Source organism: Neoroseomonas marina, from assembly GCF_012927745.1.
Lineage (GTDB): Bacteria > Pseudomonadota > Alphaproteobacteria > Acetobacterales > Acetobacteraceae > Neoroseomonas > Neoroseomonas marina.
Map to the genome: position 1 here is coordinate 1 of NZ_JABBKX010000016.1, position 43523 is coordinate 43523.

At 70.7% G+C, this 43523-nt stretch carries 43 protein-coding genes; 22 read left to right on the forward strand and 21 right to left on the reverse strand.

Annotation, left to right across the window (positions count from 1 at the left end; all coding sequences use genetic code 11):
• The first annotated feature begins 123 nt into the window (after nt 1-123).
• The 7 genes from GWK16_RS24300 to GWK16_RS24330 all read left to right on the forward strand — a co-directional run bounded on the left by GWK16_RS24300 (nt 124) and on the right by GWK16_RS24330 (nt 5594).
• Nucleotides 124-735 carry a methylthioribulose 1-phosphate dehydratase gene (locus tag GWK16_RS24300; protein ID WP_170056606.1) on the forward strand — a complete coding sequence of 204 codons (612 nt, stop codon included), beginning with the start codon at nt 124-126 and terminating at the stop codon, nt 733-735.
• Nucleotides 732-1271 carry a 1,2-dihydroxy-3-keto-5-methylthiopentene dioxygenase gene (locus tag GWK16_RS24305; RefSeq protein ID WP_170056570.1) on the forward strand — a complete coding sequence of 180 codons (540 nt, stop codon included), beginning with the start codon at nt 732-734 and terminating at the stop codon, nt 1269-1271. Before GWK16_RS24300 ends, GWK16_RS24305 begins: the two co-directional genes overlap by 4 nt.
• Nucleotides 1272-1277: 6 nt before the next feature.
• On the forward strand, nt 1278-1976 hold the full coding sequence (mtnC, locus tag GWK16_RS24310; protein WP_170056571.1) for an acireductone synthase: 699 nt from the start codon (nt 1278-1280) through the stop codon (nt 1974-1976).
• Nucleotides 1977-1978: 2 nt separating this feature from the next.
• Entirely contained in the window at nt 1979-2548 is a 570-nt protein-coding gene (locus GWK16_RS24315) for a 2'-5' RNA ligase family protein (RefSeq protein ID WP_170056572.1), read from the forward strand.
• A gap of 35 nt (nt 2549-2583) precedes the next feature.
• Nucleotides 2584-3627 (forward strand): magnesium/cobalt transporter CorA, encoded by a 1044-nt coding sequence (gene corA / locus GWK16_RS24320; RefSeq protein WP_170056573.1) that lies wholly within the window; start codon nt 2584-2586, stop codon nt 3625-3627.
• A 19-nt stretch (nt 3628-3646) separates the two neighbouring features.
• On the forward strand, nt 3647-4618 hold the full coding sequence (locus GWK16_RS24325) for an acetamidase/formamidase family protein (protein WP_170056574.1): 972 nt from the start codon (nt 3647-3649) through the stop codon (nt 4616-4618).
• A 109-nt stretch (nt 4619-4727) separates the two neighbouring features.
• Nucleotides 4728-5594 (forward strand): methyltransferase domain-containing protein, encoded by an 867-nt coding sequence (locus GWK16_RS24330; protein ID WP_170056575.1) that lies wholly within the window; start codon nt 4728-4730, stop codon nt 5592-5594.
• A 74-nt stretch (nt 5595-5668) separates the two neighbouring features.
• On the opposite strand, the gene GWK16_RS24335 is transcribed toward GWK16_RS24330, so the two are convergent.
• On the reverse strand, nt 5669-6841 hold the full coding sequence (locus GWK16_RS24335) for an acetyl-CoA C-acetyltransferase (RefSeq protein ID WP_170056576.1): 1173 nt from the start codon (nt 6839-6841) through the stop codon (nt 5669-5671).
• Nucleotides 6842-6934: 93 nt separating this feature from the next.
• Nucleotides 6935-8179, reverse strand: coding sequence for an alpha/beta fold hydrolase (locus tag GWK16_RS24340; protein ID WP_170056577.1), 1245 nt, complete (start codon nt 8177-8179; stop codon nt 6935-6937).
• Nucleotides 8180-8492: 313 nt separating this feature from the next.
• Between GWK16_RS24340 and phaR the strand changes: the two genes are divergently transcribed.
• From phaR to GWK16_RS24355, 3 genes are all read left to right on the forward strand, one after another.
• On the forward strand, nt 8493-9107 hold the full coding sequence (gene phaR / locus GWK16_RS24345; protein WP_170056578.1) for a polyhydroxyalkanoate synthesis repressor PhaR: 615 nt from the start codon (nt 8493-8495) through the stop codon (nt 9105-9107).
• 126 nt (nt 9108-9233) lie between these two features.
• Nucleotides 9234-9653, forward strand: coding sequence for a helix-turn-helix domain-containing protein (locus tag GWK16_RS24350; RefSeq protein WP_338144559.1), 420 nt, complete (start codon nt 9234-9236; stop codon nt 9651-9653).
• A gap of 197 nt (nt 9654-9850) precedes the next feature.
• Complete coding sequence (locus tag GWK16_RS24355) at nt 9851-11476, forward strand: ABC transporter substrate-binding protein (protein WP_170056580.1); 1626 nt, start codon at nt 9851-9853, stop codon at nt 11474-11476.
• 98 nt (nt 11477-11574) lie between these two features.
• Here GWK16_RS24355 and GWK16_RS24360 read toward each other — a convergent pair whose 3' ends face one another.
• The 6 genes from GWK16_RS24360 to phnC are packed head-to-tail and all read right to left on the reverse strand — an operon-like array spanning nt 11575 to nt 16592.
• Nucleotides 11575-11973, reverse strand: coding sequence for a rhodanese-like domain-containing protein (locus tag GWK16_RS24360; RefSeq protein WP_170056581.1), 399 nt, complete (start codon nt 11971-11973; stop codon nt 11575-11577).
• Between the two features lie 59 nt (nt 11974-12032).
• Nucleotides 12033-12863 carry a phosphonate ABC transporter, permease protein PhnE gene (gene phnE / locus GWK16_RS24365; RefSeq protein WP_170056582.1) on the reverse strand — a complete coding sequence of 277 codons (831 nt, stop codon included), beginning with the start codon at nt 12861-12863 and terminating at the stop codon, nt 12033-12035.
• Nucleotides 12860-13762: a phosphonate ABC transporter, permease protein PhnE gene (phnE, locus tag GWK16_RS24370; protein ID WP_338144560.1), complete on the reverse strand. Its 903-nt coding sequence runs from the start codon at nt 13760-13762 to the stop codon at nt 12860-12862. The genes phnE (GWK16_RS24365) and phnE (GWK16_RS24370) overlap by 4 nt, the downstream gene beginning before the upstream one ends.
• On the reverse strand, nt 13759-14754 hold the full coding sequence (gene phnD, locus GWK16_RS24375) for a phosphate/phosphite/phosphonate ABC transporter substrate-binding protein (protein WP_170056583.1): 996 nt from the start codon (nt 14752-14754) through the stop codon (nt 13759-13761). The genes phnE (GWK16_RS24370) and phnD (GWK16_RS24375) overlap by 4 nt, the downstream gene beginning before the upstream one ends.
• Nucleotides 14755-14768: 14 nt before the next feature.
• The gene (phnD, locus tag GWK16_RS24380; protein ID WP_170056584.1) at nt 14769-15770 is read right to left on the reverse strand and encodes a phosphate/phosphite/phosphonate ABC transporter substrate-binding protein; all 1002 of its coding nucleotides are present in this window, start codon (nt 15768-15770) and stop codon (nt 14769-14771) included.
• Nucleotides 15771-15791: 21 nt separating this feature from the next.
• The gene (gene phnC, locus GWK16_RS24385; RefSeq protein WP_170056585.1) at nt 15792-16592 is read right to left on the reverse strand and encodes a phosphonate ABC transporter ATP-binding protein; all 801 of its coding nucleotides are present in this window, start codon (nt 16590-16592) and stop codon (nt 15792-15794) included.
• A gap of 151 nt (nt 16593-16743) precedes the next feature.
• On the opposite strand from phnC, the gene GWK16_RS24390 reads away from it, so the two are divergent.
• The 3 genes from GWK16_RS24390 (at nt 16744) to GWK16_RS24400 (ending at nt 19932) form a co-directional block, all read left to right on the forward strand.
• A complete protein-coding gene (locus GWK16_RS24390; protein ID WP_338144561.1) occupies nt 16744-17715 on the forward strand; it encodes a Bug family tripartite tricarboxylate transporter substrate binding protein in 972 nt (323 codons plus the stop codon).
• 79 nt (nt 17716-17794) lie between these two features.
• Nucleotides 17795-19408 (forward strand): ABC transporter substrate-binding protein, encoded by a 1614-nt coding sequence (locus GWK16_RS24395; protein WP_170056586.1) that lies wholly within the window; start codon nt 17795-17797, stop codon nt 19406-19408.
• A 197-nt stretch (nt 19409-19605) separates the two neighbouring features.
• Complete coding sequence (locus GWK16_RS24400) at nt 19606-19932, forward strand: NIPSNAP family protein (protein WP_168043869.1); 327 nt, start codon at nt 19606-19608, stop codon at nt 19930-19932.
• 122 nt (nt 19933-20054) lie between these two features.
• Here GWK16_RS24400 and GWK16_RS24405 read toward each other — a convergent pair whose 3' ends face one another.
• The 10 genes from GWK16_RS24405 to GWK16_RS24450 all read right to left on the reverse strand — a co-directional run bounded on the left by GWK16_RS24405 (nt 20055) and on the right by GWK16_RS24450 (nt 29401).
• The gene (locus GWK16_RS24405; RefSeq protein ID WP_170056587.1) at nt 20055-20960 is read right to left on the reverse strand and encodes an EamA family transporter; all 906 of its coding nucleotides are present in this window, start codon (nt 20958-20960) and stop codon (nt 20055-20057) included.
• Nucleotides 20960-22111: a mandelate racemase/muconate lactonizing enzyme family protein gene (locus GWK16_RS24410; protein ID WP_170056588.1), complete on the reverse strand. Its 1152-nt coding sequence runs from the start codon at nt 22109-22111 to the stop codon at nt 20960-20962. Before GWK16_RS24410 ends, GWK16_RS24405 begins: the two co-directional genes overlap by 1 nt.
• Before the next feature lie 2 nt (nt 22112-22113).
• Nucleotides 22114-23088, reverse strand: a complete 975-nt coding sequence (locus tag GWK16_RS24415) for a Bug family tripartite tricarboxylate transporter substrate binding protein (RefSeq protein ID WP_170056589.1) — start codon at nt 23086-23088, stop codon at nt 22114-22116.
• A 52-nt stretch (nt 23089-23140) separates the two neighbouring features.
• Complete coding sequence (locus tag GWK16_RS24420) at nt 23141-24553, reverse strand: amidohydrolase family protein (RefSeq protein WP_170056590.1); 1413 nt, start codon at nt 24551-24553, stop codon at nt 23141-23143.
• A complete protein-coding gene (locus tag GWK16_RS24425; RefSeq protein ID WP_170056591.1) occupies nt 24554-26125 on the reverse strand; it encodes an ABC transporter substrate-binding protein in 1572 nt (523 codons plus the stop codon).
• Between the two features lie 68 nt (nt 26126-26193).
• Nucleotides 26194-27177 carry a Bug family tripartite tricarboxylate transporter substrate binding protein gene (locus GWK16_RS24430; protein WP_248291610.1) on the reverse strand — a complete coding sequence of 328 codons (984 nt, stop codon included), beginning with the start codon at nt 27175-27177 and terminating at the stop codon, nt 26194-26196.
• Nucleotides 27178-27220: 43 nt separating this feature from the next.
• Complete coding sequence (locus tag GWK16_RS24435; protein ID WP_170056592.1) at nt 27221-28201, reverse strand: Bug family tripartite tricarboxylate transporter substrate binding protein; 981 nt, start codon at nt 28199-28201, stop codon at nt 27221-27223.
• 51 nt (nt 28202-28252) lie between these two features.
• Entirely contained in the window at nt 28253-28462 is a 210-nt protein-coding gene (locus GWK16_RS24440; RefSeq protein ID WP_170056593.1) for a hypothetical protein, read from the reverse strand.
• Nucleotides 28463-28468: 6 nt separating this feature from the next.
• Nucleotides 28469-28942 (reverse strand): L-2-amino-thiazoline-4-carboxylic acid hydrolase, encoded by a 474-nt coding sequence (locus GWK16_RS24445; RefSeq protein ID WP_170056594.1) that lies wholly within the window; start codon nt 28940-28942, stop codon nt 28469-28471.
• A 69-nt stretch (nt 28943-29011) separates the two neighbouring features.
• Complete coding sequence (locus GWK16_RS24450; protein WP_170056595.1) at nt 29012-29401, reverse strand: hypothetical protein; 390 nt, start codon at nt 29399-29401, stop codon at nt 29012-29014.
• 159 nt (nt 29402-29560) lie between these two features.
• On the opposite strand from GWK16_RS24450, the gene GWK16_RS25055 reads away from it, so the two are divergent.
• A complete protein-coding gene (locus GWK16_RS25055) occupies nt 29561-30307 on the forward strand; it encodes a DUF805 domain-containing protein (RefSeq protein ID WP_211187713.1) in 747 nt (248 codons plus the stop codon).
• On the opposite strand, the gene ilvE is transcribed toward GWK16_RS25055, so the two are convergent.
• Nucleotides 30304-31215 (reverse strand): branched-chain-amino-acid transaminase, encoded by a 912-nt coding sequence (gene ilvE, locus GWK16_RS24460; RefSeq protein ID WP_170056596.1) that lies wholly within the window; start codon nt 31213-31215, stop codon nt 30304-30306. The genes GWK16_RS25055 and ilvE overlap by 4 nt on opposite strands.
• Before the next feature lie 128 nt (nt 31216-31343).
• Between ilvE and GWK16_RS24465 the strand changes: the two genes are divergently transcribed.
• The 8 genes from GWK16_RS24465 to GWK16_RS24500 are packed head-to-tail and all read left to right on the forward strand — an operon-like array spanning nt 31344 to nt 39182.
• A complete protein-coding gene (locus GWK16_RS24465; protein ID WP_170056597.1) occupies nt 31344-32165 on the forward strand; it encodes an enoyl-CoA hydratase in 822 nt (273 codons plus the stop codon).
• 10 nt (nt 32166-32175) lie between these two features.
• Nucleotides 32176-33801, forward strand: coding sequence for an acyl-CoA synthetase (locus GWK16_RS24470; protein ID WP_170056598.1), 1626 nt, complete (start codon nt 32176-32178; stop codon nt 33799-33801).
• A gap of 2 nt (nt 33802-33803) precedes the next feature.
• Nucleotides 33804-35189, forward strand: coding sequence for a M20/M25/M40 family metallo-hydrolase (locus GWK16_RS24475; RefSeq protein WP_170056610.1), 1386 nt, complete (start codon nt 33804-33806; stop codon nt 35187-35189).
• A 17-nt stretch (nt 35190-35206) separates the two neighbouring features.
• Nucleotides 35207-36136, forward strand: coding sequence for a DnaJ C-terminal domain-containing protein (locus GWK16_RS24480; protein WP_170056599.1), 930 nt, complete (start codon nt 35207-35209; stop codon nt 36134-36136).
• 1 nt (nt 36137) lies between these two features.
• Entirely contained in the window at nt 36138-36467 is a 330-nt protein-coding gene (locus GWK16_RS24485) for a chaperone modulator CbpM (RefSeq protein ID WP_170056600.1), read from the forward strand.
• The gene (locus GWK16_RS24490) at nt 36464-37366 is read left to right on the forward strand and encodes a dihydrodipicolinate synthase family protein (RefSeq protein WP_170056601.1); all 903 of its coding nucleotides are present in this window, start codon (nt 36464-36466) and stop codon (nt 37364-37366) included. The genes GWK16_RS24485 and GWK16_RS24490 overlap by 4 nt, the downstream gene beginning before the upstream one ends.
• Nucleotides 37363-38538 (forward strand): Bcr/CflA family multidrug efflux MFS transporter, encoded by a 1176-nt coding sequence (locus GWK16_RS24495; RefSeq protein ID WP_170056602.1) that lies wholly within the window; start codon nt 37363-37365, stop codon nt 38536-38538. The genes GWK16_RS24490 and GWK16_RS24495 overlap by 4 nt, the downstream gene beginning before the upstream one ends.
• 26 nt (nt 38539-38564) lie before the next feature.
• Nucleotides 38565-39182 (forward strand): imm11 family protein, encoded by a 618-nt coding sequence (locus GWK16_RS24500; protein WP_170056603.1) that lies wholly within the window; start codon nt 38565-38567, stop codon nt 39180-39182.
• A gap of 91 nt (nt 39183-39273) precedes the next feature.
• Here the strand turns inward: GWK16_RS24500 and GWK16_RS24505 are convergent, their stop codons facing one another.
• Both GWK16_RS24505 and GWK16_RS24510 read right to left on the reverse strand, forming a co-directional pair.
• On the reverse strand, nt 39274-40950 hold the full coding sequence (locus tag GWK16_RS24505) for a thiamine pyrophosphate-binding protein (RefSeq protein WP_170056604.1): 1677 nt from the start codon (nt 40948-40950) through the stop codon (nt 39274-39276).
• A 153-nt stretch (nt 40951-41103) separates the two neighbouring features.
• Entirely contained in the window at nt 41104-43074 is a 1971-nt protein-coding gene (locus GWK16_RS24510; RefSeq protein ID WP_170056605.1) for an elongation factor G, read from the reverse strand.
• Nucleotides 43075-43523 lie beyond the last annotated feature (449 nt).

Genomic DNA, 43523 nt, shown 5'->3' on the forward strand with positions numbered 1-43523 from the left:
CCCCCCCCCCCCCCCCCGGCCCCCCCCCCCCCCCCCCCCCCCCCCCCCTCCCCCCCGCGGCGGGGGCCCCCCCCCCCCCCGGCGCGCGGGGGGGGGCCTCGCCGTTCCTGGGGCCTTGCGCCGATGACCTTCAAGGACGCCGCCGCCGCGATCGCCGCCGCCGGGCGCCGGATGGACGCCATGGGCTGGGTGCCGGCGACGGCGGGCAACATCTCGGTCCTGCTGGGTGCCGATCGGATGGCCATCACCCGGTCCGGCCGCCACAAGGGCATGCTCGCGCCTGCCGACGTCATGCTGGTGGACGGGCAGGGGGCCTCGCTCGAACCCGGCGCCAGGCCCTCCTACGAGACCCTGCTCCATTGCGGCATCTACCGCCGCTTCCCCGGCACCGGGGCGGTGGTGCACGGCCATTCCGTCGCCAACACGGTGCTCTCGCGCCGGGCGGGGGCGGAGATCCGCCTCGCGGGGTTCGAGCTGCTCAAGGCCTTCCCCGGCGGGCCGACGCACGACACCGAGGTCGCCGTCCCCGTCCTCGACAACGACCAGGACATTCCCCGACTGCAGGCCGTGCTCGACGCGCTGTGGAACCGCACGTCCGATGCGCCTCCCGGCTACATCATCCGCGGTCATGGGGTATATGTCTGGGGTGCCGACATGGCCGCGGCGATGACGCGGCTCGAGGCGCTGGAATTCATGCTGCTCTGTCACCTGGAGGAAGGGAGGCACACGCGATGAGCCTGCTGACGATCCGCGACGCCGCGACCGGCGCCGAGACGCTGAAGACCGAGGACCCGGCGCAGATCGCCGAGGCGCTGCGCCCCATCGGCGTGCGCTTCGAGCGCTGGCCCGTCGCCGCCCTGCCGGCGGGCGCCGAGCCCGAGGTGGTGCTCGCGGCCTATCGCCCGCACCTCGACGCCTTCCTCAAGGAGACCAAGGCCGGCACGGCCGACGTCATCCGCCTGACCGCCGACCATCCGCAGAAGGATGCGATCCGCGCGAAGTTCCTCTCCGAGCACATCCACACCGAGGACGAAATCCGCTTCTTCCACGAGGGCGCGGGCAATTTCGTCATGCATGTGGACGGCAAGATCTACGACGCCCACTGCACGACGGGCGACCTGATCTCGGTGCCGGCGAACACGAAGCACTGGTTCGATGCCGGGGAGGTCCCGCACGTCACCGCGTTGCGCGTCTTCACCGACACCACGGGGTGGACGCCGCACTACACCGGCAGCGACATCGCCGCGCGCATCCCCGTCACGGTGGGCTGAGCGCGCATGGCCGTGCCCACGACCTGCATCCTGACGGACATCGAGGGCACGACGAGCGCCATCGCCTTCGTGAAGGAGACGCTGTTCCCCTTCGCGGAGGCCGAGCTCGACGCCTTCCTCGACGCGCACGAGGAAGAACCCGCCGTCGCCGCGGTGATGGCCGAGGTCGGCCACATCGCGCGCGAGCAGGACCCGCGCTCGACCCTGCGCATCTGGATGGCCGAGGACGCCAAGGTCACGCCGCTCAAGACCCTGCAGGGGCTGATCTGGCGGGCGGGCTACCTGGATGGGCGGCTCAAGGGGCATCTCTGGCCCGACGTCGCGCCCTGCCTCCGGGCGTGGTCGCGGGCGGGGCTCCGCCTCGCGGTCTATTCCTCCGGCTCGGTGGAGGCGCAGAAGCTGCTGTTCGGCCATTCCGTCGCGGGCGACCTCACGCCACTCTTTGACGGCTTCTTCGACACGAAGGTCGGCGGCAAGCGGGACCAGGCGTCCTATGCCGCCATCGCCGCGGGCCTGCACCTGCCGGCCGGGGAGGTCCTGTTCCTCTCGGATGTCGCCGAGGAACTCGACGCCGCCGCGGCGGCGGGGATGCGGACCTGCCAATTGGTGCGCCCGGCCGACGGCACGCAGCCCTGCGGCCGACACCCCGAGGCCGCGGACTTTCCCGGCGTCGCCCGCCTGTTCGGCCTGCCCGCGGCGGGCTGAGCGTGCCCTACGCGGTCGCGCTGCGCCTCGACGCCGCCGCGGCCGCGCCCATCGAGGCGATGTGGCGCGCCCTGGCCGTGGCCGGGCTGCACAATGACAGCCTGGCGCTCGGCTATCCGCCGCATGTCACGCTCAGCATCCATCCCGATGCCGCGGACCCGGCGCGCCTGCGCAAGGCGGTCGCCGGCTGCGCCGCGCAATGGGCGGCGGTCGATGTCACACTCGCGGGCTTCGGGGTCTTCGCCATGCCGCTGCCCGTGCTTTTCCTGGCCCCGGTCGTGACCGAGGCATTGCTTCTGCGTCAACGGGCGCTGGCCGAAGTCCTCGCCGGGCTCCCCGGCGACCCGCATTACCGGCCCGGCGCCTGGGTTCCGCATGTCACGCTCGCGAAGGGCGGGCCGGCCGGCGATCCGGGGTGGCTGGGGCGCGCCCTCGATACCCTCGCGCCCCTGTGGCCGGCGCTACGTCCGGCCCGTGCGGAATGCCTGGAACTGGTGCATTTCCGCCCCGTGACGGTCCTGCAAAGTCATCACCTGCCAAGTGGGTTGGCGCATGCCGCGGCAAGCGTCTAGAAGCCGCTGAACGCCCACAGCGGAGGTATCCCGTCATGCTGACGACCTGGACGGTCGAGGACGGCCGCTGTCGCGTGCGCGAGGGCGCGGTCTCCGACATCACCGCCGTGCTGCCCGCCGAGGCCCAGGCCGCCGCCGCCGCCGCCTGCGAGCCCGACGCCCTGCGCCGCGCCGTCTGGATCGACCTGTTGAACCCGACCCCGGCCGAGGAGAAGGCCGTGCAGTCGGCGCTGTCCCTCGAGGTCCCGACGCGCGAGGAGATGCAGGAGATCGAGAGCTCGTCGCGGCTCTATCGCGAGGGCGACGCGCTCTTCCTCACCGCGAACTTCCTCTATGGCGTGGACGCCGGGGAATACAGCTCGACGGCGATCACCTTCGTGCTGACCGGCACCTCGCTCGTGACCGTGCGCTATGCCACGCCGAAGGCCTTCAGCGCCTTCGGCGCGCGCGCGCAGCGCCAGCCGGGCAACCTGCTGGCCAGCGCGGACGGGGTGATGCTCCACCTGTTCGAGCAGATCGTCGATCGCCTCGCGGACGTGCTCGAACGGGTCGGCGCCGACATGGACCGCGCCTCCCAGCGCACCTTCCGCGCCGCGCGGGCCAACGTGAAGGCCAACCGCCGCGACGACCAGCTGAAGGAGACGCTGATCACCCTCGGCCAGGTCGGCGACGTCACCACGCGCGCCTCGGAAACCCTTCTTGGCCTCAACCGCATCCTGACCTTCGTGGGGGCGGAAAAGGCGACCGCGGTGCGCAAGGAGAACCAGAACCTCATCAAGACGCTGGTGCGCGACGTGCGTTCCCTGGTCGAGCACGCGAACGTCCTCAACAACAAGGCACAGTTCCTGCTCGATGCGGTGCTCGGCGTGATCAACGTGGAGCAGAACGCGATCATCAAGACCTTCACCGTGGCCTCGGTCGCGCTGATGCCGCCCACGCTGCTCGCCTCGATCTACGGCATGAACTTCGAATACATGCCCGACCTGAAATGGCAATACGGCTATCCGGTCGCCCTCCTGATGATGATCGTGAGCGCCATCCTCCCGATCTGGTATTTCCGCCGCAAAGGCTGGCTCTAGACCCGCAAGGACGTTCCGCATGGCCGAACCGACCCGCGTCGCCGCATCGCTGACCAATTGCCGCTGGGGCGCCTTCGATGCCTCCTTCCCGCCGGTCGCGTCGATCGACCCGGGCGAGGTCGTCATCCTCGAATGCCTTTCCGGCGGGCCCGAGCAGATGCCGCCGCAGGAAAAGATGATGGCGGTGCATCCGGTGCTGCGGGAGATCCACCAGAAGCTCCCGCGCCTCGGCGCCCACGTCATCACCGGCCCGATCGAGGTGAAGGGCGCCGAGCCCGGCGACGCGCTGCGCATCGACATCGAGAAGATCGAGCTCGGCGCCGATTGGGGTTTCTGCGGCTTCCGGCCCCTGTTCGGCACGCTGCCGGAGGACTTTCCCTACCGCCGCACGCTGCACATCCCCGTCGACAAGGCGGCGATGACCTGCCGCCTGCCCTTCGGGCCGTCCGAAGGCGGGATGGACCTGCCGCTGGCACCCTTCTTCGGCGTGATGGGCGTCGCCCCGCCGCGCGACTGGGGGATGATCAACACCAAGGAACCGCGGGCGAGCGGCGGCAACCTCGACAACAAGGAACTGACCGAGGGCAGCACGCTCTACCTGCCCGTGTTCAACGAGGGCGCGCTGTTCTCCGCCGGCGACGGCCACGGCGTGCAGGGCGATGGCGAGGTCTGCATCAACGCGCTCGAGATCTGCCTCACCGGGCATTTCCGGCTGTCCCTGGTGAAGGGCGGCGGATCGCGCGACCCGGTGCTGAAGTTTCCCCGCGCCGAGACCAGGACCCACTACATCACCATGGGCCTCAACGAGGACCTCGACCTCGCCATGAAGCAGGCGCTGCGCGAGATGATCGCCTTCATCTGCTCGCGCACGAACCTCTCCGACGCCGATGCGTACCAGTTCTGCTCCCTCGCGGTGGATTTCCGCGTCACCCAGACGGTGAACGGGGAGAAGGGGGTGCACGGGATGCTCAGGAAGGGGCTGCTGTTCTGACGGAAGCACCGGGAGGGGCGCCGCCCCTCCCGGACCCACCCTGTCAAAGGCCGAAAGGCCTTTGGAAACCGATACCCGGGTACCGATAGGCGGGGATGTGCTGAGAGAGGTGATCGGGCGCAGGTTCCGGCAGGTCCGGACCGAGCAGGCGAAGCACCTCTGGGGCTGCCGGGCCGAGGACTTCGTCACGGTCGCAAGGCCCGACGCGGATTGGTGGAAGCCGGGCGAACACGCCTATTTCGGCGAAGCCTACCGCACCATCGCCGCCCGCTTCCCACGCGATCCCACCGATTCCGACCTCACCGAAGCCGCTGTCACCACGCGCGAGGCCGATCTCGTTTGCCGCATCGTCGCGGCGCATTTCGGCGCGCGCGCACCCCGCATCCTCGACATCGCCTGCGGCACCGGGCGCCACGCCCTGGAGCTCACGCGCCGTGGCTTCGATGTCGTCGCGATGGACCTGCAGGAAGGCTGCCTGCGCATCGCCCGCGCGCAGGCCCCGATCGCCTGCACCGCGGCGGACATGCGTCACCTGCCGCTCGCCGACGGCTCCGTCGACCTCGTACTGAACATGTGGAATTCCTTCGGCTACTTCCTCGACGAAGCCGAGGAAGCCGGGGTGCTGCGCGAGTTCCGACGCGTCCTGCGCCCCGGCGGCATGGCCCTGCTGCACGGCGATCTCGACGCCGAGGCCGCCCTCGGCGGGCAGTGGGTCGAGCACATGAAGGTGCCGCTGGGCGAGGGCGCGATCTTCCTCGCGCGCCAGGTCCAGGTGCCGCAGCTCGGCGGCCTCGCCTGCCTGTCCTGGGTGGTCTTCCCCGGCGAGGAGCCCTTCCAGAGCCCCGCCTTCTTCATGCGTGCCCGCGACGATGCGAGCTGGATCCGACAGGGCCAGGCCGCAGGCTTCGACGCCGTGCGCATCGAGCGCCTGCCGGGCGCGGTCCGCCGGGAGTGGGTGGTGCGGCTGCTCGTCTGAACCGTCGCGGCCGGGCGGCCGTCAGCGGCCCGGGGTGAGCCGGAGGGGCGCGCCCCTCCGGCCGTCATCCTGCGTCAGCGCTCGACGCACATGGCGACGCCCATGCCGCCGCCGATGCACAGCGTCGCGAGCGCCTTCTTCGCGTTGCGCTTCTGCATCTCGAACAGCAGGGTCGTCAGCACGCGCGCGCCCGAGGCCCCGATCGGATGGCCCAGCGCGATCGCGCCGCCGTTCACATTGACCTTCGACGTGTCCCAGCCGAGGTCCTTGTTCACCGCGAGCGCCTGCGCCGCGAAGGCCTCGTTCGCCTCGATCAGGTCGAGGTCGTCGACCTTCCAGCCCGCCTTGGCCAGCGCCTTGCGGGAGGCCGGGATCGGCCCGGTGCCCATGATCGACGGGTCGACGCCCGCGGTCGCCCAGGACACGATGCGCGCCAGCGGCGTGATGCCGCGCTTGGCGGCCTCGGCCGCCGTCATCACCACCACGGCCGCGGCGCCGTCATTGATGCCCGAGGCGTTGCCCGCGGTGACCGTGCCGTCCTTCGCGAAGGCGGCGCGCAGCTTCGCGAGCACCTCCATCGTGGTGTCCGGCTTCGGATACTCGTCGTCGCTGACGACGACGTCGCCCTTGCGGCCCTTCACCGTCACCGGGACGATCTCGTCCTTGAAGCGGCCGGCCTTCATCGCTTCGCCCGCCTTGCGCTGGGAGTTGAAGGCGAACTCGTCCTGCTCGGCGCGGGTGATCTGGAACTTCTGGGCGACGTTCTCGGCCGTGTTGCCCATGTGGTAGCCGTGGAAGGCGTCCATCAGCCCGTCGCGCAGCATGGTGTCGACGAGGGCGAGGTCGCCCATCTTCTGGCCGGCGCGCAGCTGCTGGGCGTGCGGCGCCTGGGTCATGCTCTCCTGGCCGCCGGCGACCATGATCTTCGCGTCGCCCGAGGCGATCTGCTGGGCGGCGAGGGCCACCGCGCGCAGGCCGGAGCCGCAGAGCTGGTTGATGCCGAAGGCGGTGTGCTCGACCGGGATTCCGGCGTTGACGGAGGCCTGGCGGGCGGGGTTCTGGCCCGAGCCGGCGGACAGGATCTGGCCCATGATGACCTCGTCCACCTGGCCGCCTTCGACCTTGGCGCGTTCCAGCGCCGCCTTGATGGCGACGGTGCCGAGCACATGGGCTGGCAGCGAGGCGAAGGCCCCGTTGAAGGCGCCGACCGGCGTGCGGGCGGCAGAGGCAATGACGATTTCAGTCATGACTGGCTTTTCTCCCTTCGGGGGCATTGCGGTGCAGCATGCGCCCGGGTGGGGCGCGGAACAAGCATGGCCTGCGCGGGTCCGGCCTGCGCTTCAGGCCGGTGTGGCAACGGTGTCGAGCCACGCGCGGAAGGGGTGCCACAGCGCAGTCTCGGCGCCGCCGCCGGCGACCATGCTGATGTGCCCTGCGGGGGCGAGGTGAGTCTTGACGTCGCGCAAGCGCAGCGCGGCGGCGAGCGCGGATTCCGGCGGGACGATGCGATCGCGGTGGGGGATGCCGGCGAAGGCCGGGCCATCCCAGCCCGCGGGGTCCACCACCTGGCCGGCGACGTGCCAGGCGAGCCGCCCCGGTTCGTTGCGGCCATACCAGCCGGCGAGGCATTGCCGTGCGACGGGAGCGGGCAGGGGGATGCCGTCGTTCAGCCAGTCCTCCAGCGCGACGAACAGTTCCGCGCGTTCGGACTGCGGGTCGAGCCGCGCGAAGGCGCGGAACTTCTGCGCGATGCCGAAGGGATCGAGCAGCGCGAAGAGCGACTGGATGGCATCGACCGGCAGGGCCTCGGTCGGCGCCATCATGGTCTCGAGGCCGGGGAGCAGCGCGGCGGCGGTGCGCGCGCGGCGCGGCCCGTCCGGGCCCGCGTGGAAGTCCCAGGGCGTGGCGAGCAGCGCCAGCGCGCGCACCCGGTCCGGCCGGCGCAGCGCCGCGGCGAGGGCGAGCAGCCCGCCCATGCAGTAGCCCGCGAGCACGACCGGCCCGGGCGCTGCCATCAGTGCGCGTTCGAGGCGCCCGGCGACATAGTCGGTCAGGGTGAAGGTGCGCTCCGCCTCGCCCGGCCAGCCCCAGTCGAGCAGCAGGGTGCGGTAACCCTGGCCGGGTAGCCAGCGCATCAGGGACCGCCGCGGCGTCAGGTCGAGCACATAGGCGCGGTTCACCAGCGAAGGAACGAAGAGCACCGTGAGACCATCGCCGCCGAAGTCGAGCAGGCGGGATCCGCCCTCGGTCCAGATCGCCGGCGGGTCGGTCATGCGGCGCTGCCAGGGATGGCGGCGATAGGCGGCAAGCCCGCCGATCATGGCGCGGTCGGCCCGCGCCAGCCGGTTCAGGACGGCGGTGCCGAAGGCCTCAGGACCGTGGCCGGCGGCGGCGAGGGCGGCCAGGATCCGGTCGCGTTCCGCCTGGCCCGCCTTCGAGATCGGCCAGGCGGCGTTCGAGTTCCGCCAGGCGGTCAGCCATGGCGTCCCGGGCAGGCTGCTCGTCGCGGCGAGCGCCCGCAGGCCCGCCAGCCCCAGATGGAGCGGCAGCGGCCGCGGGCCGCGGCGGCGGAGGGGGGCTGTCATGCCCACCCGCCGGGTAGCGGGGCGCCATGGCGGTGGCCGCGCGCATCCACGCCGCCCCGAGCGCGGCCCAGGCGGCCCATTGCTCGGCCAGTTCGGGATCGGCCGCCAATCCGGCGATCTCGCTCTGCCACAGCGCGATCCAGTCCTCCGCGAGGCTGTCGAGATCCTCAGGCCGTTCCATCGGGGCTCCTCGCCGGGCCGGACCATACATTGCGCGGGCCGGCGACGGAACGTGCGGATTGCGCCTTTCGCTGCACCGCAAAGAGCGTGCTAGGCTGACGCATTGAGGGGCGGTTCAGAGAGCGGAGAACCCATGGCGGGCAGCACGGCGACGACCGGTGGGCAGGCGGGCGAGGCGACGGCCCCGCCGGTGGTGGTGAAGAAGTACGCGAACCGGCGCCTCTACAACACCGAGGCCTCGTCCTACGTCACCCTGGACGATCTTGCGAAGATGGTTCGCGACGGGCGCGACTTCGTCGTCTACGACGCCAAGACCGGGGACGACATCACGCGGTCGGTGCTGACGCAGATCATCGTCGAGGAAGAGAGCAAGGTCGGGCAGAACCTCCTGCCCACGGCCTTCCTGCGGCAGCTGATCGGCTATTACGGCGACAATCTGCAGGGGCTGGTCCCGCGCTACCTCGAATTCGCCATGTCCTCCTTCGGCCGGCAGCAGGACCAGATGCGCCGGACCATGGAGCAGACCATGGGCGGCTTCATGCCGTTCCCGCCGAATTTCGGGAACCTCGAGGAACTCGGGAAGCAGAACATGGCGATGATGGAGCGCGCCATGAGCCTGTTCGCCCCCTTCGGCCGCCGGGAAGAGGGTTCCGCCCCCCCGTCCGGGGAGGTCGAGGCGATGCGGGCGGAGATCGAGGCCCTGCGGCAGGAACTTGCGAAGTTGCGCGGCGCGCGATCGAAGGATTAGGCTGTCGTAAGGAACGTCACGTGACCGTGATGCTCGCATAAGTAGAAAATCTAGTTTTCTGTTGCAGTGCTGCGGTGTAGCCTCGAAGGCGGTGTCATGAACCTGCCCATCCCCCCCCAGGCGTCCGTGAACGACGCGGCCGCCGACGACGACAGCTCCACCCAGCGCGCGAGCCTGGTGGATCATCACGTGGGCGCGCGCATTCGCGAACGTCGGACGACGCTCGGACTGTCCCAACAGCAGCTCGCGCGCATGATCGGCGTCACCTACCAGCAGGCGCACAAATACGAACGCGGGCTGAACCGGATTTCCGCCGGCCGCCTGTTCGAGATCGCGCAGGTTCTGGACGTCCCGATTTCCTATTTTTTCGAGGGGCTTGGCCCGGGTTCGGAGGCGCAGCCCGTCTCCCCGCGCCAGCGCATGTTCCTCGAACTCGCGCGGAACTTCGCGCTGATCGACAACGACAAGCACCAGGAGGCGCTGAGCCAGATGGCCCGCGCCCTCGCCGCACAGTCGCAGGCCGCGCAACGCGATCGCGACGACTGAGCCGGGGCGGACAGCGCCCCGCCTGATCAAGCCGTCCGGCGATGTCGGACGGCTTTTTTCATGCCCGGATCCGCCCATTCGATGGGCAGATCGGAAATTTTCGGCTCAATCAGGCGCCTTTTGCTGCTTGACTGCCCGCGGTCTGGGCAGGGTCGCCTATGCTGCTCCGCAGCAACCCTGATGCAGCGGAGACCTTGATGCATCCGACCTTCAGCCGCCGGCGCCTCCTGAGCGGTGGCGCGGCGCTCGGCATGGCCGCGAGTCTGCCTTACGACCTCGCGCAGGCGCAGGCGCCGGCGGGCAACCTCCGCGTCGGCATGACCGCCTCCGCCGTCCCGCTGTCCAACGGCATGCCCGACCAGGGCGCCGAGGGGCACCGCTTCATGGGCATCACCATCTACGACCAACTGGTGCAGTGGGACCTGTCGATGAGCGACCGGCCGGCGCCTCTGCGCCCCGGCCTCGCCACCGCCTGGCGGGTCGATCCGGCCAATTCCAAGCGCTGGATCTTCACGTTGCGCGAAGGCGTGAGGTTCCATGACGGCAAGGTCATGACGGCCGAGGACGTCGTCTTCTCCTACAACCGCGCCTTCAGGAACGATGCGCCCGAATTCGACCCCCGCGGGTCGGCCCAGGTGCGCGGCCGCATGCCGACCATCGCCAACTGGTATGCGGAGGGCGAGAACACCTTCATCGTGGAGACCCGCACGGTCGACAGCCTGGTGCCCTATGGCGCGACCTGGGTCGGCATCACTCATCGCGGTGCCTGGGAAGCCGCCGGGCGCGACAACGACCGGTTCCTGACCCAGGCGATCGGCACCGGGCCCTTCAAGCTCGAGGCGTTCAGCATCCGCGAGCGCGCCGTCCTCGCCCGCAACCCCGACTATTGGGAGGCGCGGCGCATCCCGAAGGTCGCGCGCGTCACGCTGCTGCCGTTGCCCGAGGCAAACACGCGCGTCGCCGCGCTGCGGTCCAACCAGGTCGACTTCGTCGAGGCGCCGCCGCCCGATGCCATCCCGTCGCTGCGCCAGGCCGGGTTCAACATCGTCACCAACCAGTACGGCCACAACTGGACCTGGCACTTCAACCTCAAGGAAGGCTCGCCCTGGCGCGACGTGCGGGTGCGCCGGGCGGCGAACCTCGCGATCGACCGCACCGGCATGAAGGACATGCTGGCGGGGACGATGCTCGAGGGCGGTGGGCTGGTGCCGGTCGGCGGACCGTGGAACCCGGTGCGCAGCCCGCGCCTGACCTATGACCAGGCGGGCGCGCGGCGCCTGCTGGCCGAGGCCGGCATCACGCCGCGCACGCCGCTGCGCACCAAGGTCGCCATCTCCTCCTCCGGTTCGGGGCAGATGCAGGTGCTGGCGATGAACGAGGCGCTGCAGCAGATGCTGAAGGAGGTCGGCATCGAGGTGACCTTCGAGGTGTTCGACTGGAACTCGCTGCTCGGCACTTGGCGGGAAGGCGCGGGCGCGCCGTCCTCGCGCGGCTGCGATGCGATCAACGTGTCCTATACCGCGCTCGATCCCTTCACGGCGCTGGTGCGGCTGCTGAAGTCGGACCTGACGCCGCCGGCGGCGAACAACTGGGGCTTCCTGAACGATCCGGCCTATGACGCGATCATCAACCAGGTCTACGAGACCTTCGACCCCGCGGCGCAGGACGCGCTGCTGAAGCAGCTGCACGACAAGGTGGTGGACGACGCGCTGTTCCTGTTCGTCGCCCACGACATGAATCCGCGCGCGATGCATGCGCGGGTGAGGGGCTTCGTGCAGGCGCAGTCCTGGTTCCAGGACCTGACGCCGATCAGCATGGGTTGAGGACCGAGGCCACCCCGCCGAGGGCCGAAAGGTATCGGTTTCCAAAGGCCTTTCGGCCTTTGGTGGGGAGGGTCCGGGAGGGGCAAGGCCCCTCCTGGTCAGCCCTTCTTCGGTTCGGGAACTTCCACCGCCCCGCCGCCATTCTTCCAGGCGGTGAAGCCGCCGCCCACATGGGCGACCTTCTCGAGCCCCATCTCCTGCGCCGTCCGCGCCGCGAGCGCGGAGCGCCAGCCGCTCGCGCAGTAGAAAAGGAACCGCTTCGGTTCCTGGAACACCGGCTTGGCGTAGGGGCTGTCCGGGTCGATCCAGAATTCCAGCATCCCGCGCGGGCAGGAGAAGGATCCCGGGATGCGGCCCTCGCGCTGGATCTCGCGCGGATCGCGCAGGTCGACGAAGACCACGCCGTCATCGCCGTGCAGCCGCAGCGCCTGGTCGACGGGCACCGTCTCGATGACCGCGTTCGCTTCCTCGAGCAGCGCCTTGTAGCCCTTCTTCATCCTCGCCTCCCGTGTGACGGCGGGAGGATGCGGCGCGGCGGTCCGCGCGGCAACGCCCCTCAGGCGCGGGCGCCGATCAGGCGGCGGCGGACGCGGCCCGAGATGGCGTCGATGATCGCCACCGTCACGATCATCAGGATGATGATGAAGGCGACTTCGTCCCAGTGGCGGACGCGGATGCGCTCGGCGATCTGCAACCCGATGCCGCCTGCGCCGACCACGCCGAGGATGGCGGCCGAACGCGTGTTGCTTTCGAAGAAGTACAGCGCCTGGGCGAGCATGACGGGCGCGACCTGCGGCAGCACGCCGAAGCGGATGGCGGCGAGACGCCCGCCGCCGGCGGCGACGACGCCTTCGGCCTGCTTGCGCTCGGCATTCTCGATCGCCTCGGCATAGAGCTTCGCGAGCACGGCGATGTCGGCGGTGAAGATGGCGAGCACGCCGGCGAGCGGGCCGAGGCCGACGGCACGGACATAGGCGAGCGCCCAGATCAGCTGGTCCACGCCGCGGAAGCCGTCCAGCAGGCGGCGCAGCGAGAAACGCAGCAGCACGCTCGTCACGATGTTCCGCGCGCCGAGGAAGCCGAGCGGCACCGCGACCAGCGCGGCCATGACGGTGCCGAGGAAGGCCATGGCGACGCTCTCGGCCATGCCCTTGAGGATCTCGACCCACAATTCGCCCGGGGAGGGCGGGATCATCAACCGGACGATGGTCGCGAGCCCCGACAGCCCGTTCCACAGCCGCTGCGGCGTGAACCCGAACCACCAGAGCGCGCCGGCGAGCCAGGCGAGGAACAGCGCCCAGCCGGCAGCGCGGATCGCGCGCTGCACCGGGGTGGCGCCGAAGGCGGCGGGCATGCGGTCCCGCCACATCGCGACATCGGCGTTCATCGCGCCGCCTCCAGCCGGCCGATCGCGGCGTGGCGCAGGCGTTCGGACAGCAGGTCGACCATCGAGACGGTGAGGATGATCAGCAGGACGATGGCGCTGATCTCCTCGTAGTAGTTGAAGGAGATCACCTTGTAGAGCTCCTCGCCGATGCCGCCCGCGCCGACGAAGCCGATGACGCTGGCGGAGCGGATGTTCACCTCGAAGCGCAGCAGCAGGTAGGACAGGATGTTCGGCAGCACCTGCGGCAGCACGGCGAAGCGGCAGGCGTGCAGCCAGGATCCGCCGGCGCTTTCGACGCCGTCCCAGGCCTTGAGGTCGGCGTTCTCGATCGCCTCGGCGAACAGCTTGCCGTTGGCGCCGGCGGAATGCAGCGCGATGGCGAGGATACCGGCGAGCGGCCCGACGCCGAAGGCCCAGACGAAGATCAGCGCGTAGACGATCTCGGGGACGGTGCGCAGGGCTTCCAGCGAGCGCCGCGCCAGGTGGAAGGCGAGCGGCGAGGGCGCGATGTTGCGTGCCGCGGGAAACGCCAGCAGCAGCGCGGCCGCCGAGCCCAGCAGCGTCGCGAGGGCGGCCATGTTCGCCGTCTCGAGGATCAGCAGCGACCATTCGGGCAGGCGGTAGAGCCAGAAGGCGATGGAGCCTTCGGTCTCGGCGTCGGCCAGCAGCGCGTGCCAGCGCAGGTCGGGCAGGATGCGGGCGAAGTATTCGCCGATGCGCGGCAGGCCGGCCCAGAGCGTGGCGGGATGCGCCTCGCTGACCCAGGCGGCGGCGAGCAGGCAGGCGAGCAGCAGCGCGCCGCCGAGCAGCATCTGGCGGCGCTTCGCGCGGCGCGCGGCAAGGAAGGCTTCCTCCCCGCGGGTCACCGCGGGGAGGGGGGCGAGGCTCGATGCGCTCACGAGCGGCGGCGACGCGCGGCCGCTTCCTCGCGCCGCATGTCGACGAACAGGGCGTAGTCCTCGTGCCGTGCCTCGACCGCGCCGATCGTGTCGCCGCGCGCGATCTGGCGGGCGATGTCCGGATGCGACTTCACCAGTGCGAGCTGGAAGGTCTGCATGTCGCGCTTGAAATCGGCCGGCAGGTCGGTGCGCACGGCGAGCGGGCCGTTCATGATCGGCTCGCTGGTCCACACGATGCGGACGTCGGACATGCGCAGCATGCCCTTGTCCACCATCGCGCGCAGGTTGCCGCGGCTGTAGCCCTGGGCGGGATCGCCGAGCGTCGAGGCATGCGTCACCGCGCCGTCGTACTGGCGCTGCAGCACGGCGACGACGCCCTGTTCGTGCCCGCCGGCGAAGCCGGTGCGGCCGAAATACTGGCCGGACTCCACGCCGATGCCCAGGCGGCGGAGCTGGAAGCGCGGGATGAGATAGCCCGAGGTGGAATTCGGATCGGCCCAGGCGAGCGAGCGGCCGCGCATCTGCTCGAGGCTGGTGATGCCGGAATCCGCCCGCACCACCAGCACCGAGACGTAGGAGATCGACCCGTCGCCCTGCTGCGTGATGGTCAGCGGTTCGATCCCGCCATCGGTGTCCATCCAGGCGCCGGCATAGCCGGAGGGGCCGAGGGCCGCGAGCTCGAGCTGCTTCGCCGACAGCCCCTGCATGACGCCGGCGTAGTCCGAGGCGGGGAAGAGCCGCGTCGGGACGCCGAAGGTGCGCTCGATCAGGGCGCGGTAGCCTTCGAAGCGGCCGAGGCGGTCGGCCTCGTTCTCGCCGCCCATGATGCCGTAGCGGATCACCGGCACCTGGTCGGCCCATGCGCGACGGCTGGGTTCCGGCATCGTCACGTCCGGGTCCTGCGTGCGGCGCCGCCCGGGCAGGGCCTGCGCCTGCGCGAGGCCAGGGAGCAGCGTCGCGGCAAGCGCGGGCAGCAGGCGGCGCGTCAGCACGGGGCGGCCTCCGTTCAGGACCGGCGACGGCGGGCGGCGGCTTCCTCGCGCCGCAGCTCGACGATCAGCTCGAAGGTCTGGTGGGTGACCTCGCGGTAGCCGGTGCCGCCGCCGCGCTCGATCTGCTGGTAGATGTCCGGATGCGCCTTCGGCAGGGCGAGGTGGAAGCGCTTGATGTCCTCCTTGAAGGCGGCCGGCAGCGCGCTGCGTGCCGTCAGCGGGCCGTTCGGGATGGGATCGGAGGTCCAGATCACGCGGAGGTCGGCCATGTTGAGCATGCCCTTGTCGACCATCGCGCGCAGGTTGCCGCGGCTGTAGCCCTGCGCGACGTCACCCTGGCCCGAGGCCCAGGTCACCGCGCCGTCGTACTGGCGCTGCAGCACCGCGACGACACCCTGCTCGTGCCCGCCGGCGAAGCCGGTGCGGGAGAAGTACTGGCCGGATTCCACGCCGATGCCGGCGCGGCGCAGCGCGAAGCGCGGGATCAGGTAGCCGGAGGTCGAGTTGGGATCGGCCCAGGCGAGCGACTTGCCGCGCATCTGCTCCATGGTCGTGATGCCGGAATCGGCCCGCACCACCAGCACCGCGACATAGGCGATGGAGCCGTCATTCTCCTCGGCGACCACCAGAGGCTCGACGCCGCCATTGGTGTCGAGCCAGGCGCCGGCATAGCCCGAGGCGCCCATGCTCGCGATCTCGATCTGCCCGGCGGAGAAGGCCTGCAGCACGCCGGCGTAGTCGGAGGCCGGGAAGAGGCGCGTCGGCACGCCGAAGGTGCGTTCCAGCAGATCGCGATAGGCGCCGAAACGGCCGAGGCGGTCGGCCTCGTTCTCGCCGCCCAGCAGGCCGACGCGCAGTTGCGGGACCTGCTCGGCCCAGGGGCGGCGGCCGGCTTCCGGCATCGCGGTCGTCGCATCGAGCGTGCGGCGCATCGTCGGCTGCTGCTGCGCGGCGGCGAGGCCAGGCGCGATCAGCGCGCCGGCGGTAAGGCCGGCGAAGGTGCGGCGGGTGATCATCGTGTTTCTCCTGCGGGGTGGTCAGGCAGCGACGGCGGCGAGGCGCGGGGCGGCGCCGACGGCCTCGGCGGCCTCGACGGCGAATTCCTCCTCGCTCACGCCGTAGATCTCGCGAATGCGGGTGGCGGTGAGATGCGCGGGCGGGCCGTCGAAGACGAGCCGCCCGGCGTTCAGCGCGACGATGCGGTCGCAATAGTCGCGCGCGGTCGTGAGGTCATGGAGGTTCACCAGCACGGTGATGCCTTCGCGGTTCACGCCGCGCAGGGCGTCCATGACGATGCGGGAGTTGCGCGGGTCGAGGCTCGCGATCGGTTCGTCGGCGAGGATGATGCGCGGTTCCTGCAGCAGGGCGCGCGCGATGGCGACGCGCTGCTGCTGCCCGCCGGAGAGCGTGTCGGCGCGCTGCAGCGCGGCCTCGGCGAGGTCGAAGCGATCGAGCGCCGTGAGCGCCATGGCGCGCTCCTGCGCTGTGAACATGCGCAGCAGCGATGTCGCGAGCGGCCGCCGGTTCAGCCGCCCGACCAGCACGTTGGTCAGCACGTCGAGCCGCTGCACGAGGTTGAACTGCTGGAAGATCATGGCGCAGCGCATGCGCCAGTCGCGCAGCGCGCGGCCCTTCAGCGCCGTCACGTCGCGGCCGTCGAAGCGGATGCGGCCGTCCGAAGGATCGGTCAGCCGGTTCAGCATGCGCAGTAGCGTCGACTTGCCGGCGCCGGAACGGCCGATCACGCCCACCATCTGTCCGGCCGGGATGGCGAGGCTCACGCCGTCCACCGCCGTCTTCGCACCGAAGCGGCGCGTCAGCCCATCGATTTCCAGCATCGTGCACGATCTCCCTGGCCGCGGCGCAGTAGCAGCGGGGCGAGACTCTGCGATGACGGACGCATGACAGAGATGTTGCGGCGCGCGATTGCCACGATGGCAGCGCGCCGCCACGATGGCGGCAAGAAGACCGAGCCCGGAGGAATTGCCCGTGATCTCCCGCCGCCCCCTGCTGTTCGCGCCGCTCGCCTTGCCGGCGCTCGCGCGCCGTGCCGCCGCGCAGGACGCCTGGCCGAGCCGGTCCGTCTCCGTGCTGCTCGGTTATCCGCCGGGGGGTGTGACGGATTTCGCGTCGCGCGCGGTCTGCGAACGGATGGGGCGTGCGCTCGGGCAGACCATGGTGCTGGAGAACCGGCCCGGGGCCGCGACGGCGTTGGCGAACACCGCGGTCGCGCAGGCGCGGCCCGATGGCTACACGCTGCTGATGGGCACCTCGACGCTCGCCATCAACCCGGCGTTGCAGCCGACGCTGACGCCGCGCGACCCGATGAAGGACCTCACGCCGGTCGGCATGATCTTCCGCACCGCCTTCGTGCTCCATGTCCATCCCTCGGTGCCGGCGCGCAACACGGCGGAGCTGATCGCCTATGCCAAGGCCAATCCGGGGAAGCTGAACTTCGGGTCCTCGGGCACCGGGGCGGTGAACCACCTGTGCCTCGAGCTGTTCCGGGCGCGGGCGGGCATCGACGTGGTGCACGTGCCCTATCGCGGCGGGCCCGCGGCGTTGCTCGACCTGCGGCAGAACCGCATCCAGGGCATGTTCAACGCGGTGCAGGAGGCGCTGCCGGCGGTGCGGGAGGGGGCGACGCGGGCACTGGCCATATCGTCGAAGGAACGCGCGGCGGCAATGCCCGAACTGCCGCCGCTCGCCGATGTGCTGCCGGGATTCGACGGCGTGTTCTGGCAGGGGCTGTTCGGGCCGCCGGGATTGCCGGCGCCGATCGTCGCGCGGGCCGGTGCGGCTCTGCGCGACGCGACCACCGATACGGACCTGATCGCGCGCATGGCGGCGCAGGGCGTGGCGCTGACGCCGGGCGACGACGCCGTGCTGCGACAAACCCTTGCCGCGGAAACGGCGATGTGGGGGCAGCTCATCCGGGAGCAGAACATCCGCCCCGAATGAGGCGCCCTGGCCCGTGACTTGCTCCTCACGGCGGCGACGGGCGGCAGAGGGCCGCCCCGCCGACGGAGGAGACCGTTTCATGAGCAGGTTCCGGCGGGTGACCGCCTATGCGCTGGGCGCCGCGATGCTCGCGGCCTCCGGCGGTGCGCTGGCGCAGCAGCCGCGGACGCTGCGCATCGCCATGACCGCCTCCGACGTGCCCACCACCACGGGCATGCCGAACAACGGGTTCGAGGGGATGCGCTTCCTCGGCTACCCGATCTTCGAGGCGCTGACGCTGTGGGACCTGTCGGATGCCTCGAAGCCGGCGGGGCTGCGGCCGGGTCTGGCCGAGCGTTGGGAGCAGGACGTCAACGACCCGAAGGTGTGGCGCTTCCATCTGCGTCAGGGCGTGACCTTCCATGACGGCACGCCGTTCAACGCGGATGCCGTCATCTGGAACATGGACCGCTTCTTCCGGTCCGATGCGCCGCAGTTCGAACCGGGCGGTTCCGGCATCACCCGGGCGCGGGTGACGATCCTCGCCTCCTACCGCAAGATCGACGACATGACGGTGGAGATGACGACGACGCGCGTCGCCTCCTACTTCCCCTACATGGTCGTCTACATCCTGATGACCTCCCCGCAGTCCTGGGAGAGCGCGGGTCGCGACTGGGCGCGCGTGGGCACGCTGCCGCCGGCGGGGACCGGGCCGTTCCGCCTGTCCCGCTTCGTGCCGCGGCAGTCGGCCGAATTGTCGCGCCATGACGGCTACTGGGATGCGAATCGCCGCGCGCGTCTCGACCGCATCCTGTTGCTGCCGATGCCGGAGGCGAACACGCGGCTCGCCGCGCTGCGCGCGGGGCAGGTGGACTGGATCGAGGTGCCGCCGCCGGATGCGATCCCGTCCCTGCGTTCGGCAGGGTTCAACGTCACGACCGGGTCCTATCCGCATGTCTGGCCGTGGTTCTTCCAGATGCAGGGGGCGAACACGCCCTTCGGCGACGTGCGCGTGCGCCAGGGGCTGAACTACTGCGTCGATCGCGAGGGCCTGGTGCAGTTGCTGAACGGGACGGCGGAGCCTTCGGTCGGCTGGCTGAAGCCGTCCGATCCCGCCTTCGGCAACCCGCAGCACCGCTACCGCTTCGATGCGGCGCGCGGGCGGGCGCTGCTGGCGGAAGCGGGCTTCAATGCCCAGCGGCCGCTGCGCTTCCGGGTGATGATCTCGACCTCGGGGTCGGGGCAGATGCTGCCGCTGCCGATGAACGAGTTCCTCCAGCAGAACCTGCGCGAGGCCTGCGGCGTGCAGGTCGAGTTCGAGGTGACGGACTGGTCGAACCTGCTGGTGGCGACGCGGACCGCGCCGGGTTCGGGCGTGGTGGCGAATGTGCAGTCGCTGAACCCGTCCTCGCCATCCTCGGATCCGGGCGTCATGGCCCGGTACTTCCTGCGTGCGGGCACGCCGCCCAATGGCTTCAATTGGCCGGGCTTCAGCGACGACCAGTTCGAGGCGGCCTTCACGCGGCTGGAATCCGCGCGCACGCCGGCCGAGGCGACCGCCGCCTACGCCCAGGCGCATGAGCGGCTGGTGGACAACCCGCCCTGGCTGTTTATCGTGCACGACCTCAATCCGCGGGCGATGAGCCGGCGGGTGACGGGGTTCACCTCGGTGCAATCCTGGTTCCAGGATTTGGTGCCGGTGAGTCTTCAGTGATGCCCTCAGGCGGCGGGCGGCGGCCATCCGGCCGCCTTGCCTTCGCGCCGTGAACTGGCGCGAAGGCGACCGCTGACGGTCTGGGCGCGGTCGCGCTTTGCGCTCCCGGCCCGAGGCGTTGCCTCGGGCCGCAGTTTGTCGGGGGTGGCGGGGCCGGGCCGGGCGCGACATGCTGGGTCGTCCGTGAGGAGGATCCCATGATCGTCGACCTGCGCATCTACACCTGCCTGCCCAACCGCGTTGCCGAGTTCGTCGCGCTCTACGAGAAGATGGGCTGGCCGCTGCAGCAGAAGCACCTCGGCAACTGCGTCGGCTGGTACACGACCATCGAGGGCGAACTGAACACTGTCGTCCATATGTGGGGCTATGCCGACCAGGCCGATCGCGAGCGCCGGCGCGCCGCGATGGCGGCCGATCCGGCCTGGGGCGAGTACCTCGCCGAGGTCGGCAAGCGGGGCATCCTGATCAAGATGCAGAACCGCATCGTGAAGCCGGCGCCGTTCTTCGAGGCGCTGAAGAAATAAGGGCGGGGGAGGATGAACCTCCCCCGGGCCCCCTCCCTTCTTTGGATCCTTGGCGCTGGCTCTCTTGAGTTGCAGAGAAGGTTGAGGGGGGTACGGGGGGAGAAGTTCCCTTCTCCCCCCGCCTACCGCCCCAACAGCACCAGCACGACCCCCGCGACCACCGTCAGCGCCCCGATCACGTCTGTTCGCTTCATCCGTTCCCTCAGGAAGAAGCGGCTGAAAAGGAGGGTGAACAGGATCTCGACCTGCCCCACGGCGCGCACCAGCGCGACCGGCGCGTAGGCGAAGCCGGTGAACCAGCAGGCGGACCCGCAGGCCGACAGCGCGCCCACCTGCGCCGAGGATCGCCAGGTGCTGAACAGCTGCGGGATGGAGGAACGCTCCGTCGCCACCAGCCAGCCGCCCTGCATCACCGTCTGCATCATGTTGATGACGACGAGGGTCTCGAGCGCGCGCAGCGTCGCGTCCGGCCCGTCCAGCGTCTGCGTCGCCGCGCGGATGGCGAGCGCGCAGAGCGCGAAGGCGAAGCCGGCGCCGAGCCCGTAGATCGCCGAGGGCTGCATCGTTGCTGCCAGCACTTCCCGCGCGGAGGTCACGCGCCCGGCGAGCGAGAGGTACAGCGTTCCGCCCACGGATACCGCGATGCCGAGCCAGGCGAGCGGCGCGAAGGATTCACCCAGGAAGATCAGCGCGATGAAGGCGGCCTGCACGGCCTCGGTCTTGGAATAGGCGGTGCCGACCGCGAAGCCGCGATGGCCGAAGGACATGATCAGCAGGTTGGTCCCGATGATCTGCCCCAGGCCACCGAGCGCGCAGTAGAGCGCATAGGTCCAGGAGGGCGAGGAGAGGCTGCCGCCGATGAGCGTGAGATAGAGCGCGACGAACAGCATGCCGACCGGCACGCCGTAGAGGTAGCGCACGACGGCGGCCGCATTGACCGAGAGCTGCCCGCGCAGCTTCTGCTGCAGGGCGGTGCGCCAGGTCTGGAACAGACCGGCGAGGATCGTTGCGCCAACCCAGATCGGCATCAGCCGAGCCTCGGGTCGAGCCAGGGCTTCGGCATCGGTTGCCAGGGCGTCAGCCGCGCGCCGCCCTCATCGATCGCGTTGCCGAGGCCGGGCGCCGCGGGCAGCGTCGCGCAGCCTTGCGCGAAGCGGAGGTCGTGGCCGGTGACGAGGGTGAAGAAGCGATCCGTCTCGCCGAACTGGACCTCGAGCGGCAACAGGTTCGGCAGCGTCGCGCAGAGGTGCACCGAATGCGCGTGGCAGACCGGGCCGGTCGGGTTGTGGGGCGCGATCTCGACGCCGGCGGTGTGGGCGAGGGCGGCGATGCGGCGGATCTCCTCATGCCCACCGGCGTATTTGATGTCGGGCATCAGCACGTCGTAGCAGCCGGCCTCGATGATGGTGCGATAGGCGCCGAGGCCGGCGAGCGTCTCGGCGCCCGCGAGGCGCATGCCGCGGTCGTTCGCTATCGACCGGATGCGGCGGATCTCGGCGTGGTTGGCCTCGCTGACCGGGCATTCCAGCCAGAACAGCGCGAGGGGGGCGACGTCCTGCACCAGCCGCGCGGCGCCGCCGGGGGAGAAGCGCCAATGCGCGTCGACCATGATGTCGATGTCGCGCCCGACCGCGGCGCGGACCGCGGCGATGCGGTCGATGCCCTCGGCATAGGCGGCGCGCTGCGCGGGGTCGGCGGCGTCCTCCCAGACCAGGGGCTCGAAGGGGGCCAGTTTGACAGCGCGGAAGCCCTCCGCGACGGCGCGGCGCGCGGCGGCGGCGAAGCCCTCCTGCGTGCGCGGGTTCGCACCGCGATTGATGTTGGCATAGAGCGGCACGCGATCGCGCAGCGCGCCGCCGAGCAGCGCATGGATCGGCCGCCCGGCCTCCTGCCCCGCCAGGTCGCACAACGCCTGCTCGAAGGCGGAGAGCACCGCATGGGCGACGAGCCCGCCCGGCGCATGCGGGATCAGCCGCGCGAGGCGGTTGCGGGCGCGGGCGTCCTCGCCCGTGACATTGACGGCGAGGCGCGCGGCCTCGGCCTCCAGCAGTGCCTCCTGGTTCGCCAGCGTGCATTCGCCGGTGCCGGTGCGGCCGTCATCGGTGCGAACCAGCAGGAAGGACCAGTTGGTCTTGGGGGTGACGTTGACGCCGAGGAACTCGACGGAGGCGATGCGCATGCTCACTGGGCCTGGATGTTCGCGGCCTCGGCGAGGCGCTTCCACTTCGCGATGTCGGCGTCGATCCGCGCCTGGAACTCCTGCGGCGAGGAGACGACGAGATCGCCGCCGAGCAGCCGCACGCGTTCCTGCAGCGTCGCATTGCCGCGCAGCTTCAGCAACTCGCCATGCAGACGCTCGCGGATCGCCGCAGGTGTGCCGCGCGGCGCGAGCAGGCCGTTCCAGGCGAGGCTCTCGAAGCCGGGCAGGCCGCTTTCGTGCACCGTCGGCGTGTCCGGCAGGTCGGGCATGCGGGTCAGGGAGGTGACGGCGAGCAGCTTCACCTCCCCGCTGCGGACCTGCGGCATGACGTTGACCAGGTTGCCGAAGGCGAGCGGGGCCTCCCCGCTGATCACCGCCTGCACCAGCGCCGGGGCGCCCCGATAGGGCACGTGCAGGATGTCGAGGCCCGCCTGGTGCTTGAACAATTCCATGTTCATGTGCGCCGAGGAGCCGACGCCGGCCGAGGCGTAGGACAGCCGCCCCGGCTGCGCGCGGACGGTGGCGATGAGGTCCGTGACATTCGCCACCGGCAGCACGCGGCTGTTCACGATCAGCGCGTTGGGCCCGACCACCAGCAACGCCACGGGGTCGAAGGCGGTGGCGAGGTCATAGGGCAGGTCGCGGTAGATCGCGGCGTTGATGCCGTTCGACCCGGCATTGCCGAGCAGGAAGGTGCTGCCGTCGGGCGGGCTGCGGAAGGCGGCCTCGACGCCGATGCGCCCGCCGGCGCCGGGCCGGTTGTCGACGACGAAGGGCTGGCCGAGGCCCGCTTCCAGGTATGGTGCGATCAGACGCGCGGTGGTGTCGTTCCCCGCGCCGGCGCCGTCAGGCAGGAGAAGGCGCACCGGCCGCGTGGGCCAGGGCGCCTGCGCGAAGGCAGGACGCAGGGCGCCGGCCGCCGTGGCGGCCGCGAGCAGGCTGCGGCGTCGGATCATGGCATCGGGTCCTCCCGGGACACGCGCAGCGTGGCCCGAAGAGAGCCGCGCATCAACGCCGGGTGCGGCCCCAGCCGGGGTCCTCGGCGATCATGTCTGCCATGCCGGATTGTGCGAGCATCGCGGCGGTCTCGCGTTCGGCCGCCTCGCGGATGCCGGCCTCATCCACATGTGGCGCGACGCGGTCGCGCATCAGCACCTCGCCCCCCACCACCACGTCGCGGACGTCGGCGCCCGAGGCGAAGTAGACCACGCGATGCACCGGCATGTTGGCCGGCAGCATGTGCGGGGCGGTCAGGTCCACAGTGATGATGTCGGCCTCCTTCCCGACCTCGAGGCTGCCGATGCGGTCGGCCATGCCGAGGCCCCTCGCCGCGTCGATGGTGACCATCTCGAGCGCCTTGCCCGGCGGCAGCAGGCGTTCGTCGCGCGCGGCGCGCTGGTGGTAGCGCATGGCCTGGAACATGTGGCGGAACATGTCGGTGCTGCGATCCGGCGCGGTGCCGTCGGACCCGATCATCACCGTCACGCCGCGGTCCATCATGGCGATGGCCGGGCAATGCCCGCGCACCGCGGCGATGGCGGAGGGGTTGTGCACGACCGAGGTGCCGGTGCGCACCAGCGTGTCGATGTCGGCCTCGGTGAGGTCGGTGCAGTGCGACAGCCAGGCATCGGGGCCGAGCAGGCCGAACATGCGGTCGGCCATCTCGATCGAGCCGCTGCGGTGGCCGTCCTGGTGGAAGGGCGCGCCGGCCTTCTTCCCGATGTCGCGGATGATGCGGCCCTGGGCCTCGATCTCCTTGACCTTGGCGGGGTCGTGCGTGGCCTCGCGATAGACCGGCATCAGCGTCGCGCAGGTGATGCGGCCCTTGCCGTGATGGCGTTCGACCAGCGTGCCGATGGTCTCGGCCTGCTGTTCGAAGGGCACGTCGCGGATGCTGCCATCGACGCCGCGATAGGGGCGCGGGAAGGGCGGGCGGGTGGGGCCAAGCACCATGACGCGGCGGATGCCGATGGCGTTGATGCCGTCCACATGCGCGTCGCCATGGGCCGGGTCGTCGACGCGGCCGATGGAATCCCCGCCGCCGAGCAGCATCACCGAGGTGGTGACGCCGAACTTCAGCAGCTCGAGCCCCGCGAGCGCCGCCTCCGCCCGCCAGAAGGAGGGCGGGGAGGCGAGGGTGTAGATGACGCGGCAGGCTTCGGACCAGGCCTCGGAATCGCCGCTGCCCATGGTCTTGACCAGGCCGTGGCCGGCATGGGCATGGCCGTCGATCAGGCCGGGCAGGATCGCCTTGCCGCGCGCGTCGATGCGCTTCGGCGCGGCGTGCGCGGCCTCGACCTCGGCGCGCGGGCCGACCGCGAGGATCTTGCCGCCGGCGACGGCCACCGCGCCGTCGGGAATGACCCGGCGCCCCCCGTCCATGGTGATGACAGTGCCGCCGGAGACGATGAGATCAGCCATTCAATTCACCCGTACGTAGCGAAGGCGCAGCCGGTTGTCCGGCGATTGCGCGAGGTCGATGTTCCGCCGCGAGGCCCAGACGACCGGCTGCTGGTGCAGCGGGACGTGGGCGACCTCGCGCTTCTCGATCAGCAGCGCCTGGCGGATCAGGGCGCGGCGTGTCGGCTCGTCGCCTTCCTCGGCGATGCGGTCGACGAGGGCGTCGAATTCGGCATTCGACCAGCGGCCGACATTGAGCCCGGCGCCGGTCGCGGTGCGCGTGCGCAGCACCTCCGACAGGGTCGAGAAGGTGTCCGCCAGCGGCAGCCCCGCATGGCCCACCATGAACATCGACACGTCGAGGTTGTTGATGCGCCGCGACCAGAGGTTCACCGTCTCGAACTGCGGGATGATGCGGATGCCGACGCGCTGGAGCATGCCCGAGATCGCGATGCAGAGCCGCTCGTCATAGACGTAGCGGTCGTTCGGGCAGGCGAGGCCGACCGCGAAGCCGTCCGGATAGCCCGCTTCCGCCAGCAGCCGCTTCGCCGCGTCGGGGTCGAAGGGGAAGGTGCGGGTGTTGATGTCGGTCGGCGCGCCGCTCAGGAAGGGGCTCGCCATGGTGCCGGCGATCCAGGCGTTGTTGCGCATGACGGACCGGCGCAGCGTCTCGACGTCGATCGCCTGATAGATCGCGCGGCGGACCCGGACGTCCTTGAGCGGATTGCGGCCGCGCACGTCGGAATAGACCAGCTCGTCCCGGAAATGGTCGAAGCCGAGGTAGATCGTGCGGAGTTCGGGCCCCTGCACGACCTGCAGGTTCGGGTTGGCCTCGATGCGCGGGATGTCCTGCAGCGGGAGTTCCACCAGCGCGTCGACCTGGCCGCCGAGCAGCGCCGCGGTGCGCGTCGGCGCGCTGCGGATGGGCTGGAAGGTGACCTCGGTCAGGTTGTGCCGCGGCGTGTCCCACCAGCCCGCGAAGGGTTCGAGCACGGTCGAGCGGTCGAGCTCGCGGCTGCGTACGCGGAAGGGGCCGGTGCCGTTGGCCATGCGGGAGGCGCCGGTCTCCTCCCGCGCCTGCAGGTTGGTCGCCGCCGTCGCGTTGTTCGCCGCCGCCCAGCCGGCATCGAGGATGTGCATCTGGGTCAGCGCGTTGAGCAGGATGGGGAAGGGGCGCTCGGTCTCGATCTCGACGGTCAGCGGGCCGGTGGCGCGGACCTCCTTGATGATGGTCAGCACGCCGCGGGCGAGCGCGCCCGGCGTGTTCAGCCGCTGCCAGGAGAAGACGACGTCCTCGGCGCCGAAGGTCTCGCCGTTGTGGAAGCGGACGCCCTCGCGCAGGTGGAAGCGCCAGAGGGTCGGCGAGACCACTTCCCACCGCGTCGCCAGCGCCGGTTCGAGTTCCAGGCGCTGGTTGTGCCGCACCAGCGTCTCATAGACGTTGTCGAGGAAGGCGTTGGTGAAGGTGTTGTTCGACGCATGCGGGTCGAGCGTCAGGATGTCGGACGAGAAGGACCAGGTGAAGGACCTTGCCTGGACCGCCGGCGCAGCGGCGATCATCAGGGCGGCGGCGGCCGCGGGGATCAGGCGCATCGTCGCGTCCTCCGATTCGGGGCGGGCCAAGGCTCAGCCCGTCCCTGGATTGCCGTCAACGGGTCGGATCAGCCCGCATCGACCTGCAGGCCCTCCTTGCGGATGACGTCCGCCCACCTCGTGATCTCGCTGCGCACGAAAGCGGCGAATTGCTCGGGGTTGCCGTGCATCGCGAAGCCGCCGAGCTCGGCGAATCGGCGCTGCGTCTCGGGCAGGGACACCAGGGCCTCGACCTCGGCGTTCAGGCTGGTCACGGCCTCGGCCGGCAGGCCCACGGGGCCGAACAGGCCGAACCAGGTGTTGACCTCGTAATTGGCGAGTTCCGGCATCGTCTCCCGCATCGCGGGCACGTCCGGCAGCATGGCGTTGCGTTCCCGGCTGGTGACCGCGAGCGCGCGCACCCGGCCCGACTGGATGTGCCCCATGATGCCGGTGAGGTTGTCGATCATGAAGGTGACGTTGCCGCCGAGCAGGTCGATCTGGGCGGGCGCGGAGCCGCGATGCGGCACGTGGATCGCCTCGGCATTCAGCAATTGCAGCATCAGCACCGGGGAGAGGTGCGTCGACTGCCCCACGCCCGTCGAGGCATAGGGAACCTGGCCCGGGCGCGCGCGCAGCATGGCGGCGAGCTCGGCGACCGTGCGCACCGGCACGTTGCTGTTCACCACCAGCACGTTCGGCCCGGCGATGGTGCCGGCGATGGGCAGGATCTGGTCCGCGCGATAGGGCATGTTGCGGAACAGCGAATAGGCGATCGCCTGCGGACCGATGTTGCCGAGCAGCAGCGTCGTGCCGTCGGGGCGGGCGCGCACCATCTCGAGCGTGCCGATGGTGCCGCCGGCGCCGGTGCGGTTCTCGACCACCACGGGCATGTTCCAGCGCGGCTGCAGGAACTGCGCGAGCATCCGCGCCATGATGTCGGTGGTGCCGCCGGCGGCGGCGGGGACGATGATGCGGGTCTGTCCCGGCGGGCGCCAGGCCTGGGCGCGGGCCGCGAACGGCAGCGCGAGCATCGGCGCGGCCAGCGCCGCGCGGCGGGTGATCTCGGTCATTCTCGTTACCCTCCCTGTGCTTGCGCGACCCCGCCCCGGGGCGTCAGGTCGCGTCCATCTGCAGCCCCTCGCGGCGGATCACCTCGCCCCATTTGGCGATCTCGTTGCGGACGAAGGCGGCGAAGTGCTCCGGATTGCCCGGGGCGGGCACGCCGCCCATCTGCGCGAAGCGTCCCGCCGTGTCGGGCAGTGCGAGGAAGGCCTGGACCTCGGCATTCACGCTCTGGACGATCGGGGCCGGCGTGCCGGCGGGCATGAACAGGCCGAACCAGGTCGAGACGTCGTAGGGCGCGAGCGCCGGCAGGGTCTCGCGCAGCGCGGGCAGGTCGGGCAGTTCGGGGCTGCGGTCGGCGCTGGTCACGCCGAGGGCGCGCAGCCGCCCGCCGCGGATGTGCTCCATCGAGCTGGTGAGGTTGTCGAAGGCGAACTGCACGTTGCCGGCGACGAGGTCGATCAGGAGCGGGCCGGCGCCACGGAAATGCACCGCCTCGGACTTGGTGTCGGTCAGCTGGTTGAACCACACGCCCGACAGGTGCGGCGACTGCCCGACGCCTGAGGTGCCGTAGGAGGCGCGCCCGTTCTCCCGCTTCAGCCAGGCGACGAATTCGGGAACGGTCCGCGCGGGCACCGAGGGGTGCAGCACCAGCACGTTCGGCCCGCGGATGACATTGGACACCGGGGTGAGACTGTCCGGCCGGTATTGCAGGTTGCGGAACAGCGAATAGGCGATGGCCTGCGGGCCGATGTTGCCCATCAGCATGTTCCGCCCATCCGGGGCGCTGCGCACCACGTCCATCGTGCCGATGGTGCCGCCGCCGCCGGAGCGGTTCTCGGCGACGACCGGCGTGCCCCAGCGGCCCTGGAAGTAGGGTGCGAGCAGGCGCGCCATGATGTCCGTGGTACCGCCCGGCGCGGCGGGAATGACGATGCGGGCCTGCTGGCCGGGCCGCCAATCCTGGGCGCGGGCCACGGCGGGCAGGGCGAGCGGAAGCGTCAGCGCGACGCGGCGCGTCAGGCGGGTCATGGCGTTCCTCCAGTCTTCAGGCCGCCATCATTGCGTGCGGCGCGGCCGCCGTCACGTCCCGCGGCGGCCTGTGGCGAGCCGTGCCACCGCGATGCAGGACCGTGGGCGGTCCGGGGCGTGGGCCAGGCAGGCCCGGCGGTACAGCGCCTCGACGCCGGGCAGGCGATCCGGCGTTTCGGGCACCGCGGCGGCGAGGCGCCGGTTCCAGCGCCCCATGCTGCGTTCATCGGCGTCGGGCACGGTGGCGACGTCGCCGCTCACGCGCGGCTACTCCTCCATGCGGTAGCGGAAGTCGCAATGCGTCGCGCCGCCCATGATGGTCTGGGTGCGTTCAAGCTTGAGATTTGGGTGGTAGCCGTCGCAGAAGGCGCCGTCGCGATTGCAGGAGAGCACGGCGCCGAGGTCGGCGAGGCCCATCTCGCGGTACATCTCGGCGTAGCGGCAGCGGGTGACGTTGAAGTCGTAGTGGGTCTCGTCCTTGCGCAGCGTGTCGATCTGCAGCGCGTCGCCCTTGGTCCAGAGCGGCTGCAGCGCGATGAAATGCGCGAGGGAGGGTTCGCCGCCGGGCGCTTCCTTCGCCATGGCCGCCGCACTTTCCTTGGCGAGCTTGACGACGGCGCGGGAGAGGATGGCCTTGGCCCGGGCCTCGCCCAGCTCGGCCTTCATCTCCTCGTAGATGCCCTTGGCGAAGGCCGCCTCGATGCGGCGCTGCTCCAGGATGCCCAGGCGATCCTCGGCCATGAAAAAAGCCTCCTTGGCGTGCGGTGACGCCAAGGAGGCTAACGCGGTGCCGGCGGGCCGGCGAGGCGGTTACTGGGCGTAGAGGCCGGAATTCGTCACGACGATGCGGCTGGCGCGGCAGATGTCGACGCGGCGCAGCTCCGCGGCGCGGCCGTTCTGCCAGACGATGCGGAAATCGTACTGGCCCGCATTGTTCGCCGTGTAGTTCACGAAGCGGCCCGGGGCGAGGACGCTCTGGCCCAGCTGGTCGACGCCCCAGTTGGCGAGGCTCGCATGGCTGAAGAACAGCTGCATGACCGTCATCGAGGAGTTGTTCACCACCTGGAAGCGGGTGTCGCAGGCGACCGGCGCCGGGGCCATCGGCATGGGCTGCGGCACGTAGACGGTCTGCGGGGCGCAGGCCGAGACGGCGGCGGCGCCGGCGAGCGCGAAGAGGGCGGTGAGCTTGCGGCGGAACATGCGGAACGGGCCTCCCGGCGGCATCTGGGTCCCGGAGGGGTACCCTGTTTCGGTCAAGCGACGTTATGAAACGAAAGATGACCCCGCAAGGTGTCGTGCCCTTGCGCGAAGATGTCGGTGCGTGGTGCTGTGAAACGGTTCTGCGACGGGAGCGGGCAGATGGGGATCGGGAGCTGGTTCAGCTTCGCCGGGCGGATCAGGCGCAGGACCTGGTGGCTCGCCTATGTATTGCCGATTTTCGCGATCAGCGTTCTCGGCACCGTGATCGACGTCTCGCTGGGGTTTGTCACGCTGGTCGCGGAGGACGCAGCGCCGGCCGACGGGTTCGCGGTGGCCACGCACGGGTTCGGGCCGTTCAGCATCGTGGCGCTGCTGGTCACGATCGTGGGCGGGCTCGCCGGGCAGGTGAAGCGCTGGCATGACCGGGACAAGTCGGGCTGGTGGGCGCTGATCGCATTGATCCCGATCGTCGGGCCGATCTGGGCGCTCGTGGAACTCGGCTTCCTGTCCGGCACCGATGGGCCCAACCGCTTCGGCCCGGACCCGCGCGGCGGGGCCGGCGCCCCCCAATGGCAGCCTGCGGGCCCGCAGGGGTGGCAGCCTGGGCCGCCGCAATGGCAGCAGCCCGCGGCGCAGCCGCAATGGCAGCCGCCGCCCGCCCAGGGCTGGCAGCCGCCGGCCCAGGGGCAAGGGCAGGGCGCCTATCCGCCGCCAGGCTGGCAGCCGCCGCCGCAAGGCTATCCGCCCCCGCAGCCGGGATATGGCCAGCCCCCGCCCGGCTATGGCCAACCGCCCCCGGGCTACGGTCAGCCCCCGCCCGGCTACGGCCAGCCGCAGCAACCGCCCGGCCCCTGGCAGGGCCCGGGGCCGGGCGGCGGCAGCGTGCCGCCGGTGCGGCGCGACTAGACGGGGGTGCGCCAGGCGGCGTGGGCGTCGGTGGTGCCACGGACCACCGCCTCATAGGCCGCCTGCAACTGCATGGTGACGGGGCCGGGCTTGCCGTTGGCGACGGGCAGGCGGTCGACGGTCGTGATGGGCGAGAGCTCCTGGCCGGTGCCGCAGAGGAAGACCTCATCCGCCACGTAGAGCTCGGTGCGGTCGGCGCGGCGTTCCTCGACCGGGAAGCCGTTCTCGGCCGCCAGGCGCAGTACCGTGTCGCGCGTCACGCTTTCCAGGATGTCGCTGTCGCACGTGGGGGTGACCACCACGCCGTCGCGCACCAGGAACAGACAGGCGGCCGCGGTCTCGCTGACCTTGCCATCGCGCGTCAGCAGGATCGGCATGTCGTAGCCGTCGGTCTTGGCCTGCAAGGTGGCGATGCGCCCGGCATGGTAGTTCGCCGTCGCCTTGATGCGCGCGGGCATGGTGTTGTCCGCGATGCGCGTCCAGGAGGAGACGCAGGCGGCAAGGCCGCTTTCCCGCTTGGCGTTGCGTTCGCGCGGGATGGCGGCGCAGACCCAGCCGACCTTGCCGGTGGTGACCTGGGAGCCGCGGCTTTCGATGTGCACCTGGAGGCGGATGTAGCAGTCGCCGTCCGGCTGGTTGACGCGGATCGAGTCGAGCACGCCCTGGCGCATCACGTCGCGCGAGGGCGGGTCGTCGAAGCGCATGAACTTCATGCCCTGGTCGAGCCGCGCCAGGTGTTCCTCGAGCCGGAACACCGACAGGCGGCCGGTCGCGGGGTTCATGTAGGCGCGGATGCCTTCGAAGACCGCGGCGCCATAGGCGACGCCGACGGCGAGCGGGTGGATGCTCGCCTGCTCGAACGGGATCGCCTTGCCGTTCTGGATGATGCTGTGTGCGGTCCAGGCCATGTTCTTCCCCTCGGGCACCGTGATGGAGCAAAGGCTGTCCCGGAAGGAGCGTCCCGGCAAGGGGCGGGCACATTCCAGGCCAGCGTCGCGCGCGCTAGGATGCTGGCGCACGGCAAGGACGAAGGACGATGAGCGCGGCGATCGAAGGTGGAGCGACGGCACCGCTGCTGCTGCGGGCGGATGATTCGGGCGGGGTGACGGTGCTCACGCTCAACCGCCCGGCGGCGCGCAACAGCCTCTCGCTCCAGATGCTCGAGACGCTGGAGAACGCGCTCGCCGCGATCGGGGAGGATGCCTCGGTCCGCTGCGTGGTGCTCGCGGCGAACGGCCCCGCCTTCTGCGCCGGGCACGACCTGCGCGAGATCACCGCCCATCGCGCCGACACGGATGGCGGGCGCGGCTTCTTCGACCGCACCATGCAGGCCTGTGCGCGGGTGATGCAGGCGATCGTCGGCCTGCCGCAGCCGGTCATCGCCGCGGTGCAGGGCGTGGCGACGGCCGCGGGCTGCCAGCTGGTCGCGACCTGCGACCTCGCGGTCGCGGCTGAGGGCGCGCGCTTCTGCACGCCGGGGGTCGATATCGGGCTGTTCTGCTCGACGCCGGCCGTGGCGCTGGCGCGCGCCGTGCCGCGGAAATCGGCGATGGAGATGCTGCTGCTCGGCGACATGATCGAGGCGCAGGACGCCTTCCGCATCGGCCTGGTGAACCGCGTGGTGCCGGCCGATCGCGTGATGGAAACGGCGCTCGCGCTCGCCGGGCGGGTCGCGGCGCGCTCCGCGCTCACGGTGCGGATGGGCAAGAAGGGCTTCTACGAGCAGGTGGACCTGCCGCTGCAGGAGGCCTATGCCCGCGCCGCCTGCGTGATGACCGAGAACCTGATGGCGCGCGACGCGGCCGAAGGGATCGGCGCCTTCCTCGAGAAGCGCCGGCCGGTCTGGGAAGATCGCTGAGGGACGACACATGGCCGACTACGAGACGGGTCTCGCGCAGAACGCGGCGAACCACCAGCCGCTCACCCCGCTGCTGTTCATGGAACGCGCCGCGCAGGTCTATCCGGACCAGCCCGCGGTGGTGCATGGCGCGGTGCGGCGGACCTACCGCGAGTTGCGCGACCGCTGCGTGCGCCTGGCCTCGGCCCTGGCGAAGCGGGGCATCGGTAAGGGCGATACGGTCGCCGCGGTCCTGCCGAACATCCCCGAGATGCTGGAATGCCACTACGGCGTGCCGATGGCCGGGGCGGTGCTGAACACGATCAACACGCGGCTCGATGCCGCGACCATCGCCTACATCCTCGACCACGGGGAGGCGAAGGCGCTGATCGTGGACAAGGAGTTCATGCCGGCCGTGCGCCTCGCGCTGGTGCAGGCCAAGGCGAAGCCGCTGGTGATCGAGGTGGACGACGCGCTGGTCCCCGCCGCCGCGAAGACCGAGACTTTGGGCGGCATGGGCTACGAGGCGCTGCTGTCCGAGGGCGATCCCGCCTTCGCCTGGCCGATGCCGCGCGACGAATGGGACGCGATCACGCTCAACTACACCTCCGGCACCACGGGCAAGCCGAAGGGCGTCGTCTACCATCATCGCGGGGCCTACCTTCTCGCGGTGGGCAACGTGCTGTCGGCGGAGATGGGCAAGCACCCCGTCTATCTCTGGACGCTGCCGATGTTCCACTGCAACGGCTGGTGCTTCCCCTGGACGGTCACGGCGCAGGCCGGGCTGCATGTCTGCCTGCGCGCGGTGCGCGGGCCGGACATGTGGCGGCTGATGGCCGGTGAGGGTGTGACCAACATGTGCGGCGCGCCGATCGTGATGTCGACGCTGCTCAACACGCCGGAGGGCGAGAAGCGCGCCCTGCCGCACCAGGTGAAGTTCATCGTCGCCGGCGCGCCGCCGCCCGAGGCGGTGCTCGCCGCCATGAAGGCCGCGGGCTTCGCGGTCTGCCACGTCTATGGGCTGACCGAGGTCTACGGCCCCTCGGTGGTGAACGAGTGGCATCAGGACTGGAATGCGAAGCCCGCGTCCGAGCAGGCGGCGCTGATGGCGCGGCAGGGCGTGCGGTACCTCGCGCTCGAGGGCCTCGACGTCATGGACCCCGAGACGATGGCGCCGGTGCCGGCGGATGGCGCGACGCTCGGCGAGGTGATGATGCAGGGCAACGTGGTGATGAAGGGCTACCTGAAGGATGCGGCCGCGACCGGCTCGGCCTTCAAGGGCGGCTGGTTCCACACCGGCGACCTCGCCGTGAAGTATCCCGACGGCTACATCCAGCTGAAGGACCGCTCGAAGGACATCATCATCTCGGGCGGCGAGAACATCAGCAGCATCGAGGTCGAGGACGCGCTCTACAAGCATCCGGCCGTCGCGGTGGTCGCCGTGGTGGCCCGGCCCGACGAGAAGTGGGGCGAGACGCCCTGCGCCTTCGTCGAGCTGAAGCCGGGCGCGAGCGCGACGGCCGAGGAGCTGATCGCGTTCTCGAAGCAGCATCTCGCGGGATACAAGGTGCCGCGCCACGTGGTCTTCGCGGAATTGCCCAAGACCTCGACGGGCAAGATCCAGAAGCACGTGCTGCGCAGCCAGGCGAAGGAATGACGATGTCGGTGGACAAGGTCCTGGCGCGCGCATCCGCGTGCCGCGTGGAATCCCGAGCGCGGTGGTTCGAACTGCTGCGCATCCCCTCGGTCTCGGCGCAGCCGAAGCATGCCGAGGATTGCCGCAAGGCGGCGGACTGGGTGCGGGCGCAACTCGCCGAGATCGGCTTCCAGGCCGCGGTGCGCGAAACCCAGGGCCACCCGGTGGTGGTTGCGCATCACCCCGGGCCGACGGGCGGTGGGCGGCACCTGCTGTTCTACGGGCATTACGACGTACAGCCGCCGGAACCGCTCGAGCTCTGGACCAGCCCGCCCTTCTCGCCCGCGGTGACCGAGGGGCCGAACGGCCCGCGCGTGGTCGCGCGCGGCGCGGTGGACGACAAGGGCCAGACCATGACCTGGCTCGAGGCGCTGCGCTTCTGGCATGAGGTCGCGGGCGGCCCGCCCTGCCGCGTGACCGTGCTGGTCGAAGGCGAGGAGGAGATCGGGTCGCGCAACCTCGAACCCTTCCTCGAGGCCAATGCGACCGAGCTCGGCGCCGACCTCGCGGTGGTCAGCGACACCAACATGTGGGATGCGAACACGCCGGCGATCAGCACGCGGCTGCGCGGGATGCTCTACACCCAGATCGACATCACCGCGGCGAACAAGGACCTGCATTCGGGCCTGTTCGGCGGGTCGGCGCTGAATCCGATCAATCTGCTGACGCGCATCCTCGGCGATCTCAAGGACGAGAGCGGCGAGATCCTGATCCCGGGCTTCTACGACGACGTGCCGGAACTTTCGGAGGCGCAGCGGAAGCAGTGGGACGCGCTGGGCTTCGACGAGAAGGCCTTCCTTGGCGGCATCGGCCTGTCCGTCCCGGCGGGCGAGGTCGGGCGCGGCGCGCTGGAGCGGCTCTGGGCGCGGCCGACGGCCGACATCAACGGCATCTGGGGCGGCTACACGGGCGAAGGATCCAAGACCGTCATCCCGTCCGAGGCGCATGCGAAGCTGTCCTTCCGCCTGGTGCCGGGGCAGTCGCCGACCAAGGTGCTGGCGGGGCTGCGCGACTTCATCGTCGATCGCCTGCCGGACGACGCGCAGGTGAAGATCCAGGTCTTCAGCATGAGCGACGGCATCGAGGTGCCGGCCGACAGCCCCTGGGTGACCGCCGCCGCCGGCGCGCTGTCCGCGACCTTCGGGAAGGAGGCCGTGCTGATGGGCTGCGGCGGGTCGATCCCGGTGGTCAGCATGATGAAGCGCGTCCTCGGCCTGGACAGCCTGCTGGTCGGCTTCGGCCTCGAGGACGACCAGGTGCACAGCCCGAACGAGAAGTTCGACGTCGCCTGCTTCGAGCGCGGCATCGACAGCCACATCCGGATGCTCGCGGCGCTGGCCGAGCGCTAGAGCCGCAAGGAGGCTTCGTGAACGAGGATCCCTACGCGGTCCTGGGCGTCAAGCGCGACGCCAGCCAGGACGAGATCCGCAAGGCCTACCGGGCGCTCGCCCGCAAGCTGCACCCGGACCTCAATCCGGGCGACAAGGCGGCGGAGGAGAAGTTCAAGGCCGTCTCCGCCGCGAACGACATCGTGGGCGACCCGGAGAAGCGCGCCCGCTTCGACCGCGGCGAGATCGACGCCGCGGGCAATGAGCGTCCGCCGCAGCCGCCGCCGGGCTGGTATCGCGACCATGCCGCCGGTGCGGGCGCCTACGCCAACGATGCCGGCTACGCCGACATGATGGACGAGGACGAGCTGCTCGGCGCGCTGTTCGGGCGCGGGCGGCGGCGTGGCGCGTCCGGCGGGGCGCAGTTCCGCATGCAGGGCGGGGACATCCATGCGGGGCTCGACATCGATTTCCTCGATGCGGTGAATGGTGGGACGAAGCGCGTCACGCTGCCGGACGGGAGCACGGTGGACGTCACGATCCCGCCGGGCACGCGGGAGGGCCAGGTGCTGCGGCTGCGGGGGAAGGGTTCGCCCGGCCTTGGCGGCGGGCCGGCCGGCGACCTGCTGGTGGAGATCGGCATCGGGGAACATCGCCATTACACGCGGCGCGACGACGACATCCTGCTCGACCTGCCGGTGACGCTGCCCGAGGCGGTGCTCGGCGGGAAGATCGAGGTGCCGACGCCAGCCGGAGCGGTGATGGTCTCGGTGCCGAAGGGGTCGAACACCGGGACGGTGCTGCGGCTGAAGGGGCGCGGCGCGAAGCGGAAGGACGGCACTCGGGGCGATGCTTTCGTCACGCTGCGCATCGTGCTGCCCGATGCGCCGGATGCGGCGCTCGAGGCCTTCGCGGAAGGCTGGGCGGCAGGCAAGGCGCAGAACCCGCGCGAGGGCATGGAGAGCTGACATGGCCGAGGACACCGACACCCTGCGCCGGCTGCATATCGAGGTCGCGACGATGGAACGCTGGGTCGCCGCCGGCTGGATCGCCCCGCGCGCCCCGCAGGCGCCTGGCTATACCGAGGCCGACCTGGCCCGCGCCTGCCTGATCCGCGACCTGCGCGAGGCGATGGGCGTGAACGAGGAAGGCGTGGGCGTCGCGCTCGGCCTGCTCGACCAGATCCACGGGCTGCGACACGCGCTGCGGCGTGTGGCTGCGGCCGTGCACGGGCTGCCCGAACCGGCGCGTCAGGAGATCCTGGTCGTGCTGCGCGAACTCGACGAAGGACCGACATGAGCGCGTTTCACGGCGTCTTTCCCTATCTCGTTTCCCCCGTCGCGCCGGACGGAACCGTGCTGGAGGCGGAGCTGCGCCGCCTCGTGGACCATCTCATCGCCTCGGGCGTGCATGGGCTGACGCCGCTGGGCAGCACGGGGGAGTTCGCCTACCTGGATGCCGCGCAGCGGCGGCGGATCGTCGAGGTCGTGGTGGACCAGGCGAAGGGGCGCGTGCCCATCGTGGCCGGCGTCGCGGCGACGACGACGGCGGATGCGGTGCGCCAGACCAAGGACTATGCGGCGATCGGTGCGGACGGGATCCTCGCGATCCTCGAGGCGTATTTCCCGCTCTCGGAAGCCGCGGTCGTCGCGTATTTCACGGCCATCGCGGATGCGACCGACAAGCCCGTGGTGCTCTACACCAACCCGAACTTCCAGCGGTCGGACCTGACGCTGCCGGCGATCGACGCGCTGTCGCGGCATCCGCGCATCGTCGGCATCAAGGATGCCTCGACCAACACGGGGCGGCTGCTGTCGATCCTCAACCGCACGGAAGGGCGGATGGAGGTCTTCGCGGCCTCGGCGCATATCCCGCTCGCGGTGATGATGATCGGCGGCAAGGGGTGGATGGCGGGGCCGGCCTGCGCGATCCCCCGCGAATCGGTGCGGCTGTACGAGTTGTGTCGCGCGGGGAAATGGGATGCGGCGCTGGCGCTGCAGCGCGCGCTGTGGCGGGTGAACGAGCTGTTCGCCGCGCATTCGCTCGCGGCCTGCATCAAGGGGGCGCTGCAGATCCAGGGCTTCGCCGTGGGCGACCCGATCGCGCCGCAGGCGCCGCTGTCGGCCGAGGGCCGCGTCGCGGTGGAAAAGGCGCTGGCGCTGGCCGCGGAGGCGCTCGCCGCCGCGCCGTCCGCGTGAGCGCGCCGAGCCATCGGCGCCTGGCGCTGATCCTCGGCGCGCTGGCGGGGATCGGGCCCTTCTCGATCGACATGTACCTGCCGGCGCTGCCGGATATCGGCACGTCGCTCGCGGCACCCGCGGGGCAGGTGCAGGGGACGCTGGCGATCTACTTCCTGGGGCTCGCCTTCGGGCAGGTGCTCTACGGGCCGCTGTCGGACCGGCATGGGCGGCGGCGGCCGCTCTTCGTGGGCCTCGGGCTCTATACCGTGGCGGCGGTGGCCTGCGCGCTGGCGCCTGACATCCAGGTGCTGACCGCCGCACGGCTGTTCCAGGCGCTGGGCGGCTGCGCGGGAATGGTGATCGCGCGCGCCGTGGTGCGCGACGTGACCGATGAGCGCGGCGCGGTACGGCTGATGGCGCAGCTCATGCTCGTCATGGGCGTCGCGCCGATCATCGCGCCCGTGATCGGCGGGGCGCTGCTGCCGGTGTTCGGCTGGCGGGGCATCTTCTGGCTACTCGCGGGGTATGGCGCGACGATGCTGGCGGTGATCGCGCTGTTGCTGCCGGAAACGCTGGAGCCCGCGCGGCGGCGGCGGGAAGGCGTGATCGCGGTGATCCGCGTCTGGGGCGGGCTCGTCGCCGACCGGCGCTTCATGGGGTATGCGCTGACGGGCGGGTTCATCATCGGGGGGATGTTCGCCTACATCAGCGGCTCGCCCTTCGTGTTCATGGAACTGCACGGCGTGCCGTCCTCGCAGTACGGCTTCTACTTCGGGGCCAATGCGCTCGGCATCATGGTGGCGGGGCAGGTGGTCGGGAGGTTGGCGCAGCGCATTGCGCCGGCGCGGCTGCTGCCGGTGGTGATCTGGGTGCCCTTCGTCGCGGGTCTCGCGCTGCTCGCCGTCACGGCGACGGGCGTCGGCGGCTTCCCGGGGCTGCTCGTAACGTTGTTCTGCTACATCGCGATGATCGGGGCGGTGATGCCGCTGACCGTGGCGCTGGCCATGGGGCCGCATGGATCGGTGGCGGGCAGTGCGTCCGCGCTGATGGGGACGCTGCAGTTCGGGATCGGGGCGAGCGTGGGGGCGGTGCTCGGCGTGCTGCAGGACGGGACGGCGGTGCCGATGGCGGCGGTGATCGCGGGGTGCGGGGTGGCGGGGTGGACGGCGCTGCGGGCGTTGGCACACTAGGCGGCGGATGTCGTGAGGTCACGGACATGGCGGTGATCGTTAGAAAGTCCGTGGAACCTCGCTATGTCCCGGACATCCACTTGCTGCCGGAGGACGAGAAGTTCTTCATCACGCGGGAGCCGCGCCCATACACACTGCCACGCTATGATCCGGAAGAATTTCCAAAGCGGGTCCAATTCACGAGCGCACACAAGACTATTCCCGACTTCGTCCCGATCCACGGCCGCCTGAGCGTTTCTCCTGAGGCTAAGGCCCTGATCGAGGAGTTCGAACCCGGCATTCACCAGTTTCTCCCGGTCGAGATCGAACGCAGGCGTAGCACGCGGCCCATCTATCGCCTCGACGGGCGCGTTCTCGATACGCCCTACTACGTCTTCTTTCCGCAGGTGATGCTGGACGCCGTCTGGGTTGAGCGGTCCGAAGTGGCTGTCCGTCCGAGATTGCATGGACCGCCCAGCGTAAATCCCAAATCCTCCCGCGATCTAGACAAGCTGGTGCTGCACCGGGAAATCGTCGCCGGCCACCATGTATGGCGCGGGCACTATCAATGTCACATGGATCTGTTCTTCTCGAACGCCCTAGCTCACGAGATCGAAAAGCGTCGCTTGCGCAAGCTGAATTTCGTACCGCTCCAGGAAGCCTGACGCGCCCAGTGCCAGGTGAAGGGTCCCAAAGGCCTATCGGCCTTTGGCGGGGTGAGGTGCGGAAAGGGGCGGCGCCCCTCTCCGGTCCCGTTTACTGCCGCGCCCGCTCCGCGTGCTTCCCCATGGTCGCGTACGGCGCGTAGGGCGGCACTGCCCCGATCGCGCGCATGTCGACTTCCACCAGCGCCGGTCCCTTCACCGCCAGCGCCTGCGCCAGCACCGTGCCGACCTCCTCGGCGCTCGACACCTTGAAGAAGGGCAGCCCGGCGAGCGCCGCGAGTCCCTGCAGGTCCGGCGTCAGGAGGTCGTGGCCGAACTGGCGGCCATCGGCGACCGCGTCCTGGATGTGGCGGATGACGCCGTAGCCGCCGTCGTTCATCACCATGGTGACGAGGTCGGGCTTTTCCTGCGCGACGGTCCAGAGTTCGCACATGCCGAGCGAGAAGCCGCCATCGCCGCACATCGCGACGGTCTTGCGCCCCTGTGCCGCGATGGATGCGCCGATGCCGAGCGCGAGGCCCGGCCCGATCGCCGCACCGACCGGATAGACCGAGTTGCGCGGGTCGGTGATGGGGAAGATGCGGTTGCCCCAGGTGGAGTTGGAGATGGTGATGTCGCGCACCCAGACGCCGTCGCGCGGCAGGGCGGCGCGGATGGCGTCGGGGAAGGGCGCGTAGGGGCCGAGGGTGGCGAGGTATTCCTCTCGCGCACGCGCCTTCATCGCCCCGAAGTCCGCGGCGAAGCCCGGATCGACCGAGGCCTTGCCGGCCAGGCGGTCCGCAATGCCGGCCATCGCGAGGCCCGCGTCGCCATGGACGAACAGGCTGTTCGGATAGGTTCGCCCATTCGCCGTCGCGTCGCAGTCCACATGGATCAGCGTCTTCGGCAGCTTCATGGAGAAGTCGCCGGTCTCATGCCCGCGCAGGCGGGATCCGACGACGAGCATCGCGTCCACGCTGCCGTAGAAGTCCTGCACGCGCGGCGATCCGTTGCCGTGCAGGCCGCCCAAGGTCATCGGATGGTCCTCGGGGATGGTGCCGCGGCCATTCCACGACGACACCGCGCCGAAGCCGAGGTCCATCAGCCGCAGCGCCGCATCCCGCGCCTGCTTCGCGCCATTGCCGAGCCACAGCATCGGGCGCTTCGCGGTGGCGAGGATCTCGGCCGCCGCGTCGAGTTCCGCGGGGTTGGGCGGCAGCGGCGCGGCGATGGGCAGGGCAAGCGCATCGAGGCCGGCGGGACGGGCGATGGGCGCGCGCTGGAGGTCGATCGGGATCTCGACGGAGACCGGCCCGCGCGGGGCGGAGAGCGCCTCGGCCGCGGCGCGAACCAGCACGCCGAAGGCCTCGTTCGCGGTGCGGACGCGGTAGGCGGCCTTGCAGGCGGCGGCGAGCATCGCGGTCTGGCCCGGCACGTCGTGCACCGTGCCGGCGTCGCGGTCGATGTGCTTCGTCGCGGTCTGGCCGGTGATGTGCAGGACGGGGCTGCCGGCGAAGCGCGCTTCCACCAGGCCGGGGATGGCGTTCGCCATGCCGGGCCCGGTCGAGGTGAACAGCACGCCGAGATGGCCCATGACGCGGGCATAGGCGTCGGCCATGTGGGCACCGCCCATCTCGCCGCGGCACATCACGTAGCGCAGTGCGTTGCGCTTCCCGATGGCGTCCAGCATCGGGATGTTGTGGACCGAGACGATGCCGAAGACGGTCGAGACGCCCATGCGCGGCAGGATGTCCGCGACGAGGTCGGCGACCGTGTACTGACTTTCCATGATGAGACGTTCCCCATTCTGCGGGGCGCAGTGTGACGCGAATCGACGACACGCCAAGGTGCCAAGGAAGCAGGTCCGTATCCCGCCGACCCTGCGCCACGCTCAGGGGGATGGCGGCGACGGGGGAAGCCGACCTCCCCCGCCCCCGTGCCCTTACCGCGCGCGCGTCTCGGCGAGGTGGTCGAAGCGCCGCGTGTAGGTGCCGAGCCCCATCGTCTGCGAGCGCAGCTCGATGATCAGGTCGTGCAGCTCGACCTCGGGCACGAGGGCCTGCACCTCATCCCAGCCAGGCCAGCCGTCCTTCTCGGCATAGCCGAGGATCTGCCCGCGCCGCCCGGTCAGCAGCCGTTGCGCCGCGGCCGTGGCGTCCTGCGGCACCAGCACCGTCACCTGGTCGACCGGTTCGAGCATCACCGGCTCGGCCTTGGCGAGCGCTTCCTGCATCGCCATGCGCGTCGCGGTGGCGAAGGCCATGTCGGAGGAATCGACGCTGTGGAAGGCGCCGTCGTGCAGCGTCACGGCGATGTCCACCACCGGGTTGCCGAGCGGACCCTTCCGCGCCGCCTCCTCCGCGGCCTCGCCGACGGCGGGGATGAACTTGCGCGGAATGGCGCCGCCGACGATGCGGTCCTCGAAGGCGAATCCCTCGCCGCGGGCGCGGGGGGCAACCTCGAGCGTCACGTCCGCGAACTGGCCGTGCCCGCCGGTCTGGCGCCGGTGGCGGGCATGGTGGCGGGCCGCCTGGCGGATCGTCTCCTTGAAGGCGATGCGCGGACGGGTGGTCGAGACGCGCAGCCCATGGGCTTCGGCCAGTCGCGACACCGCATGGCCGAGATGGATGTCGCCCTGGCCATGGAGAAGGATCTGTCCGGCCTCGGCGTCATGCACGACGGTCAGCGAGGGGTCTTCCTCGACGAGCCGTTGCAGCGCGCCCGAGAGGCGGACGTCGTCCTTGCGGTCCTCGGTCGCGATGGCGAGCGCGTAGACGGGCGCCGGCGGCGCCGGAAAGGGGAGGGCCGGCGCGCTGCCCGAGGGTGAGACGGTGGCTCCGGACGGGATCGATTCGAGCCGGCCGAAGGCAACGACCTCGCCCATGGCCGCCTCGGAGACCTTCTGGGCCTCGCCGCCGGGGAAGCGGGAGACGCCACCGATCCGCACGCCGTTCACCGTGGCGCCGTCCTTCAGGCTGCCGCGCCAGATCCTCGCATAGGAGAGCTTGCCGCCGTGCCCGGCATGGACGGTGCGGAAGACCTGGGCGAGGGGTTCGCCCTCGGTGGCGACGCCGCGGCGGGCGGCGGTCTCCTCCGGGCGCGGCACGTCGTGGCGCAGCGCCTTCCACAGGCGGAGGACGCCGTTGCGCCGCTCGGCCGCGCCGATCAGCACCGGATCGAGGGCGCCGGCCACGATGTCGGCATGGAGCGGCTTGTAGAGCTCGGCCGGGGTGGGGATCGCGTCCTCGACGACCTTCTCCAGAAGGGTGTCGTCGTGGTCGGCGAGTGTCTCGGTCAGGGCGGCGCGGGCCTCGGCCTCCCGCGCCGCGACGGAGTCGGGCATGCGGATGAGTTCGGAGGACTCGCCCTTCCGCCAGCGGTAGGCGCGCTCGCTGACCAGGTCGACATAGCCGGTGACCTCACCCTTGTCCCGGATCGGCACCTGGCGGAGGACCAGCGGGCGGCGGGAGTGGGCCTGGAGGGCGGCGAGGGTGTCGCGGACATGCTGGTCGCCCAGCGTGTCCGCCTTGTTGATGAAGATCATCGCCGGGAGGCCGGACTGCTCGAGCGCCCGGAAGGCGGGGGCAAGGGCGGCGGCGCGGTTGGGGCTCGGCTCGCAGACCAGGACGGCGAGGTCGGCGACGGCGAGAGCCGCGGCGGTCTCCTGGCCGAACTCCACGGAGCCGGGGCAATCGAGCAGGGCCCAGGGCTCATCCATGAAAATACAATGACCGACTCGGGTCTCGGTCCCGGTCGTGCGGGATCTCGGATCTCCGGGGCGGCGGGCCGGCGCGGCGCCGGCGGTGGCGAGCAGGGCATCGAAGAGCGTGGACTTGCCGCTGCCCTGCGGGCCGATGAGGGCGACGGCGCGGGGTGATGCCCCGCCTGCTTGTCTCGACGCGGAATCAGGCATGGTGACGGGCTCCCTCGGGTCACCGGCCGTGGACCGGCCGTGTGCACGGCGGCCCGGCGGGGGGCCGCCAGCGGGAAGACTAGACCTGGCGGCCGGGACCGGCGCAGAAAATCCTCGGGCGCCGGCCCCGGTCACGGGAGCGTGGCCGCGCTACACAGCTGTGGCGCCGTCGCCACACTGGCCCGATTATCTCGGGGACAGGCCTCGGAAGCCGGGCCAACGCGCATCCGTTGTGTTTAAGTAGCGTTCGAACCCCGAGTGAGGGGGGAGCCATCAGCGCCGGCGCGGCCGGTGCGTGAGGACGCGAGGATGACGATGAGCTTCAAGAAGACCCTTCTGGCCGCGACGCTGCTGTCGCTGCCGATCGCCGCGAACGCGCAGAGCTGGGATCCGCGCGTGCAGGGCATCTACGTGGGTGCCGGCCTGGGCACGAACTACCTGCAGACCCA

What these genes read in the sequence shown, in the direction of transcription:
- GWK16_RS24300 (WP_170056606.1), top strand. Translation starts at nt 124, where the DNA reads ATGACCTTCAAGGACGCCGCCGCCGCGATCGCCGCCGCCGGGCGCCGG.
- GWK16_RS24305 (WP_170056570.1), top strand. Translation starts at nt 732, where the DNA reads ATGAGCCTGCTGACGATCCGCGACGCCGCGACCGGCGCCGAGACGCTG.
- mtnC (WP_170056571.1), top strand. Translation starts at nt 1,278, where the DNA reads ATGGCCGTGCCCACGACCTGCATCCTGACGGACATCGAGGGCACGACG.
- corA (WP_170056573.1), top strand. Translation starts at nt 2,584, where the DNA reads ATGCTGACGACCTGGACGGTCGAGGACGGCCGCTGTCGCGTGCGCGAG.
- GWK16_RS24325 (WP_170056574.1), top strand. Translation starts at nt 3,647, where the DNA reads ATGGCCGAACCGACCCGCGTCGCCGCATCGCTGACCAATTGCCGCTGG.
- GWK16_RS24335 (WP_170056576.1), bottom strand. Translation starts at nt 6,841, where the DNA reads ATGACTGAAATCGTCATTGCCTCTGCCGCCCGCACGCCGGTCGGCGCC.
- GWK16_RS24340 (WP_170056577.1), bottom strand. Translation starts at nt 8,179, where the DNA reads ATGACAGCCCCCCTCCGCCGCCGCGGCCCGCGGCCGCTGCCGCTCCAT.
- phaR (WP_170056578.1), top strand. Translation starts at nt 8,493, where the DNA reads ATGGCGGGCAGCACGGCGACGACCGGTGGGCAGGCGGGCGAGGCGACG.
- GWK16_RS24355 (WP_170056580.1), top strand. Translation starts at nt 9,851, where the DNA reads ATGCATCCGACCTTCAGCCGCCGGCGCCTCCTGAGCGGTGGCGCGGCG.
- GWK16_RS24360 (WP_170056581.1), bottom strand. Translation starts at nt 11,973, where the DNA reads ATGAAGAAGGGCTACAAGGCGCTGCTCGAGGAAGCGAACGCGGTCATC.
- phnE (WP_170056582.1), bottom strand. Translation starts at nt 12,863, where the DNA reads ATGAACGCCGATGTCGCGATGTGGCGGGACCGCATGCCCGCCGCCTTC.
- phnD (WP_170056584.1), bottom strand. Translation starts at nt 15,770, where the DNA reads ATGATCACCCGCCGCACCTTCGCCGGCCTTACCGCCGGCGCGCTGATC.
- phnC (WP_170056585.1), bottom strand. Translation starts at nt 16,592, where the DNA reads ATGCTGGAAATCGATGGGCTGACGCGCCGCTTCGGTGCGAAGACGGCG.
- GWK16_RS24395 (WP_170056586.1), top strand. Translation starts at nt 17,795, where the DNA reads ATGAGCAGGTTCCGGCGGGTGACCGCCTATGCGCTGGGCGCCGCGATG.
- GWK16_RS24400 (WP_168043869.1), top strand. Translation starts at nt 19,606, where the DNA reads ATGATCGTCGACCTGCGCATCTACACCTGCCTGCCCAACCGCGTTGCC.
- GWK16_RS24405 (WP_170056587.1), bottom strand. Translation starts at nt 20,960, where the DNA reads ATGCCGATCTGGGTTGGCGCAACGATCCTCGCCGGTCTGTTCCAGACC.
- GWK16_RS24410 (WP_170056588.1), bottom strand. Translation starts at nt 22,111, where the DNA reads ATGCGCATCGCCTCCGTCGAGTTCCTCGGCGTCAACGTCACCCCCAAG.
- GWK16_RS24415 (WP_170056589.1), bottom strand. Translation starts at nt 23,088, where the DNA reads ATGATCCGACGCCGCAGCCTGCTCGCGGCCGCCACGGCGGCCGGCGCC.
- GWK16_RS24420 (WP_170056590.1), bottom strand. Translation starts at nt 24,553, where the DNA reads ATGGCTGATCTCATCGTCTCCGGCGGCACTGTCATCACCATGGACGGG.
- GWK16_RS24425 (WP_170056591.1), bottom strand. Translation starts at nt 26,125, where the DNA reads ATGCGCCTGATCCCCGCGGCCGCCGCCGCCCTGATGATCGCCGCTGCG.
- GWK16_RS24430 (WP_248291610.1), bottom strand. Translation starts at nt 27,177, where the DNA reads ATGACCGAGATCACCCGCCGCGCGGCGCTGGCCGCGCCGATGCTCGCG.
- GWK16_RS24435 (WP_170056592.1), bottom strand. Translation starts at nt 28,201, where the DNA reads ATGACCCGCCTGACGCGCCGCGTCGCGCTGACGCTTCCGCTCGCCCTG.
- GWK16_RS24445 (WP_170056594.1), bottom strand. Translation starts at nt 28,942, where the DNA reads ATGGCCGAGGATCGCCTGGGCATCCTGGAGCAGCGCCGCATCGAGGCG.
- GWK16_RS24450 (WP_170056595.1), bottom strand. Translation starts at nt 29,401, where the DNA reads ATGTTCCGCCGCAAGCTCACCGCCCTCTTCGCGCTCGCCGGCGCCGCC.
- GWK16_RS25055 (WP_211187713.1), top strand. Translation starts at nt 29,561, where the DNA reads ATGGGGATCGGGAGCTGGTTCAGCTTCGCCGGGCGGATCAGGCGCAGG.
- ilvE (WP_170056596.1), bottom strand. Translation starts at nt 31,215, where the DNA reads ATGGCCTGGACCGCACACAGCATCATCCAGAACGGCAAGGCGATCCCG.
- GWK16_RS24465 (WP_170056597.1), top strand. Translation starts at nt 31,344, where the DNA reads ATGAGCGCGGCGATCGAAGGTGGAGCGACGGCACCGCTGCTGCTGCGG.
- GWK16_RS24470 (WP_170056598.1), top strand. Translation starts at nt 32,176, where the DNA reads ATGGCCGACTACGAGACGGGTCTCGCGCAGAACGCGGCGAACCACCAG.
- GWK16_RS24475 (WP_170056610.1), top strand. Translation starts at nt 33,804, where the DNA reads ATGTCGGTGGACAAGGTCCTGGCGCGCGCATCCGCGTGCCGCGTGGAA.
- GWK16_RS24485 (WP_170056600.1), top strand. Translation starts at nt 36,138, where the DNA reads ATGGCCGAGGACACCGACACCCTGCGCCGGCTGCATATCGAGGTCGCG.
- GWK16_RS24490 (WP_170056601.1), top strand. Translation starts at nt 36,464, where the DNA reads ATGAGCGCGTTTCACGGCGTCTTTCCCTATCTCGTTTCCCCCGTCGCG.
- GWK16_RS24500 (WP_170056603.1), top strand. Translation starts at nt 38,565, where the DNA reads ATGGCGGTGATCGTTAGAAAGTCCGTGGAACCTCGCTATGTCCCGGAC.
- GWK16_RS24505 (WP_170056604.1), bottom strand. Translation starts at nt 40,950, where the DNA reads ATGGAAAGTCAGTACACGGTCGCCGACCTCGTCGCGGACATCCTGCCG.
- GWK16_RS24510 (WP_170056605.1), bottom strand. Translation starts at nt 43,074, where the DNA reads ATGCCTGATTCCGCGTCGAGACAAGCAGGCGGGGCATCACCCCGCGCC.